The 56,249-nt window shown below is 71.1% G+C and carries 49 protein-coding genes and 1 pseudogene (1 of these 50 only partly in view); 23 read left to right on the top strand and 27 right to left on the bottom strand.

The window, feature by feature from the left end; translation table 11 throughout:
• From ACWGDB_RS22205 to ACWGDB_RS22220, 4 genes are all read right to left on the bottom strand, one after another.
• Positions 1-212, bottom strand: partial view of a SpoIIE family protein phosphatase gene (locus ACWGDB_RS22205; RefSeq protein ID WP_453823979.1) — the 5' end (the start) only. 2,245 nt of this gene lie to the left of the window's left edge; the window shows 212 of its 2,457 coding nt (coding positions 1-212); it begins with the start codon at positions 210-212; the stop codon falls past the left edge of the window.
• A gap of 625 nt (positions 213-837) precedes the next feature.
• Entirely contained in the window at positions 838-2,055 is a 1,218-nt protein-coding gene (rocD, locus tag ACWGDB_RS22210; protein WP_453823980.1) for an ornithine--oxo-acid transaminase, read from the bottom strand.
• The gene (gene ddaH / locus ACWGDB_RS22215; RefSeq protein ID WP_453823981.1) at positions 2,052-2,864 is read right to left on the bottom strand and encodes a dimethylargininase; all 813 of its coding nucleotides are present in this window, start codon (positions 2,862-2,864) and stop codon (positions 2,052-2,054) included. The genes rocD and ddaH overlap by 4 nt, the downstream gene beginning before the upstream one ends.
• A 153-nt stretch (positions 2,865-3,017) precedes the next feature.
• Complete coding sequence (locus ACWGDB_RS22220) at positions 3,018-3,515, bottom strand: Lrp/AsnC family transcriptional regulator (RefSeq protein WP_383599282.1); 498 nt, start codon at positions 3,513-3,515, stop codon at positions 3,018-3,020.
• An 89-nt stretch (positions 3,516-3,604) separates the two neighbouring features.
• On the opposite strand from ACWGDB_RS22220, the gene ACWGDB_RS22225 reads away from it, so the two are divergent.
• The 4 genes from ACWGDB_RS22225 to ACWGDB_RS22240 are packed head-to-tail and all read left to right on the top strand — an operon-like array spanning position 3,605 to position 7,718.
• Complete coding sequence (locus ACWGDB_RS22225; protein ID WP_383599279.1) at positions 3,605-4,369, top strand: LytR/AlgR family response regulator transcription factor; 765 nt, start codon at positions 3,605-3,607, stop codon at positions 4,367-4,369.
• Between the two features lie 2 nt (positions 4,370-4,371).
• Positions 4,372-4,731 carry a hypothetical protein gene (locus tag ACWGDB_RS22230; RefSeq protein ID WP_453823982.1) on the top strand — a complete coding sequence of 120 codons (360 nt, stop codon included), beginning with the start codon at positions 4,372-4,374 and terminating at the stop codon, positions 4,729-4,731.
• Positions 4,732-4,753: 22 nt separating this feature from the next.
• Complete coding sequence (locus ACWGDB_RS22235; protein WP_453823983.1) at positions 4,754-6,466, top strand: sodium/solute symporter; 1,713 nt, start codon at positions 4,754-4,756, stop codon at positions 6,464-6,466.
• Between the two features lie 37 nt (positions 6,467-6,503).
• Positions 6,504-7,718, top strand: a complete 1,215-nt coding sequence (locus ACWGDB_RS22240) for a sensor histidine kinase (RefSeq protein WP_453823984.1) — start codon at positions 6,504-6,506, stop codon at positions 7,716-7,718.
• A gap of 3 nt (positions 7,719-7,721) precedes the next feature.
• Here ACWGDB_RS22240 and ACWGDB_RS22245 read toward each other — a convergent pair whose 3' ends face one another.
• The 7 genes from ACWGDB_RS22245 to ACWGDB_RS22275 all read right to left on the bottom strand — a co-directional run bounded on the left by ACWGDB_RS22245 (position 7,722) and on the right by ACWGDB_RS22275 (position 15,638).
• Positions 7,722-7,892, bottom strand: a complete 171-nt coding sequence (locus tag ACWGDB_RS22245; protein WP_328429244.1) for a hypothetical protein — start codon at positions 7,890-7,892, stop codon at positions 7,722-7,724.
• A 12-nt stretch (positions 7,893-7,904) separates the two neighbouring features.
• Complete coding sequence (locus ACWGDB_RS22250) at positions 7,905-9,800, bottom strand: protein kinase domain-containing protein (RefSeq protein ID WP_453823985.1); 1,896 nt, start codon at positions 9,798-9,800, stop codon at positions 7,905-7,907.
• A 39-nt stretch (positions 9,801-9,839) separates the two neighbouring features.
• A complete protein-coding gene (locus ACWGDB_RS22255) occupies positions 9,840-11,168 on the bottom strand; it encodes a DUF6777 domain-containing protein (RefSeq protein WP_453823986.1) in 1,329 nt (442 codons plus the stop codon).
• 181 nt (positions 11,169-11,349) lie between these two features.
• Positions 11,350-12,300, bottom strand: a complete 951-nt coding sequence (locus ACWGDB_RS22260) for a cytochrome c oxidase assembly protein (protein WP_453823987.1) — start codon at positions 12,298-12,300, stop codon at positions 11,350-11,352.
• A 108-nt stretch (positions 12,301-12,408) separates the two neighbouring features.
• A complete protein-coding gene (locus ACWGDB_RS22265; protein WP_453823988.1) occupies positions 12,409-13,434 on the bottom strand; it encodes a 6-phosphofructokinase in 1,026 nt (341 codons plus the stop codon).
• A gap of 202 nt (positions 13,435-13,636) precedes the next feature.
• The gene (locus ACWGDB_RS22270; protein WP_453823989.1) at positions 13,637-14,365 is read right to left on the bottom strand and encodes a type 1 glutamine amidotransferase; all 729 of its coding nucleotides are present in this window, start codon (positions 14,363-14,365) and stop codon (positions 13,637-13,639) included.
• A gap of 34 nt (positions 14,366-14,399) precedes the next feature.
• Positions 14,400-15,638, bottom strand: coding sequence for a MurT ligase domain-containing protein (locus ACWGDB_RS22275; RefSeq protein WP_328429250.1), 1,239 nt, complete (start codon positions 15,636-15,638; stop codon positions 14,400-14,402).
• A gap of 111 nt (positions 15,639-15,749) precedes the next feature.
• On the opposite strand from ACWGDB_RS22275, the gene def reads away from it, so the two are divergent.
• Complete coding sequence (gene def / locus ACWGDB_RS22280; protein ID WP_453823990.1) at positions 15,750-16,304, top strand: peptide deformylase; 555 nt, start codon at positions 15,750-15,752, stop codon at positions 16,302-16,304.
• A gap of 6 nt (positions 16,305-16,310) precedes the next feature.
• Here def and ACWGDB_RS22285 read toward each other — a convergent pair whose 3' ends face one another.
• Positions 16,311-16,955 (bottom strand): TetR family transcriptional regulator, encoded by a 645-nt coding sequence (locus ACWGDB_RS22285; RefSeq protein ID WP_383599252.1) that lies wholly within the window; start codon positions 16,953-16,955, stop codon positions 16,311-16,313.
• 180 nt (positions 16,956-17,135) lie between these two features.
• Here ACWGDB_RS22285 and ACWGDB_RS22290 point away from each other — a divergent pair, with 180 nt between their 5' ends.
• Positions 17,136-18,362: an acyl-CoA dehydrogenase family protein gene (locus ACWGDB_RS22290; protein WP_453823991.1), complete on the top strand. Its 1,227-nt coding sequence runs from the start codon at positions 17,136-17,138 to the stop codon at positions 18,360-18,362.
• Positions 18,363-18,407: 45 nt separating this feature from the next.
• Here the strand turns inward: ACWGDB_RS22290 and ACWGDB_RS22295 are convergent, their stop codons facing one another.
• The 5 genes from ACWGDB_RS22295 to ACWGDB_RS22315 all read right to left on the bottom strand — a co-directional run bounded on the left by ACWGDB_RS22295 (position 18,408) and on the right by ACWGDB_RS22315 (position 23,227).
• On the bottom strand, positions 18,408-18,644 hold the full coding sequence (locus tag ACWGDB_RS22295; RefSeq protein WP_328429254.1) for a DUF6213 family protein: 237 nt from the start codon (positions 18,642-18,644) through the stop codon (positions 18,408-18,410).
• Between the two features lie 25 nt (positions 18,645-18,669).
• Positions 18,670-20,064: an NADP-dependent succinic semialdehyde dehydrogenase gene (locus ACWGDB_RS22300; protein WP_453823992.1), complete on the bottom strand. Its 1,395-nt coding sequence runs from the start codon at positions 20,062-20,064 to the stop codon at positions 18,670-18,672.
• Between the two features lie 76 nt (positions 20,065-20,140).
• Positions 20,141-20,623: an NUDIX domain-containing protein gene (locus tag ACWGDB_RS22305; protein ID WP_453823993.1), complete on the bottom strand. Its 483-nt coding sequence runs from the start codon at positions 20,621-20,623 to the stop codon at positions 20,141-20,143.
• Between the two features lie 16 nt (positions 20,624-20,639).
• A complete protein-coding gene (locus ACWGDB_RS22310) occupies positions 20,640-22,178 on the bottom strand; it encodes an ATP-dependent DNA ligase (RefSeq protein WP_453823994.1) in 1,539 nt (512 codons plus the stop codon).
• A 125-nt stretch (positions 22,179-22,303) separates the two neighbouring features.
• A complete protein-coding gene (locus ACWGDB_RS22315) occupies positions 22,304-23,227 on the bottom strand; it encodes an NAD(P)/FAD-dependent oxidoreductase (RefSeq protein WP_453823995.1) in 924 nt (307 codons plus the stop codon).
• Between the two features lie 77 nt (positions 23,228-23,304).
• Here ACWGDB_RS22315 and ACWGDB_RS22320 point away from each other — a divergent pair, with 77 nt between their 5' ends.
• The 6 genes from ACWGDB_RS22320 to ACWGDB_RS22345 all read left to right on the top strand — a co-directional run bounded on the left by ACWGDB_RS22320 (position 23,305) and on the right by ACWGDB_RS22345 (position 28,607).
• Positions 23,305-23,880: a helix-turn-helix domain-containing protein gene (locus tag ACWGDB_RS22320; RefSeq protein ID WP_328883150.1), complete on the top strand. Its 576-nt coding sequence runs from the start codon at positions 23,305-23,307 to the stop codon at positions 23,878-23,880.
• 103 nt (positions 23,881-23,983) lie between these two features.
• Positions 23,984-24,961: an NADPH:quinone oxidoreductase family protein gene (locus ACWGDB_RS22325; RefSeq protein WP_453823996.1), complete on the top strand. Its 978-nt coding sequence runs from the start codon at positions 23,984-23,986 to the stop codon at positions 24,959-24,961.
• On the top strand, positions 24,958-26,142 hold the full coding sequence (locus ACWGDB_RS22330) for an acyl-CoA dehydrogenase family protein (RefSeq protein ID WP_453823997.1): 1,185 nt from the start codon (positions 24,958-24,960) through the stop codon (positions 26,140-26,142). The genes ACWGDB_RS22325 and ACWGDB_RS22330 overlap by 4 nt, the downstream gene beginning before the upstream one ends.
• Positions 26,139-27,224, top strand: coding sequence for an acyl-CoA dehydrogenase family protein (locus ACWGDB_RS22335; RefSeq protein WP_453823998.1), 1,086 nt, complete (start codon positions 26,139-26,141; stop codon positions 27,222-27,224). Before ACWGDB_RS22330 ends, ACWGDB_RS22335 begins: the two co-directional genes overlap by 4 nt.
• Positions 27,225-27,419: 195 nt before the next feature.
• Positions 27,420-28,286 carry a phosphatidylinositol-specific phospholipase C/glycerophosphodiester phosphodiesterase family protein gene (locus ACWGDB_RS22340; protein WP_453823999.1) on the top strand — a complete coding sequence of 289 codons (867 nt, stop codon included), beginning with the start codon at positions 27,420-27,422 and terminating at the stop codon, positions 28,284-28,286.
• Between the two features lie 126 nt (positions 28,287-28,412).
• The gene (locus tag ACWGDB_RS22345) at positions 28,413-28,607 is read left to right on the top strand and encodes a hypothetical protein (protein ID WP_328429264.1); all 195 of its coding nucleotides are present in this window, start codon (positions 28,413-28,415) and stop codon (positions 28,605-28,607) included.
• A gap of 3 nt (positions 28,608-28,610) precedes the next feature.
• On the opposite strand, the gene ACWGDB_RS22350 is transcribed toward ACWGDB_RS22345, so the two are convergent.
• Both ACWGDB_RS22350 and ACWGDB_RS22355 read right to left on the bottom strand, forming a co-directional pair.
• Positions 28,611-29,846 carry a phosphodiester glycosidase family protein gene (locus ACWGDB_RS22350; protein WP_453824000.1) on the bottom strand — a complete coding sequence of 412 codons (1,236 nt, stop codon included), beginning with the start codon at positions 29,844-29,846 and terminating at the stop codon, positions 28,611-28,613.
• A gap of 75 nt (positions 29,847-29,921) precedes the next feature.
• Entirely contained in the window at positions 29,922-30,299 is a 378-nt protein-coding gene (locus ACWGDB_RS22355) for a DUF779 domain-containing protein (protein WP_453824001.1), read from the bottom strand.
• Positions 30,300-30,426: 127 nt separating this feature from the next.
• On the opposite strand from ACWGDB_RS22355, the gene ACWGDB_RS22360 reads away from it, so the two are divergent.
• Complete coding sequence (locus tag ACWGDB_RS22360) at positions 30,427-32,577, top strand: LamG domain-containing protein (RefSeq protein ID WP_453824002.1); 2,151 nt, start codon at positions 30,427-30,429, stop codon at positions 32,575-32,577.
• 86 nt (positions 32,578-32,663) lie between these two features.
• Here the strand turns inward: ACWGDB_RS22360 and ACWGDB_RS22365 are convergent, their stop codons facing one another.
• The 5 genes from ACWGDB_RS22365 to ACWGDB_RS22385 all read right to left on the bottom strand — a co-directional run bounded on the left by ACWGDB_RS22365 (position 32,664) and on the right by ACWGDB_RS22385 (position 42,038).
• The gene (locus ACWGDB_RS22365) at positions 32,664-37,889 is read right to left on the bottom strand and encodes a family 43 glycosylhydrolase (protein ID WP_453824003.1); all 5,226 of its coding nucleotides are present in this window, start codon (positions 37,887-37,889) and stop codon (positions 32,664-32,666) included.
• Positions 37,890-38,103: 214 nt separating this feature from the next.
• Positions 38,104-38,736: a DedA family protein gene (locus ACWGDB_RS22370; protein ID WP_453824004.1), complete on the bottom strand. Its 633-nt coding sequence runs from the start codon at positions 38,734-38,736 to the stop codon at positions 38,104-38,106.
• Between the two features lie 116 nt (positions 38,737-38,852).
• A complete protein-coding gene (locus ACWGDB_RS22375; RefSeq protein ID WP_453824005.1) occupies positions 38,853-40,136 on the bottom strand; it encodes a sugar ABC transporter permease in 1,284 nt (427 codons plus the stop codon).
• The gene (locus ACWGDB_RS22380) at positions 40,130-40,903 is read right to left on the bottom strand and encodes an ATP-binding cassette domain-containing protein (protein WP_453824006.1); all 774 of its coding nucleotides are present in this window, start codon (positions 40,901-40,903) and stop codon (positions 40,130-40,132) included. Before ACWGDB_RS22380 ends, ACWGDB_RS22375 begins: the two co-directional genes overlap by 7 nt.
• A 46-nt stretch (positions 40,904-40,949) precedes the next feature.
• The gene (locus tag ACWGDB_RS22385) at positions 40,950-42,038 is read right to left on the bottom strand and encodes a sugar ABC transporter substrate-binding protein (RefSeq protein WP_453824007.1); all 1,089 of its coding nucleotides are present in this window, start codon (positions 42,036-42,038) and stop codon (positions 40,950-40,952) included.
• A gap of 472 nt (positions 42,039-42,510) precedes the next feature.
• Here ACWGDB_RS22385 and ACWGDB_RS22390 point away from each other — a divergent pair, with 472 nt between their 5' ends.
• From ACWGDB_RS22390 to ACWGDB_RS22400, 3 genes are all read left to right on the top strand, one after another.
• Positions 42,511-45,048, top strand: coding sequence for a SpoIIE family protein phosphatase (locus tag ACWGDB_RS22390; protein ID WP_453824008.1), 2,538 nt, complete (start codon positions 42,511-42,513; stop codon positions 45,046-45,048).
• A complete protein-coding gene (locus ACWGDB_RS22395) occupies positions 45,045-46,130 on the top strand; it encodes a sugar ABC transporter substrate-binding protein (RefSeq protein WP_453824009.1) in 1,086 nt (361 codons plus the stop codon). The genes ACWGDB_RS22390 and ACWGDB_RS22395 overlap by 4 nt, the downstream gene beginning before the upstream one ends.
• Before the next feature lie 64 nt (positions 46,131-46,194).
• Positions 46,195-46,371 (top strand): hypothetical protein, encoded by a 177-nt coding sequence (locus ACWGDB_RS22400; protein WP_453824010.1) that lies wholly within the window; start codon positions 46,195-46,197, stop codon positions 46,369-46,371.
• A 20-nt stretch (positions 46,372-46,391) separates the two neighbouring features.
• Here the strand turns inward: ACWGDB_RS22400 and ACWGDB_RS22405 are convergent, their stop codons facing one another.
• Positions 46,392-47,399, bottom strand: coding sequence for an SUKH-4 family immunity protein (locus ACWGDB_RS22405; protein ID WP_453824011.1), 1,008 nt, complete (start codon positions 47,397-47,399; stop codon positions 46,392-46,394).
• A gap of 4 nt (positions 47,400-47,403) precedes the next feature.
• Here ACWGDB_RS22405 and ACWGDB_RS22410 point away from each other — a divergent pair.
• A pseudogene (locus ACWGDB_RS22410) lies at positions 47,404-47,898 on the top strand (glycoside hydrolase family 97 C-terminal domain-containing protein); the annotation flags it as partial.
• A gap of 123 nt (positions 47,899-48,021) precedes the next feature.
• On the top strand, positions 48,022-49,254 hold the full coding sequence (locus tag ACWGDB_RS22415) for a glycoside hydrolase family 88 protein (RefSeq protein WP_453824012.1): 1,233 nt from the start codon (positions 48,022-48,024) through the stop codon (positions 49,252-49,254).
• 16 nt (positions 49,255-49,270) lie between these two features.
• On the opposite strand, the gene ACWGDB_RS22420 is transcribed toward ACWGDB_RS22415, so the two are convergent.
• Positions 49,271-50,563, bottom strand: a complete 1,293-nt coding sequence (locus ACWGDB_RS22420; protein ID WP_453824013.1) for an alginate lyase family protein — start codon at positions 50,561-50,563, stop codon at positions 49,271-49,273.
• Between the two features lie 220 nt (positions 50,564-50,783).
• Here ACWGDB_RS22420 and ACWGDB_RS22425 point away from each other — a divergent pair, with 220 nt between their 5' ends.
• The 5 genes from ACWGDB_RS22425 to ACWGDB_RS22445 all read left to right on the top strand — a co-directional run bounded on the left by ACWGDB_RS22425 (position 50,784) and on the right by ACWGDB_RS22445 (position 55,401).
• On the top strand, positions 50,784-51,869 hold the full coding sequence (locus tag ACWGDB_RS22425) for an S-(hydroxymethyl)mycothiol dehydrogenase (protein WP_453824014.1): 1,086 nt from the start codon (positions 50,784-50,786) through the stop codon (positions 51,867-51,869).
• Positions 51,866-52,501 (top strand): MBL fold metallo-hydrolase, encoded by a 636-nt coding sequence (locus ACWGDB_RS22430; RefSeq protein WP_453824015.1) that lies wholly within the window; start codon positions 51,866-51,868, stop codon positions 52,499-52,501. The genes ACWGDB_RS22425 and ACWGDB_RS22430 overlap by 4 nt, the downstream gene beginning before the upstream one ends.
• 196 nt (positions 52,502-52,697) lie before the next feature.
• Positions 52,698-53,060: a bifunctional 3-phenylpropionate/cinnamic acid dioxygenase ferredoxin subunit gene (locus tag ACWGDB_RS22435; protein ID WP_383599170.1), complete on the top strand. Its 363-nt coding sequence runs from the start codon at positions 52,698-52,700 to the stop codon at positions 53,058-53,060.
• Positions 53,057-54,220 carry an NAD(P)/FAD-dependent oxidoreductase gene (locus tag ACWGDB_RS22440; protein ID WP_453824016.1) on the top strand — a complete coding sequence of 388 codons (1,164 nt, stop codon included), beginning with the start codon at positions 53,057-53,059 and terminating at the stop codon, positions 54,218-54,220. Before ACWGDB_RS22435 ends, ACWGDB_RS22440 begins: the two co-directional genes overlap by 4 nt.
• A 50-nt stretch (positions 54,221-54,270) precedes the next feature.
• Positions 54,271-55,401, top strand: coding sequence for an aromatic ring-hydroxylating oxygenase subunit alpha (locus ACWGDB_RS22445; protein WP_453824017.1), 1,131 nt, complete (start codon positions 54,271-54,273; stop codon positions 55,399-55,401).
• Between the two features lie 9 nt (positions 55,402-55,410).
• Here ACWGDB_RS22445 and ACWGDB_RS22450 read toward each other — a convergent pair whose 3' ends face one another.
• Positions 55,411-56,193, bottom strand: a complete 783-nt coding sequence (locus ACWGDB_RS22450; protein WP_383599749.1) for an IclR family transcriptional regulator — start codon at positions 56,191-56,193, stop codon at positions 55,411-55,413.
• Positions 56,194-56,249: the final 56 nt, after the last annotated feature.

Consider the following 56,249-nt stretch of genomic DNA (forward strand, 5'->3'; position numbering starts at 1 on the left):
CGCTCCATCACCTCCGGGGCCCGCGCCGCGTCCTCGGCGCTCAGCAGCTCGGCGACGTTGTGCCCCACCGCCTCGTCGGCCCCGTACGCCAGCAGCCGCTCGGCCTCTCTGGTCCACCCCGTCACCCGACCCTGCGCATCGAGCAGCACAGGCGCGGCGTCCGCCACGTCGAACCACTGCCGGGCAGCGCCCCGCTCCTCGTGTGTGCCCACGGCCGACCTCTCTGTCGCTTAGAGCGGTCTACCACCTCTTGTCCCCATCTTCACCCTTCCGGTGGGCGTTGCCTCTTTGCGGGGGCCGGGAGGGGGCGAGGAGGAGCCGGTTGGCGGGGGCCGCGGCCCGTGTTGGGTGCGGTTGCGCGGCGGGGACCTTGGCGGGGGACTCCCGGTGGTCCGACCGGGACGCTGACGGTCCGGCCCCCGTGTGGGGAACCGGGCTGTCGGGCCGGGCTGAGCTGTTTCAGTAGCCTCTCCAGCGGTTTGCGGGGCCGGGTGGGGTGGGGTGGAGCTGGTTGGCGGGGGCTGCGGCCGGTGCCGGTGTTGGGTGCGGTTGCGTGGCGGGGCCCTTCGGCGGGGGACCCCGGTGGTCCGACCGGGACGCCGACGGTCCGGCCCGCGTGGGCAATCGGGCTGTCGGGCAGGGCTGAGCTACTTCAGTACTCTCTCCAGCGTTTGCGGGGTGGGTGAGGCGGAGCCGGCGGGCGGGCGTGGCCGCGACCGGTGCCGGTCTTGGGTGCGCTCGCGCGGCGGGGCCCTTCGGCTGGGGACCCCGGTGGCCCGACCGGGACACCGACGGCCCGGCCCCGTGTGGGGAACCGGGCAGTCGGGCCTGGCCTGGCTACTTCAGTACCTTCTCCAGCGTTCCCAGCGCCTCGACCAGTTCCTCCGCCGTGATCGTCAGGGGCGGGGCCAGACGGATCGTGGAGCCGTGGGTGTCCTTGACGAGGATGCCCTCGCGCATGAGGCGCTCGCCGATCTCCCGGCCCGTGCCGACTGCCGGGTCGATGTCGACGCCCGCCCACAGGCCCCGCGCGCGGAAGCCGACGACGCCCTTGCCGACCAGGTCCGACAGGCCGCTGCGCAGGATCGCGCCCAGCTCGGCGGCCCGGCGCTGGAACTCGCCCGTCTCCAGGAGACCGACCACGGCCGTGCCGACCGCGGCGGCCAGCGGGTTGCCGCCGAACGTGGAGCCGTGCTCGCCCGGCCGCAGGACGCCGAGTACGTCCCGGCGGGCCACCACCGCGGACACCGGCACGATGCCGCCGCCCAGGGCCTTGCCCAGCAGCACCATGTCCGGGACGACGCCCTCGTGCTCGACGGCGAGCGTACGGCCCGTGCGGCCGAGGCCCGACTGGATCTCGTCCGCGATGAACAGGCAGCCCTTGCGGCGGGTCAGCTCGCGCACGCCGGCCAGGTAGCCCGAATCCGGGATGAGGACGCCCGCCTCGCCCTGGATCGGCTCCAGCAGCACCGCCGCCGTCGTCTCGTCGACCGCCGCCTCCAGCGCCGCCAGGTCGTTGTACGGCACGATCCGGAAACCCGGCGTGAACGGGCCGAAGCCCTGCCGCGCGGTCTCGTCCGTGGAGAACGACACGATCGTCGTCGTACGGCCGTGGAAGTTGTCCGCCGCGACCACGATCGTCGCCCGGTCGGCCGGGACGCCCTTCACCTCGTACGCCCACTTGCGGGCCACCTTGATGCCGCTCTCCACGGCCTCGGCGCCGGTGTTCATCGGCAGCACCATGTCCAGGCCCGTCAGCTCGGCCAGGCGCTCGGCGAACTCGGCGAGTTTGTCGTTGTGGAAGGCGCGAGAGGTGAGCGTCAGGCGGTCGAGCTGGGCGTGCGCCGCCTCGACCAGCGCGGGGTGGCGGTGGCCGAAGTTCAGGGCCGAGTAGCCGGCCAGCATGTCCAGGTAGCGGCGGCCCTCCACGTCCTCCACCCAGGTGCCCTCGGCACGGGCGACGACCACGGGCAGCGGATGGTAGTTGTGCGCCAGGACCGGCTCCTCGGCGCGGATCAGATCGGCGGACGAACGGGTCTGCGCGGGCGCGGTCATGAGCGGATCTCCTGGGTGCAGCACTTGATGCCACCGCCGGCCTTGCGGAACTCCGACAGGTCGACGGGGACGGGGACATAGCCGCGTTCGTCCAGCCGGGCCGCCAGGGCCTCGGCCTGCGGTGCGATGAAGACGTGACGGCCGTCGGACACGGAGTTCAGGCCGAAGGCGGTGGCGTCGTCGCGGGTGGCGAGCACCGCGTCCGGATACAGCCGTGCGAGCACCTCACGACTGCCCGGCGAGAACGCCTCCGGGTAGTAGGCGATGTTGTCGTCGTCGAGCACGAACAGGGCCGTGTCGAGGTGGTAGAAGAACGGGTCCACCAGCGTCAGGCTGATCACCGGGTGGCCGAAGAACTCCTGCACCTCGCGGTGCGCCTCCCGGGTGGTACGGAATCCGGTGCCGGCGAGCACATAGCGGCCCGTCCACACCAGGTCGCCCTCGCCCTCGCACACGGCCTCGGGCCGGTACACGTCGAAGCCCGCCGTCTTGAACCACGTGTCGTAGTGCGTGGACTCGGGGCGGCGCTCGCTGGCGTGGAAGAGGGAGCCGAAGACGCGGCCGCCGACGACGACGGCCGAGTTCGCGGCGAAGACCATGTCGGGAAGACCGGGGACCGGCTCCACGGTGTCGACGTCGTGGCCGTGGGAGCGGTAGGCGCGGATCAGCGACTGCCACTGCCCATGGGCCAGATCGACGTCGACGCGGACGTCGGGCTGCATCCAGGGGTTGATCGCGTACTGCACGGCGAAATGTCTGGGTTCGCAGACGAGGAAGCGCCGCCGGCGCGGCACACGGGTATCGGTCACAGAGGGGTTCCTCCGCTTCCTGCAGTGTCGATGAGGATTGACACCAAGGTAAGAAGGCACCCTGACGAGCGACAAGCAACGAAAATTGCGTGTCCACGCAGGAATGCTGCGTATTTTGCCGAGCCGGCGCACGCCTGCTGCGTCGTCCCGGGATCAAGCGCCTTGCTCCGGAGTGGCGAGGCCCGCGGCGCCCGCTTCCGGACTCTCCGGGATGAGGTGTGACAGCACCATCACGCTGATCGTCTTGCGGATGAACGGCTCGACACGGATGCGCTCCAGCACCTCCTCGAAGTGCTCCACATCCCGCGCCCGCACGTGCAGCAGCGCGTCCGCGCCCCCGGTCACCGTCATCGCCGCCGTGATCTCCGGATGGTTGCGGACCACCTCCGCGAGCCGCCGCGGCGGGGCCGCGCCCTCGCAGTACACCTCGACGTACGCCTCCGTACGCCAGCCCAGCGCCGACGGCTGGACCGTGGCCGAGAACCCGGTGATCACGCCCGTGTCGCGCAGTCGGTCCACGCGCCGCTTGACCGCCGTCGCGGACAGTCCGACGCTCGTGCCGATCTCGGCGAAGCTCTTCCTGGCGTTCGCCATGAGGGCGGTGATGATCTTCCGGTCGAGTTCGTCGAAGGACGCCGCGCCGCTGTTCATGAGGGCACTGTAAGCGGCCCGCCACCCAGCGCGAACGTCCCGACGGAGCACATGTCCAAGCGTGCGAATTGCTCCTACACTCCGGGTTCATGCTGCGCGCCCTGGCTGTCGACGACGAACGCCCCTCGCTGGAGGAGCTGCTCTACCTCCTCAACGCCGACCCCCGCATCGGCAGCGCGGAGGGCGCCGGCGAGGCGACCGAGGCGCTGCGCCGCATCAACCGCGCCCTGGAGTCGGGGCCGGGCGGGCCGGAGGCGATCGACGTCGTCTTCCTCGACATCAACATGCCCGGCCTCGACGGTCTGGACCTCGCCCGGCTCCTCACCGGCTTCGCCAAGCCGCCGCTGGTCGTGTTCGTCACCGCCCACGAGGACTTCGCCGTCCAGGCCTTCGACCTCAAGGCCGTCGACTACGTCCTCAAGCCCGTCCGCAAGGAGCGGCTCGCCGAGGCGGTCCGCCGGGCGGTCGAACTGCGCGCCGCCGAACTGCGCGACGCCGCGCCCCGCATACCGGTGAGCGAGCCCGACCCCGATCACATACCCGTGGAGCTCGGCGGCGTGACCCGGTTCGTCGCCGTCGAGGACATCACCCACGTCGAGGCCCAGGGCGACTACGCCCGGCTGCACACCGACAAGGGCAGCCACCTCGTCCGCATCCCCCTGTCCACCCTGGAGGAGCGCTGGCGCTCCCGCGGCTTCGTCCGCATCCACCGCCGCCATCTCGTCGCCCTGCGCCACATCGGCGAACTCCGCCTGGACGCGGGCACCGTCAGCGTCATGGTGGGCTCCGAGGAACTCCAGGTCAGCCGACGGCACACGCGCGAGCTGCGGGACCTGCTGATGAGGAGGCCGTGACGATGGGCCAGAACCCCGCCGAACGCCGCGTCGTCGTCACCGGCCCGCCCCGGCAGACCCGCCGCGTCTCCGGCTACTACCGCCCCCGCACCGAGATCGACGAACAGACCACTCTCGGCCACACCTACGTCCGTTCCCTGATGCGCACCCAACTGCGCACCGCCCTGGCGGTGTTCGCCGTCCTCGGCCTGCTCATCGGCCCCCTGCCACTGCTCTTCGCGGCGATGCCGGACGCCCGCCCCCTGGTCTGGGCGGTCCTCGGCTTCGGCCTCTACGCACCACTGGTCCTGCTCGCCCGCTGGTTCGTGCGCCGAGCGGAGCGCAACGAACGGGACTTCGTACGGCTCGTCGAAGACCGCTGAGCCCGAAAGAACCGATGCGGTCGTGAACTCCAGCTACGCCGTCCCCGCCGTCGCCCTCGTCGTCCTCGCGACCGTCCTCGTCGGCGCCTTCGGCCTGCGCATCTCCCGCACCACGTCCGACTTCTACGTCGCCTCCCGCACCGTCGGCCCGCGCCTCAACGCCGCCGCGATCAGCGGCGAGTACCTCTCCGCCGCCTCCTTCCTCGGCATCGCGGGCCTGGTCCTCGTCCAGGGCCCCGACATGCTCTGGTACCCGGTCGGCTACACCGCCGGCTACCTGGTCCTGCTGCTCTTCGTCGCGGCACCGCTGCGCCGCTCCGGCGCCTACACCCTCCCCGACTTCGCCGAGGCCCGCCTCTCCTCGCAGGCCGTACGGCGGCTCGCGGGCGCCTTCGTCGTCGGCACCGGCTGGCTGTACCTGCTGCCCCAACTCCAGGGCGCCGGGCTGACACTGACCGTGCTCACGGGCGCGCCCGACTGGCTCGGCGGCGTGATCGTCGCGGTCGTCGTGGTCGCCATCGTCGCCGCCGGCGGCATGCGCAGCATCACCTTCGTGCAGGCCTTCCAGTACTGGCTCAAACTCACCGCCCTGCTCGTCCCCGCGCTCTTCCTGATCCTCGCCTGGCAGGGCGACGGCGCCCCCCGCCACGCCTTCGACGAACCGGCGACCTTCCGCGAACGGAGCGTCGTCCGCGTGGACGACACCGTCGACCTGAAGCTCGACAGCCCGTTGACGGTCACCGTGAACGGCACGGTCGACGGCCGCACGCACGAGGACCAAGAGGTCCGACTCCCCGCCGGCACCCACCACATCGAGGCCGGCACCCGTCTGACCTTCGACAAGGGCGCCCCCGTCCCCGACCCCGACCGCGGCGGCAGCGGCAGCCTGTCGCCGTCGCAGGCCGAGAGCCGCGGCGAACGCCCGCTGTACGCCACGTACGGACTGATCCTCGCCACCTTCCTCGGCACCATGGGCCTGCCGCACGTCGTCGTCCGCTTCTACACCAGCCCGCACGGCGTCGCCGCCCGCCGCACCACCGTCGCCGTGCTCGGCCTGATCGGCGCCTTCTACCTGCTGCCCCCGGTCTACGGCGCCCTCGGCCGCCTCTACGCCCCCGAACTCACCCTCTCCGGCGACGCGGACGCCGCCGTCCTGCTGCTGCCCGAGCGGATGATCGGCGGTCTCGGCGGCGACCTGCTCGGCGCGCTGGTCGCGGGCGGCGCGTTCGCCGCGTTCCTGTCGACGGCGTCGGGCCTGACCATGGCCGTCGCGGGCGTGCTCACCCAGGACGTCCTCCCGTCCCGCGGCGTACGGCACTTCCGGCTCGGCACGGTCCTCGCCATGGCCGTTCCGCTCGGCGCGAGCGCCCTGGTCGGCGGGCTCCCCGTCGCCGACGCGGTGGGCCTCGCCTTCGCCGTGTCGGCGTCCTCGTTCTGCCCGCTGCTCGTCCTCGGCATCTGGTGGCGACGGCTGACCCCGCCCGGCGCGGCCGCCGGGATGCTGGTGGGCGGCGGCTCCGCGCTGCTGGCCGTCGCGGCGACGATGGCGGGCTTCCCCGGCTCCGGAGCCCTGCACGCGCTGCTCGCCTGGCCCGCGCTCTGGTCGGTGCCGCTGGGTTTCCTCACCATGGTGCTGGTCTCCCTGGCCACGCCGAGCCGGGTGCCGACCGGGACGGCGGCGATCCTGGCGCGGTTCCATCTGCCGGAGGAACTGCGGGCGGAGGTGAAGGCATGACGCAGCTCATCGCCGGACGGCGCGGAACGGAGACGGCATGAGCGGCTTCATCGCGGGCCTGTGCGTGGCCGTCCTCCCGCTGCTCGCCGCGGGCTTCTGGCTCGGCCGGCGCACCGCCCGCCCCGAGAACTCCGGCGGTCTCGGCACCCCCGTCGAGCACGCCACCTTCGAGACCCTGCACACCGCCTCCCTCGCCGCACCTCCGCTGCGCGCCGGACTCACCGAGGAGACCGCGCGCAAGTCGGCCCGCAGACTTCGCTCACTGCTCGGCACGGACGCGCTGTGTCTGACGGACCAGAAGGACGTCCTGGTCTGGGACGGGATCGGCGGCCATCACCGTACGGAGATCATGGAACTCCTCGCCGGCCCCCTGGAGTCGGGCCGCGGCGAGGCCTTCCCGCTCACCTGCGACACCCCCGACTGCCCGGTGCGCTGGGCGGTGGTCGCCCCGCTCACCGTCGACGACCGGGTCCACGGCGCCCTCGTCGCCTGCGCGCCCCGGGAGTCGGCCGTGCTGGTGCGCGCGGCGGGCGAGGTGGCCCGCTGGGTCTCGGTCCAGCTGGAGCTGGCCGACCTCGACCAGTCCCGCACCCGCCTGATCGAGGCCGAGATCAAGGCCCTGCGCGCGCAGATCTCCCCGCACTTCATCTTCAACTCGCTCGCGGTGATCGCCAGCTTCGTCCGCACCGACCCCGAGCGCGCCCGCGAACTGCTCCTGGAGTTCGCCGACTTCACCCGCTACTCCTTCCGCAGGCACGGCGACTTCACCACCCTCGCCGAAGAACTGCATGCCATCGACCACTACTTGGCGCTCGTGCGGGCACGCTTCGGCGACCGCCTGACGGTCACCCTCCAGATCGCCCCCGAGGTGCTGCCGGTGGCGCTGCCCTTCCTCTGCCTCCAGCCGCTCGTCGAGAACGCCGTGAAGCACGGCCTGGAGGGCAAGGCGGCGTCCGCGGGCAAGAGCCACATCAGCATCACCGCACAGGACGCCGGCGCCGAGGCCCTCGTCGTCATCGAGGACGACGGCGCCGGAATGGACCCCGTCCTGCTGCGCCGCATCCTCGCCGGCGAGGTCAGCCCGTCGGGCGGTATCGGGCTGTCCAATGTCGACGACCGACTCCGGCAGGTGTACGGCGACGCCTACGGGCTCGTCATCGAGACCGCCCCGGGAGCGGGCATGAAGATCACCGCCCGGCTGCCGAAGTATCAGCCGGGCGTGCACTCCGCGGGGCGGCTGACCCGGGAGTGAGGCTCAGCTGCCGCGGCTGGCCACCATCCCCAGCGTGATCAGCCCCAGCACCACCCACCCGAACCACAGCCAGCCATTGCTCCCGAGCGCCACCGTGTAGGCGGTCACCACGACGAGTCCGCCGACGGTGACCACCCCCATCGCCTTGGTAGAACCGTCCGTAGAACCGGGCATCGCAACACCCTCCTAGGCTTCGTCCCCCTCCATGGTGCCCCCGTTCTGCTTCCTGACGGTGCACACGACGAAATGAGTGCCCGTCTTCCAGGCCCCCTCGCTCGTCCAAGAGCCCGCCGTGTAGACGGAAGGATCGAAGCCGTAGTCGCGCGGCGGCACCTGGCGGGCGCATGCCGCGTCCGACTCGGTGCGTGCCTCGGTCAGCGTGACGTCGGCGCCCAGTCGGGTGAACCCGAGCACCTGCTCGTCGTGTGGGTCCGCGCAGGACACCAGCCGGGCGTCCCGGTGGGAGCGCACGTCCAGACAGTCCCGCCGCTGCATGGTCGCCGTGTCGGCGAAGGCCGAGCCCGGCTTCCGATGCCCGCCCAGCGGCCCGTACACCGGCCCGTGCCCGCCCAGCACCAGACAGGCGGTGCGCCGCCCGGCCGCGTCGAACCCCGCCTCGGTCGGTACGACGGCGAAGCTGCGGACGTCCGCCAGCCGCCCGCGGACGTCCTCCGTCCGCTCCTCGCACGCCCCCGGCCCCTTCTCCCGTGCCTCGGCGGCGGACGCGGCCCCGACGAACGCCATCACCTGCCCGTCGGGCACCTTCTCCCGGCAACTGGGATCAAGGCTCAGCCGGGGTGTGCCCCGGAAGGCGGCCGTGCCGGGCCAGTCGGCGAGCACGCAGTCGCCGTCCTTCAGCGCACTGCCGAGTCCGACGGTGTCGCCGTACGGCCGGGCGGTTCCCTTGGTGTCCGGCGACTGGGCCATGGCGTACCAGACGCCCACACCCGCGAGCGCCAGCCCGAGGATGCCGCCGAGGACCGCGTGGAGGATGCGGGGACGGGTTCGGCGCTGCCCGTCCGGACCGGGACGGGGGACGAGGCCCTGTGGACCGCCGTGTGCACCGGCCGCGGGGCCGAAGCCCGGTGGGCCGTCGGGTGGATCGGACAGGGGCAGGGAGCCGAAGCGCGCCGCGTCGGGCACGCGCCCCGACGGTGCGCCGCCCCAGTGCGGCTGGGAACCCAGGTCGGTCTGAGTCCGCGCGTACGCGTCGACCTCCGGAGTGGCGATCCGTGACAGCGCCGCCTCCGCCTCCACCGCGGACAGCCGCAGTGCCGGGTCCTTCTCCAGCAACGCCCGCAGCACAGGCGCCAGCGCACCGGCCCGCGTGGCCGGCGGGGGCTCCTCCATGACCACCGCGGTAACCTGGGCCAGATGCGACTCGCGGTCGAACGGTCCCCGGGCCTCGACGGCGTGGTACAGCGTGCAGCCCAGCGAGAACAGATCGGTGGCCGGCGTCGGCGCCCCGCCCGTGACCCGCTCCGGCGCCAGATAGCCCGCCGTGCCCACGAGCACGGACGCCAGTGTGTACCGCGTCTCACCGGCGTCCGGCTGCACCGAGATGCCGTAGTCCGTGAGCAGCACCCGCCCGTACGGCGCCCCGGTGCGGTCCGGAGCCAGCAGGATGTTCGCCGGTTTCACGTCCCGGTGCATGACGCCCCGCTGGTGTCCGGCGGTCAGGGCGTCGAGTACGGCCCGCCCGATGCGGGCGCACTCGGCGGGCGCCAGCGGGCCGCGCTGATCGATCAGGTCACGCAGATCGACGGCGCCCGTCACGTACTCCATGACGATCCAGGGCAGCCCCTCGTGCTCCAGCACGTCATGCACGGTCACCACATGGGGATGCCCGCGCAGCCCCGCCGCGTGCCGGGCCTCCGTACGGGCCCGGGCCACCCGGGCCTCACGCTCGTCGGCCTCGACCGGGTCCCGGAACACGATCTCCTTCAGCGCGACCTCGCAGGCGAGTCTCCGGTCGTGGGCGAGCCAGACATGGCCCATACCGCCGCTGCCGAGCCGGTTCAGCAGCAGATAGCGGCCGGCGACGACCCGGCCCACTCCCGACGTCGATGATCCTGAAGGCATCCGGTGACTCCCGGGTTCTGCGGGTGCGCTGCGTGGTTGTCAGGCGGTCGTGCCCGTGGTGGGTCCGCCGGTGGACGGGGCGCTCGTCGCGGGCCGGCCGGTCTCGGACGGCGGTGCGCTGCTGGTGACCGGGGCGCTGGTCGGGGGCGAGCCGGTGGTCTCCGGCGGTGAGCCGGTCGTGGGCGGGGGCGGCGAGCTGGACGTGGGGTCCTCGGGCGAGGGGGGCTTCGCCGAACTGGGCGGCGGATCGGAGGACGGCGGAACGGACGAGGGCGGCGCCGCGGAGGACGGCGGACCTGCGGCTGGGGGCCCGCCGGTGGGACCCGGGCTGCTCGGTCCGGAGCTGCCGGATCCGGAGGCCGACGGCGGTGAGGTCGCGCCGGACGGCGGGGACGTGGACGACGAGGACGGCGAGGACGTCGACGGCGTGGAGCCCGACGGATCCCGCGTCGACCCGGGATCCGACCCCGACCCCGATCGCGGGGGAGTGGACGTCCCACTCGACGAGCCACGTGACGTCGCCCCTCCGGCCACGCTCAACGTCACGTACTCCCCGAACCGCAGCTCCGTCCCGGCCGGCGGATCCGACGCCGTGACCCGGGCGTTGTCGGGCGGCAGCCCTCCGCCGGAGAAGGCGGCCGCCAGCCCCGTGCCGGCCAGCCGTCGGCTCGCCTGCCCGAACGTCGTCCCGGCCAGGTCGGGCACCGCACGCCGCTCCCGCGTGTCGAACGTCGTGTCCTCCTCGCCCGCGGTGCCGACGGGCCGGTTGACGCCCCGGTCGGGTTCATGGACGTCGACGAGAGCGAGCTGCTCCACTTCCCGCGCCGCGGGCCGCACGGCCACGACGGACGACTCCTCGTAGCCCTTCCACTCCTCGTTGCGGTCGTCGAACTCGACCTTTATCCGCGTCGTGTCGCCCTCGAAGGGCCGCAGCGGATTGCCGCACGAGCACTTCACCGCGGGAAGACCCCGCTCATCGACGAGAATCGCGATTCCCGTCTGGAGCAGCGCGTTGAAGGGGACGGCTTTTCCCTTTTTGTAGTCGTGGTTCTTCACGAGAGTGTCGTGACGCAGGAGTACGGGTGTGAGGCGGCCGAGATAATCCGGGATCTCGGCCGTCGAGAGGGAGAGCGCGGTTGCCCAGGCCTGCGCCTTGCGCTCATTGGCCGGGTCGGTGAGGAACTCCTTCAGCCGTGCGACGTCGCAGATCGTCGGCTGCTTGGAACCCCCGTACAGACCGGGAGTGTCGCCCTGCTGCAGACCGCCGTGCGCCGTCTGCACCCGTACCTGCGCGTCCCGCCCCAGCCCCTGGTTCTCGTTGAAGAAGGGCGCGAGCGACGGAACTCCCGCGGCCACCGCTTTCACCACGGACAACGGTGTGTTCCGGCCGCACCCACTGAGCGCCAGAACGAAGACCAACAGGACGGCGATCCTCCGAATCGCCGCTATTTCGGACCTGTGCACGAAAACGCGAAACGCCATTACCGCTCCCCCCGGCGGTTCCCCCGACGCGCTTCATGCTACTGAAAGGCGAAGCCTTTCGGTTTCCTCAGTTCCCGCGTGCGTTCAATGAGGCCAAATAGGCGTTGTACGCCTCGAGTTCCTTGTCGCCGTCCCGGTCGGCGGCCCGGTCCTTGCGCTTGGCCTGCCGCTGCTCGGAGCCGTACCACTGGAACAGCAGCGCGATCAGCACCAGCACGGACGGAATCTCACTGAACGCCCAGGCGATGCCGCCGGCCGCGTTCTGGTCGGAGAGCGCGTCGATGCCGAGTGAGGCGGGCGGGTTCTTGAACGTCTCGACCATCGGCTCCGACGCCATCATCAAGGCGATGCCGAAGAACGCGTGGAACGGCATTCCCGCGAACAGCTCCAGCATCCGCATCAGATACCCCGGCCGGTGCGGACCGGGATCCACGCCGATGATCGGCCAGAAGAACACCACACCCACGGCGAGGAAGTGCACCATCATCGCGATGTGGCCCGTCTTGGAGCCCATCAGGAAGTCGAACATCGGGGTGAAGTACAGCGCGTAGAGGCTGGCGATGAACAGCGGAATGGTGAACGCCGGATGCGTGATGATCCGCATGTACCGGCTGTGCAGCAGGGCCAGCAGCAATTCCCGCGGCCCCTTGCGCCCCCGCCCCGCCGGCGGCATCGCACGCAACGCCAGCGTCATCGGCGCACCGAGCAGGAGGAGAATCGGCGACAGCATGCTGATCACCATGTGCTGCACCATGTGCACGCTGAACATGACCATCCCGTAGTCATTCAGCCCGGTGCACATGACGAGCATCACGGACAGCACCCCGGCGACGTACGACACGGTCCGCCCCACGGGCCACTTGTCCCCGCGCCGCGCGAGCCGCACGACACCCCACGCGTACAGGGCGAGCCCCACCAGACAGGCGACGAGGAAGAACGGGTCCGCGGACCACGTGAGCCCCCGCCCCAGCGTGAACGGCGGCAGATCCATCATCATGCCGTGCCCGCTGTGATCCATCCGCCGGCTCCTGTTTCGTGGGGGTTGTGCAAGTCTGTCCGCACACAGACTAGAACTGCCCCCGGTCGGCATTGCGACCGGGGGCATCCGTTCCAGGGCGAACCGGAGCTACAGCACGCACTCAGCCTCTTCGTACCGGTCCTCCGGCACGGTCTTCAGCGTCTCCACGGCCTCCGCCAGCGACACCATCACGATGTCGGTGCCGCGCAGTGCCGTCATCTTGCCGAACTCGCCGCGGTGCACGGCCTCCACCGCGTGCCACCCGAACCGCGTCGCGAGCACCCGGTCGTACGCGGTGGGTGTACCACCACGCTGCACATGTCCGAGGATCACCGGCCGAGCCTCCTTGCCCAGGCGCCCCTCCAGCTCGATGGACAGCTGACGGGCGATCCCGGCGAACCGCTCATGCCCGTAGATGTCCTTGCCGCCCTCGTCGAACTCCATGGAGCCGGGCCTCGGCTTGGCCCCCTCGGCCGCCACGACGATCGCGAAGCGCTTGCCCGCCTCGAACCGCGCGCCGACGACCCGGGTCAACTCCTCGATGTCGAAGGACCGTTCCGGCACCACGATGGCGTGCGCACCGGCCGCCATGCCGGAGTGCAGCGCGATCCAGCCGGTGTGCCGGCCCATGACCTCGACCACGAGCACCCGCTGGTGGGACTCGGCGGTGGTCTTGAGCCGGTCCAGGGCCTCGGTCGCAACGCCGACGGCCGTGTCGAAGCCGAAGGTGACGTCCGTGACCGCGATGTCGTTGTCGATGGTCTTCGGCACACCCACGACGGGCAGACCGCTGTCCGACATCAGCCGGGCCGCCTTCAGCGTGCCCTCGCCGCCGATCGGGATGATCGCGTCGAGGCCGAGCTCCTCGAGGTGGCCCTTCGCCCGCTCCACGCCGTCCCGCAGATGGGAGGGCTGGACCCGGGAGGAGCCGAGAATCGTGCCGCCGCGAGCCAGGATGCCGCTCACCGCGTCGAGGTCGAGCTTGAGGTAGTCGCACTCCAGGAGGCCCTTCCAGCCGTCCCGGAAGCCGATGACCTCGTCGCCGTGGTCGACGACGGCGCGGTGCACGACGGACCGGATGACGGCGTTCAGGCCGGGGCAGTCGCCGCCGGACGTGAGGACACCAATGCGCATAGCCCGAAAAACCTTCTCAACGTGGGCCGGGACCGGACCACGCTGTCCGGCTCGAATCCCCGCCACCCTAGCGGCATCAGGGGGCGGGGCCGAACCATGCGTCCGCCTGCTGGACGGCCCCGCTCACCTGTGCGGACGCACCGTCAGACGGGCTCGTGACAGCAGGCCGGCACCCAGGTGTACGCCCCGGGTACCCGAACCGTCAGGCGGGCTGCTGCGCGGCCGCGATGCGCTCGCCGCGCAGCGCCTCGTACCAGCGGTCGTCGGTCGGCGGCAGCGCGTTCACGTCGAGCGCGAGCTTCAGCAGCAGGTCGGCGATCAGCGGGTTCCGGGCGAGCACCGGGCCGTGCATGTACGTACCGAAGACGGTGTCGTTGTAAGCACCCTCCGTACCGTCGCCCGTGCCGTTGCCGTTGCCGAAGCGGACCTTGGCGAGGGGGCGGGCGGTGGGGCCGAGGTGGGTGACGCCCTGGTGGTTCTCGAAGCCGGTCAGCGGGGGCAGACCGAGGCGCGGGTCGATGTCGCCGAGCACGTCACCGACGCACCGGGCCCCTTCACCGCGCACGGACACCACGTCGATCAGGCCGAGACCCGGCTCGCGCTGGCCGAGGTCGTTGATGAACTCGTGGCCGAGGATCTGGTAGCCCGCGCACACCGAGAACACGATGGCGCCGTTCTCGACGGCCCGCTGCAGACCGCCGTCCCGGCGCAGCCGCTCGGCCGCCAGCCGCTGCGGCCGGTCCTCGCCGCCGCCGATCAGGTAGATGTCGCCGGAGGTCGGGATCGGCTGGTCGCTGCGCACGTCGAGACGGGCCACGTCCAGGCCGCGCTGCCGCGCCCGGCGCTCCACGACGAGGACGTTGCCCTGGTCGCCGTACGTGCTGAGCAGGTCCGGGTAGATCCAGACGACCCGCAGACTGTTGTCGCTCATGAAGTCACTGTCCTTGTGAGTACGTCCGAGTACGTCAGTTGCCGACGCGGCGGCGCAGGTCCTGGAACGCGGTGTAGTTCGCGATGACCTCGATCCGGCCCGGCGGGCACAGCTGCACGGCCTGGTCGAGGGTGTCGCAGACCTGGAACTGCTGGTTCGCGACCTCCAGTCGCACCGCCAGGTCGAGCCTGCGGTCGCCGACGACACAGATCGGGTGCCCGGTCAGCCGCGTGTAGTCGACGTCCCACAGCCAGGAGGTGTCGGTGCCGTCGGCGCCGCGCGCGTTCACGGAGAGGATCACCGGGGTCGGCGGCGGGTCGATGAGGGAGAACGTCTCCAGCCAGCCGGCCGGGTTCTTGGCGAGCAGCAGCCGCAGGTCCCGCCCCTCGAACTGCACGACGTCATAGCGCCCCGCGACGGCCTGCACCTGGTACATGCGTTCCAGGGCGACCTGCGGCGGCACTCCGAACACGGCGGCCACGGCGGCGGAGGAGGCGGCGTTGGCCTTGTTGGCACGCCCGGGCAGCTGGAGGTGAATGGGCCAGGCCGACCCGTGCGGGTCCAGGACGTGATCACCGGACAGTGCCCAGCTCGGCGTGGGCCGCCGGAAGCCGCACTCACCGCAGAACCAGTCGTCGCCCGGCCGCTGCATCACACCACCGCACGACGGGCAGGACCAGGCGTCGTCCTTCCACATCTGCCCGGCGGCGACCCAGATCACATTCGGGGACGAGGAGGCCGCCCACACGACCAGCGGGTCGTCGGCGTTGGCGATGATCACGGCCTTCGAGCCGGCGAGCCCCTCGCGCCAGTTCTCGGCGAGCATGCGGGTCTCGGCGGCGCGGTCCAGCTGGTCGCGGGAGAGGTTGAGGAGCGCGATGCACTTGGGGTCGGTGTCCCGGGCGACCCCGGCGAGGTACTTCTCGTCGACCTCGATGACGCCGTAGCGAGCCTCCGAGCTGCCCGCGAGCGCCGAGGTGATGCCGGCGGGCATGTTGGCGCCCAGGGCGTTGGAGACGACCGGCCCGGCGGCCCGCAGGGCCTCCGCGATGAGCCGGGTGGTCGTGGTCTTGCCGTTGGTCGCCGACACCAGGACCACGTCCAGGTTCTGCGCGAGCCGGGCGAGGAGGTCGGGGTCGAGCTTGAGTGCCACCCGGCCGCCGATCACCGAACCGCTACCGCGCCCCGCGGCACGCGATGCCGCCGCGACCGCCTTGCCCGCGGTCACGGCCAGCTTGGCCCGCGGCGAAAGCGGGTCCGAGTTGCCTGACATCAGTCCTCGATCCTCCTTGCGTACGCGCCGCGCCTCTGCCTGACGGCAACGTGGTGGTGGTCAGCCTATCGAGATCCATTCGCACTCCCGAATCGCCGTACCCTTGCGGCCATGCGAAACGGCTCCATTCCGGGCGCGCGCGGGCGCGTCCGTCCCCTCACCGTGCTCGGCGACCCGGTGCTGCAGGCACCCTGCAAGGATGTCACCGACTTCGGTCCCGAATTGGCGACGCTGGTGGAGGACTTGTTCGCGACGATGTACGCGGCGCGTGGCGTGGGCCTCGCCGCGAACCAGATCGGCGAGCCGCTGCGGGTGTTCGTGTACGACTGCCCGGACGACGAGGACGTCCGGCACCTCGGGCATGTGGTGAACCCACGGCTCGTGGAAGCGGACGGCGTGGTGCTGCGCGGCCCGGAGGGCTGCCTGTCCCTGCCGGGCCTGGAGGCGGGCACGGAGCGGTACGACCACGCGGTGGTCGAGGGTTTCACGATGACGGGCGAGCCGGTGACGATCCACGGCACGGGGTTCTTCGCACGCTGCCTGCAGCACGAGCACGACCACTTGGACGGCACGCTGTACGCGGACCGCGTAACGGGCCGGCGCCGCAGACGCCTGATGCGACAGGTGTCCCGAGCCTCTTGGTACAGGCCGACGCCGCCCGCCTAGGCACCGTCAGAACCCCGGGCCGCCCATCCTGTCCCCGGCGGCAGCCAACCGTCCCCACAGCAGGTCGGCCAGGCTGCGCACCAACTCCGCCCGCGAGCAGGGTCGTTCCCCGAGCCACCAGTCACCCGCGGCATGCATCATCCCGACGATCCCGTGCCCCCACACCCGGGCCAGCTGCTGACTGCCGGGCCCGAGGTCCAACCGTTCCTCGATGACGGTGGCCAGTTCCTCGCCCATCCTGCGCAGCAGCGGCGCGGAGTGCTTGCCGACGTCGAAGCCGGGGTCGCCGGGCTGGCCCCCCTCCGCCGGATGCATCAGGAACCGGTACACCTGAGGCCGCGCCTCGATCGCCGCGAGGTACGTGTCCAAGGTGGCCTCGACGCGCTCACGCCGGTCCGCGGGGGCGTCCAGCGCCGCCCGCAGCGAGTCGAGCAGCGCGTCCGTGTGCCTCATGGCCAACGCCGCGTAGAGTCCGCCCTTGTCACCGAAGTGCCGGTACAGAATCGGCTTCGTGATCCCCGCCTCGGCCGCGATCGCGTTCATCGAGGCCTGCGGGCCGTCGCGAAGCACCACTCTGTCGGCGGCCTCCAGCAGCTCGCGCCGACGGCGGTCGGCGGACCGCTGTTGCTCGGTCCGCTGCGTGGTGTCCATGAGCTCTCCCCACCCGTGGTGAATCGATGACGCATGCGCAAACTAACACTCAACCAGCCGCGACCATCGAACGGACTGCCGACCGGGCATCGCGGGTTGACTTTATCTACCCGCGAGTAACAAACTAAGGTTACCGCTAGTAACAAGCATCAAGCATGCACGTACGCCGCTGGAGGGGACATGGCCGAGTTCACCATGGAGCTCAACGACGAACAGAAGGAGGTCCGGGACTGGCTGCACGGCTTCGCGGCCGATGTGATCCGCCCCGCGGCCGCCGAATGGGACGAGCGTGAGGAGACTCCCTGGCCGGTCATCCAGGAGGCCGCGAAGGTCGGCATCTACTCGCTCGACTTCTACGCCCAGCAGTACTTCGACCAGACCGGTCTCGGCATCCCCATGGCGATGGAGGAGCTGTTCTGGGGTGACGCGGGCATCGCCCTGTCGATCGTCGGCACCGGCCTCGCCGCCGTCGGCGTCCTCGCGAACGGCACCGAGGAGCAGATCGGCACCTGGGTGCCCCAGATGTACGGCGATGCCAACGATGTCAAGCTTGCCGCGTTCTGCTCCTCCGAGCCCGACGCCGGCTCCGACGTGGCCTCGATGCGCACCCGTGCCGTCTACGACGAGGCCAAGGACGAGTGGGTGATCAACGGCACGAAGACCTGGGCGACCAACGGCGGCATCGCCAACGTCCACGTGGTCGTCGCGGTCGTCGATGCGGACCTGGGTTCCAAGGGGCACGCGTCCTTCATCGTCCCGCCGAACACGCCGGGCCTGGCCCAGGGCCAGAAGTTCAAGAAGCACGGCATCCGCGCCTCGCACACCGCCGAGGTCATCCTGGACAACGTGCGGGTGCCGGGCTCCTGCCTGCTGGGCGGCAAGGAGAAGCTGGACGAGCGCCTGGCGCGGGCTCGCGAGCGGGCCAAGGCGGGCGGCGAGCGCGTGAAGAACGCCGCGATGGCCACGTTCGAGGCCTCGCGGCCGGCCGTCGGCGCGATGGCCGTGGGCACGGCCCGTGCCGCGTACGAGGTCGCCCTCGACTACGCGATGACGCGTGAGCAGTTCGGGCGGCCGATCATCGACAACCAGGGTGTGGCGTTCCAGCTGGCCGAGATGGCGACGCAGATCGACGCCGCGCGGCTGCTGGTGTGGCGTGCCTCCTGGATGGCGGTGAACGGGAAGCCGTTCACGGCGGCCGAGGGGTCGATGTCGAAGCTGTTCGCGAGCGAGACGTCGAAGAAGGTCACGGCGCAGGCCATACAGATCCTCGGAGGCAACGGCTACACCCGGGAGTACCCGGTGGAGCGGATGCACCGGGACAGCGCGATCTACACGATCTTCGAGGGCACGAGCGAGATCCAGCGGCTGGTGATCGCCCGTACGTTGTCGGGCATGTCGATTCGGTAGCGCAGAGGTTTGCCGCAGGGTGCCCTCGCGCCCTGCGGCGCTCTTCTACGGTGCGGTGCCGCTGCTGTGCGCGATGCACGCCACGTCGATGCGATCCGCGAGCTTCGCCAGCTCGATGGTCAGCGCGGCCACCGTGTCCTCGTCGAGCCCGTCCTCGCCGGCCTCGACAAGGTGCAGCCACCGACCACCCACCGTGCGCAGCAGCTTGCTCACATCGGACGCAGCCACCTGCAAGGTCCCGCGGTCATCGACGATCAGCGGCAGAGTAACTTCGCGGTTCACACCCGGGATCGTAGTCGCGCGGTGCTCACGCACCCTGCCAAACCGTGGTGATGTTGCAGAACTCGCGGATTCCGTGCCCGGACAGCTCACGCCCGTATCCGGACCGCTTCACTCCGCCGAACGGGAACGCCGGATGGGACGCCGTCATCCCGTTGACGTACACGCTTCCGGCCTCCAGATCCCGTACGAACCGGTCGACCTCGGCCTCGTCGCGGGTCCACACGTTCGAACTCAGTCCGAACGGTGAGTCGTTGGCGATCAGTACCGCCTCGTCCAGGTCGTCGGCCCGGTACAGCGTGGCGACCGGCCCGAACGCCTCCTCGCGGTGGATCCGCATCTCGCGGGTGATGCCGGCGAGCACGGTGGGCGCGTAGTACCAGCCGGGCAGTTCGGGCCGGCGGAGCTGGTGACCGCCGCACAGCACGGCCGCTCCGCTGCGCCGGGCGTCGTCGACGAGCTCCTCCAGGTCGTCCCGGCCCCGTTCGCTGGACAGCGGGCCGACCTCCGTCTCCTCCTGCATCGGGTCGCCGACCACCAGCGCCTTCATGCCCTCCACGAACCGCTCCGCGAACGCCTCGTAGACGTCCGTGTGCACGATGAACCGCTTGGCGGCGATGCACGACTGACCGGTGTTCTGCACGCGCGCGGTCACCGCGACCTGCGCGGCGCGGTCGACGTCGGCCGACGGCATGACCACGTACGGGTCGCTGCCGCCCAGTTCCAGCACCGTCTTCTTGATCATCTCCCCGCAGGTGGCGGCCACCGCGCGGCCGGCCGGCTCGCTGCCGGTGAGGGTGGCCGCCTTGACGCGGTCGTCGCGCAGGATCTCGTCGACCTGCCCGGAGCCGACGAGCAGGGTCTGGAAGCAGCCTTCCGTGTAGCCCGCGCGGTGGAACAGGTCCTCCAGGTAGAGGGCGGTCTGGGGGACGTTCGAGGCGTGCTTGAGGAGGCCGACATTGCCCGCCATCAGCGCCGGGGCCGCGAAGCGGATCACCTGCCAGAGCGGAAAGTTCCACGGCATCACCGCGAGCACCGGACCCAGCGGCCGGTAGCGGACCCTGACCCGCGAGGCGCCGGAGTCCTTCACGTCGGACTCGGGCGGCTCCTCGTCGGCGAGCAGTTCCTCGGCACGGTCGGCGTACCAGCGCATCGCCTTGGCGCACTTGGCGACCTCCGCGCGCGACTGCTTGACGGGCTTGCCCATCTCGGTGGTCATCGTCCTGGCGATGTCGTCCTGATCCCCCTCCAGGAGACCCGCGGCCTGGACCAGCAGGCGAGCCCGGTCGGTGAAGCTGGTCGTCCGGTACGTGCGGAACGTGGCCTCGGCGAGCTGGAGCCTGCGCTCGATCTCCTCGGCACCCATGGCCTCGTACGTCTTGAGCGTCTCGCCGTTCGCCGGGTTCACCGTCGCGATGGCCATGACCGACCTCCTGGGAGCGGGCTGATGCTTCGACCTTCCCGCGCGGCGGTGGCCACCGCAACGCGTGTACGGCCGCTCAGGCCGAGTGCTCCGCCAGCCGGTCGAGAAACGTGGCCTGGGCCTTCACGATGACCTCGCGCGCCCGGTCGACGCCCAGCCATGCCACCCGGTCGAGCTCCGGGAACTCCTGGGTCCGTCCCGAGTGCGGCGGCCACTCCATCACGAACGTGCCGGGGACGACCGTCGCCGGGTCGAGGTCGGCCGCGACCGCCCACACCGTGACGATCTTTCCGCCCGACTGCTTCACCTCGCCCAGGGGTACGGCCTCCCCGTCGGGCGGCGCCAGCCCCAGCTCCTCCTGGAACTCGCGGCGGGCCGCGTCCCAGGCGGGCTCGTCGGCTTCGTACTCGCCCTTCGGGACCGTCCACGCCCCGGCGTCGCGCTTGGCGAAGAAGGGGCCGCCCATATGGCCGAGCAACACTTCCAGACCGTCATCGGTGTGGCGGAACAGCAGCAGGCCCGCGCTGCGCTTCTCGCGCTTCTCGCCGGACGGCGTCACGGTGTCACCTCCGTGGTCACGGCTTCACGTCCGGGTGGGCGGCGAGCAGGGTCTCGACCGTGTCGGCCTCCGCGGGGCGTTTGTCCTCGCGGTAGCGGACCACGCGCGCGAAGCGGAGTGTCACGCCGGACGGGTAGCGGGTGGAGCGCTGCAGGCCGTCGTAGGCGATCTCGACGACCAACTCGGGGCGGACCGTCACCCCCCAGCCCTGGTGTTCCACGGCGAGTTCCTGGAGCCGTCCGGTCTGCCAGGTCAGCATCGTGTCGGTCATGCCCTTGAAGGTCTTGCCGAGCATGGCGAAGGAGCCGTCCGCCGTGCGGGCGCCCAGGTGGAGGTTGGAGAGCTTGCCGGTCCTGCGGCCGTGGCCCCATTCGGCGGCCAGCACGACCAGGTCGAGGGTGTGCACGGGCTTGACCTTCAGCCAGGAGGCGCCGCGCCGGCCCGCGCTGTAGGGGGCGTCGAGCGCCTTGACGACGACGCCCTCGTGGCCGCGCCCGAGGGTCTCGGTGAGGAAGTCCTCGGCCCGGGTGAGGTCCTCGGGCCCGGACACCGGGCTGCGGCGGACGCGCATCGGCTCGGGGACCAGCCGGGCCAGTTCCGCGTGCCGGTCGGCGAACGGCAGGTCGAGCAGGTCGCGGTCGTCGACGGACAGGGCGTCGAAGAAGACGGGGGAGACGGGGACCTCCCTGGCCGCCGTCGCCACGTCCACGCGGGAGCCGACGCGGCCGGCGGTCTCCTGGAAGGAACGGGGGCGGCCCCGGTCGTCGAAGGCGATGACCTCCCCGTCCAGGATGAAACGATCGCCTCTCAACTCCCTTGCGGTCGCGGTCAGTTCGGGGAGCCGGTCGGTGATGTCGTCCAGGGTGCGGGTGTAGATCCGTACGGCATCGCCGTCGCGGTGGACCTGGACGCGGATGCCGTCCAGCTTCTCCTCGACCACGCAGGCGCCGAGCTTGCCGACCGCCTCGGCCACCGAGGAGGCGCTGTGCGCCAGCATCGGCAGGACCGGGCGGCCGACGGTGAGCCGGAAGCGTTCGAGGGCGGCGGGGCCGTCCGCGAGCAGGGCCTCGGCCACCGTCTGGAGCGACCCGGCGAGCATCACCGCCCGCCGCACGTCCGCCGACGGCGCCCCGGTCGCCTGTGCCAGCCCTTCCACCGCCACGGCGTCCAGCGCGCCCTGCCGCACCTCGCCCGTGATCAGCCCGAACAGGAAGCGCTGCTCGTGCTCGGTGGCCGTGCCCATCAACTCGCCGACCAGACGGCCCCGTTCGGCCTGCGAACCGGTGCCGGTGACCTTGCCGAGCCCGGTCAGCCGGGCGTCCACCTCGCGCACCGTGAGCGTGGGCTCGGCGGCCGGGGCGACCGGCCGGCTCAGCACCTTCCAGCCGATGCCGAGCCGCCCCTGCGGCAGCCGTCCCGCCAGATACGGGATGACGATCGGTACGTCGTCCGCCTCGGCGTCCCGGAACAGCTCCGCGAGCAGAGCGATCTTCCGGGACCGCGCCGAGGTCGCGGCGACCTCCTGGGACACCTGGGCCAGCCGGGTCAGCAGCATGCAGCCATCGTGCGACGGGCTCCGCCGGTTCACACCCCGACGCATGGGTTGCGTTTCGTCTGCGGGTGCGTTGTGGCTGGTCGCGCCCACGCGGTGAAGCCGCATGTCGATACGGCCCCGGGCCCCTAGAGGGTCTCGTCGAGGTCCGCCATGAGCAGCTCCCCGTTGATGAAGGCCCCTGCCCGGTAGCCGCCCGCCGCCGCGTTCACGACCTGTTCGGCGAAGCCCATCGCGTTGCCGACCGCCCAGACACCGGGGACGGTCGTCAGGCCCGTCCCGTCGACCACGGGGTACGCGCCGAAGGGGGTCTCGGTCAGCTCGGCGCCCAGTTGCACCAGCAGATCCGTTTGCGGGACGGCGCGCGGCGCGGTGAACACGACCTCGCGCGTGTGCACCGTGCCGTCGGCCAGGCGCACGCCCGTGAGCCGGTCGTCCTCGATCACCAGCCCGGCCACCTCGCCGGGCACCACCTGCACGCCCGCCGCCGCGAGCCTGCGCCGGTCGTCGTCCGCGAGGTCCGACTCGGCGACCTCGTGCAGGAAGAAGGTCACGTCCTTCGACCACTGCGACACCATCAGCGCCTGGTGCACGCTCTGTGCGGTGGTCGCCAGCACACCGAAGGCCTGGTCACGGACCTCCCAGCCGTGGCAGTACGGGCAGTGCAGCACATCCTTGCCGAACCGCTCGGCGACGCCGGGGACATCCGGCAGCTCGTCCTTGAGGCCGGTGGCGACGACGAGCCGCCGGGAGCGGACGCTGCGGCCGCTCGCCAGGTCGACCGTGAAGTCCTCGCCGCGCCTGACGTCCACGGCCCGGTCCCGGACGAGCTCCACGCCGTACCGGGCGATCTCCTCGCGGCCGACCGCCAGGAACTCGGCGGGGGACATGCCGTCCCGGGTCAGATAGCCCTGCATGTGCGCGGCGGGCGCGTTGCGGGGCTCGCCCGCGTCGACGACCAGGGTGCGGCGGCGGGCCCGGCCCAGGACGAGGGCGGCCGAGAGGCCCGCCGCACCGCCTCCGACGACGATCACTTCGTACGTTTCGGTCATGGTGACCACCTCCACCCGGACCGTGCCTCGGAGGGCGCGGGATTGACAAACAAGTTTGCCGAAACTGCAATACCGGCATGAGTACCGATGAAGTTCTCGCGGGCGTGGGTCCCAGGCTGCGGCAGATGCGCAAGGAGCGCGAGGTGAGCCTCGCCTCGCTGTCCGAGGTGACCGGCATCTCGGTGAGCACGCTCTCCCGGCTGGAGTCCGGCCTGCGCAAACCCAGCCTGGAACTGCTGCTGCCGATCGCGCGGGCGCACCAGGTGCCGCTGGACGAGCTGGTCGGCAACCCCGTCGTCGGCGATCCGCGGGTGCGCGCCACCAAACCGATCGAGCAGTACGGCCGCAAGCACTGGCCGCTCACCCGCCAGCCCGGCGGCCTCCAGGCCTTCAAGGTGCTCGAACCGCAGCGCAGGCTCGAACCGGAGCCGCGCACGCACGAGGGCTACGAGTGGCTGTACGTCCTGTCGGGCAGACTGCGGCTGGTGCTCGGCGAGCACGACGTGGTGCTCACGGCGGGCGAGGCCGCCGAGTTCGACACGCGGGTGCCGCACTGGTTCGGGTCGACGGGGGAGGGGCCGGTGGAGTTCCTCAGTCTGTTCGGGCCGCAGGGAGAGCGGATGCATGTGCGGGCGCGGCCCAAGAAGTCGTGACGCACATGACTGTGCCCACATGACTGTTCCCTGATCGGCAAGCGACCGCTTAGTATGCGAAGCGACCCCGGTCAGACGAAGCAGTCCCCCGTGGAGGCACCGCATGCAGGCATGGCAAGTGCACGAGAACGGCGAGCCGAGCGAGGTGATGCGGCTCGAGGACGTCGGGACGCCCGCGCCCGGTGACGGCCAGATCCTGCTGAAGGTGCGTGCCGCGAACATCAACTTCCCGGACGCCCTGCTGTGCCGGGGCCACTACCAGGTCCGGCCGCCGCTGCCCTTCACGCCGGGCGTGGAGATCTGCGGCGAGACCGAGGACGGGCGCCGTGTCCTGGCCAACCCCGCGCTGCCGTACGGCGGTTTCGCCGAGTACGCCGTCGCGGACGCCGTCGCCGTCCTGCCCGCGCCCGAGGCGCTCGACGACGCCGAGGCCGCCGCCCTGCACATCGGCTACCAGACCGGCTGGTTCGGCCTGCACCGCCGGGCCGGCCTGGAAGCCGGTGAGACGCTGCTCGTCCACGCTGCCGCTGGAGGGGTCGGCAGCGCGGCCGTGCAGCTCGGCAAGGCGGCCGGGGCGAGGGTCATCGGTGTCGTGGGCGGTGCGGACAAGGCGGCCGTCGCCCGTGAGCTGGGCTGTGACGTCGTCATCGACCGGCGTGCCGAGGACGTCATCGGCGCCGTGAAGGAGGCCACCGGCGGCCGAGGCGCCGACGTCATCTACGACCCCGTCGGAGGCGAGGCGTACGCCCAGTCCGCCAAGGTCGTCGCCTTCGAGGGCCGGATCGTGGTCGTCGGCTTCGCGAGCGGCACGATCCCCAGCCCGGCGCTCAACCACGCCCTGGTGAAGAACTACTCGATCCTCGGTCTGCACTGGGGCCTGTACAACACCAAGAACCCGAAGCTGATCCAGCACTGCCACGAACAGCTCACCGAGCTGGCCGCACGGGGCGCGATCAAGCCGCTGGTGAGTGAGCGGGTGCCGCTCAGCGGGGCCGCGGTCGCCGTCCAGAAGGTCGCCGACGGAGTCACCACGGGCCGTATCGCCGTCGTGCCGTCGCTGGAGAACGGAGCCGCCGCATGACGATCGACGCAGCCGAACTCCGGCGCTGCACAGGCGAGTTGCTGGACGCCCATCCGCCCACCGGCACCGACCGTCTGGACTTCCTGCGCGCCCGCTTCGACGCGGGTCTGGCGTGGGTGCACTACCCGGAGGGCCTCGGCGGACTCGGCGCGCCCCGCTCCCTCCAAGCCGTCGTCGACGCCGAGCTGGAGGCCGCGGGCGCCCCCGACAACGACCCGCGGCGCATCGGGATCGGGCTGGGCATGGCCGCGCCGACGATCCTGAAGTACGGCACCGAGGAGCAGAAGCAGCAGTATCTGCGGCCCCTGTGGACGGGTGAGGAGGTCTGGTGCCAGCTCTTCAGCGAGCCCGGCGCCGGATCCGACCTCGCCGCGCTCCGGACCCGTGCCGTCCGCGAGGGCGAGGACTGGGTCGTCAACGGGCAGAAGGTCTGGACGTCCAGCGCCCACATCGCCCGCTGGGCCATCCTCATCGCCCGCACCGACCCGGACGTGCCCAAGCACGCGGGCATCACCTACTTCCTCTGCGACATGACCGACCCCGGTGTCGAGGTCCGGCCGCTGCGGCAGATCACCGGTGAGGCCGAGTTCAACGAAGTCTTCCTCACCGACGTCCGCATCCCGGACTCACGTCGCCTCGGCGAGGTCGGCGACGGCTGGCGGGTCGCGCAGACCACACTGAACAACGAGCGGGTCGCGATCGGCGGCATGCGGCTGCCCCGCGAGGGCGGCATGATCGGCCCGATCGCCGGGACCTGGCGCGAGCGGCCCGAGCTGCGCACCCACGACCTGCACCAGCGGCTGCTGAAGCTGTGGGTGGAGTCCGAGGTCTCCCGCCTCGCCGCGGAGCGGCTGCGCCAGCAGCTCGTCGCGGGCCAGCCCGGCCCCGAGGGCGCCGGCATGAAGCTCGCCTTCGCCCGCCTCAACCAGGAGATCAGCGGCCTGGAGGTCGAACTGCGCGGCGAGGAGGGCCTGTTGTACGACGACTGGACCTTGCGCCGCCCGGAGCTCGTGGACTTCACCGGCCGCGACGCCGGGTACCGCTACCTCCGCTCCAAGGGCAACAGCATCGAGGGCGGGACCAGCGAGGTCCTGCTGAACATCGTCGCCGAACGCGTCCTGGGCCTGCCGTCCGAGCCGCGCACCGACAAGGACGTCGCTTGGAAGGACCTGACCCGATGAAGACGCAGAGCGACCTGTTGTACTCGGAGGAGGAAGAGGCGCTGCGCGCCGCCGTACGGGACCTGCTCGCCGATCACTGCGACGCGCCCGGCGTCATCGCGCGCACCGAGTCGGACGCCCCGCACGACCTCGCGGCCTGGAAGGCCCTCGCGGACGGGATGGGCCTGGCCGGGCTCCTGGTCCCGGAGGAGCAGGGCGGCCAGGGTGCCACCCACCGCGAAGTCGCCGTCGTACTGGAGGAGTTGGGGCGCGCGGTCGCGCCCGTGCCGTTCCTGACCAGCGCCGTCGTGGCCACCGAGGCCCTGCTCGGCTGCGAGACCGACGCGGGTCTGCTGGCCGAGCTGGCGTCCGGGCGGCGGATCGGCGCGCTCGCCGTGGCACTGAACGTGGCTCCGGGCGGCGCCCACAAGGTCGTACGGCATGAGGGCGGCGCCCTGCACGGGGAGCTGACCGGCATCGCGGACGCGGCCGTCGCGGACGTGCTGCTCGTGCCCGCGGACGACGGTGGGCTGTACGCGGTCGACTCCGAGGCCGTGACCGTCACCCCGCAGGTGTCCCTGGACCTGACCCGCCCGGTGGCCACGGTGCGCCTGGACGGGGCGCCCGGCCGGCTGCTGGGGGCCGCCGAACCCGCCGTGGGCCGCGCCCTGCGCGCCGGAGCCGGGCTGCTCGCCTCCGAGCAGTTCGGGCTCGCCGAATGGACGTTGACCGAGACGGTCCGCTATCTGAAGGACCGCAAGCAGTTCAACCGGCCCGTCGGCGGCTTCCAGGCGCTCAAGCACCGGCTCGCCCAGCTGTGGCTGGAGGTCGTCAACGTCCGTGCCGCCGCCCGGGGCGCCGCCGACGCGCTCGCGACGGGGAACGACGTCGACGTGGCGGTGGCCGTCGCCCAGGCCTACGCGGCGCCCGTCGCCGTGCACGCCGCCGAGGAGGCGCTGCAACTGCACGCCGGAATCGGCATGACCTGGGAGCACCCGGTCCACCTGTACCTGAAGCGCGCCAAGGCCGACTCCATCGCCTACGGCACGGCAGGCGCCCACCGTGCGGCCCTGGCCGAACTCGTCGACCTGCAGGCTCCCTGACGTCCATCTGAGCGAACCCCGCGAAAAGCCCGCCCGACCTGGGGCGGGCTTTTTCGTGTGCGCTGCACCGGTGAAGTGAACGCAGGGCGGCAGTCCGGCCAACTCGCCGCCCAGCTCTGCTGTTTGGGCCTTCGGAATCGCATACTCGCAGCGGTTCCCAACGCCTGGAACGCCCCTGTCAGGGAGGCAGAGCACATGGCCCTCACCACTCGTCGCAGAGCCCTCACCACCCTCGGCGCCGCCCTCGCGGGCGCGATCGCCCTGCCCGCCACCGATGCGTCGGCCGGCGAACAGAAGCACGGCCCACGCCCCTTGTGGCGCGCCCACGCCCACAACGACTACGAGCACCCGCGTCCCCTCCTGGACGCCCTCGACCACCGCTTCGGCAGCCTCGAAGCCGACATCTACCTGGTCGGCGACCAGCTCCTCGTCGCCCACGACCCCGAGGACCTCGACCCCGGGCGCACACTGGAGTCCCTCTACCTCGACCCGCTGGCCGCCCGCGTGCGGGCCAACCACGGCTCGGTCCACCGCGGATACCGCAAGCCGATCCAACTGCTCATCGACATCAAGACCGAGGGCGCGTCGACGTACCTCGAACTCGACAAGCACCTCAAGCGCTACAAGCACCTGTTCACGACGTACGCCCACGGCCGGGTCCTCCCCGGGGCGGTCACCGCGGTGATCTCCGGGGACCGTGCCGCCCGTACGCCGATGGAGGCCCAGACCGTCCGCCGCGCCTTCTACGACGGTCGCCTCGCCGACCTCGGCAGCCCGGCGCCGGCCTCCTTCATCTCGCTCATCAGCGACAACTGGACGCTCAACTTCACCTGGCTGGGCGTCGGCGTCTTCCCGGACGCCGAGCGGCAGAAGCTGCGCGGCATCGTCCGGGCGGCGCACTCCCGCGGGCAGAAGGTGCGGTTCTGGGCCACCCCGGACGTGGCCGGCCCGGCCCGGGACGCGCTGTGGGGCGAACTGCTGGCCGCCGGCGTCGACTTCCTCAACACCGACGACCTCGCCGGCCTGGAGGCCTTCCTCGACGCCCGGCAGCGGACCTCCTAGAACGCCGCGCGGGAACACCACACGTTCGGAGGACAGGTCAGCCGCCCGGACGAACCCTCCGCTACGCCACACTTGCGGCCGAACGCCGCGAACCTTGACAAGGCGGCGTGGCGGAGGAGGTTGACGATGGCCATTTCCATCTCGGTGGTGTTGTTGCTGTTCATCCTGGCGGTGATCTTCGTCCGCAACGGCGGACTGAAGATCACCCATGCGCTGGTGTGCCTGCTGCTCGGCTTCTACCTGGCCAGCACGAGCATGGCGCCCACCATCAACAGCGGTCTGACGGCCACGGCGGACATCGTCAGTGGCCTCAGACCGTAACGGTCAGCGAGCCGAGAAGACTCCGATGCCGTTGGGGACAGGGCGTTCCACACCGTCGGACGGGTGGTTCCGTACCGAGACCGTCCCCGCTCCCGGCGTGCGGGCGACCAGCGTCGACGAGCCGCCGCCGTCCAGACTGAAGGCGTCGGCCGAGCCCAGATCCCGCATGACGGAGGCCACCTCCGCGATGGTCAGACCGGTGCGGTACTCGGGAGCGCCGTCCAGCGCGAGCAGCAGCAGGCGCCGGCCGTTGTCCGCGATGCCCACAGCCGTGCGCACGGCCGAGGCCCGGTTGTCGAGGCCGGGCAGGGGCTGTCCGTCGTCCAGGACCGGATAGCCGCCGAGCGCGAAGCGGAACGGAACCCGCGACTTGGCTGCCACCAGCCGGTGCCGTACCGTCACGCGCTCGCCCGCGAAGAACTTCCGCAGCTGCTGCGCGCCCGCCTCGCGGCCCACGAGCACGGTCGTGTCCGGCGCGATCGGCCCGCTGCCGGGCGTGTCGGCGGTGGACACGACACGGCCCCGGCGGACCGTCACCTCGTAGGTGTCCGCGCTGCACGGAGCCGCCCGGTCCGTGTCCGTCCCGCAGGTGGCACGCACCCGGGAGACGCTGCCCCACTTGGCGGTGAACGCCCCGATGGACCCCACCGGCAGGGCGTACTGGTTGAACCCGCGCAGCGGCAGCCGGCCCTCGGGCGTGCGGATGGAGCCGTCGAGGCTCAGGCCGTCGAGGCGGGCCCGGCGGTCGACGCCCAGGCCGAACACGTCCTCGGTGCTCGTGCCGGGCGGCAGCGCGGGCCCGAAGCGCTGGCCGTTCGGCACCGCGCCCTTCAGCGCCGTGCCGCGCGCGATGGCCGGTCCCACACTCGCGCCGGTCGCCTGGACGCCGGGGTGCTGGGCCTCGCTGATGTTGAAGAAGTCGCCGTTCACGCCCGCGACGGCGCCCTGCGCGGTGGCCTGCTCGGAGATGGTCGCCCGGGCCGCCACCGCCCCCGGATGCAGCAGATCGAGGCGCACGCGCGGGTTGCGCAGGTCGACGGTGAGGACATGGGCGTGCGCCGTGCCCTTCGCCGCCGCGATGTCGAACTCGTCGTACGAGACACCCGGCGCGACCGGAGTGCCCTGCGCGGCGCCGGCCGGTGCCGCCCCCACCAGGGCCGTACCGGCCAGCGCGCTGAGTGCCGTGAGCAGCGTGAGGGCCGCTCCGGCGGTTCCGAACCGTTTCTGACGACGCGTCACAGTGCCCCCTGATGTCTCGTCAAATGTGGCAGGACTCAGGGGAAGTGCACCAGACGGCGATGGGCTGCGGGGTTTCTAGGCGCCGACGACGCGAGAACGGGTGAGGAAACGTACCCCCTCGGGTGCCTCCAGGGAGAAACCGCTGCCCCTGCCCTCCACGACATCGACGATCAGCCGGGTGTGGCTCCACGCCTCGTACTGACTGCGCGCCATCCAGAAGGTCACCGGCTCCTCGACCCCCTCGACATGCAGCTCCGCGAGCAGCACGTCCGAGCCGCCGGTACGGAACTCGCCCTCCGGGTAGCACATCGGCGCGCTGCCGTCGCAGCAGCCGCCGGACTGGTGGAACATCAGCGGGCCGTGCGTCGCCCGGAGCCGGCGCAGCAGGTCGGCGGCCGCGGGAGTGAGTTCGACGCGGGGGGTCTCGTCGTACGGCGGGGTCTCCTCATCCATGGGAGCAAGGGGAGCACGGGGAACGTTGCGAGAGGGTTGCACCAATAATGGTTCTGTCCATGTCAGTGGGCGCTGTTAGCCTCCTGCGGCCCGTGTGATCAACGGGCTCACCAGGGGAGGAAAAGACTTGAACAGTGCCAGAAGCAGCGGGAGTCGGCACAGACCCGGCCGCATCGCGGTGGGGGGCCTCGTCACCGCGGTCGTCCTGACCGCGCCCGGAGTCGCCCACGCCGCCGAGAACCTGCCGCCGCGTCAGCCGCTGGTCCAGGATCTGCAGACCGGTACGAAGGCGTGCGCCGCGGGGGAGCAGAAGGCGTACGTCGGGGCGCCGCCGACGCTGGAGGCGGTGCTGTACGACCCGGAGGAGGACAACCACCCGGCCGAGGCCAACATGGTCAAGGGCGAGTTCGAGGCGTGGTGGACCGACGCCGAGGGCGTGGAACAGCGCCGCACCCACACCACGTCGGAGACGCTGTCCGACTCACCCCAGCGTTGGCGGCTGCCGGACGACATTCCGGCGAACACGGTCGTCTCCTGGCACGTGCGCGCCGACGACGGCACCGCTATCTCCGCGTGGAGTTCCGAAGGCGCCGGCTCGGTCTGCCAGTTCGTGTACGACGACACCAGCCCGGAGAAGGCCGTCGTCACGTCCACCGACTATCCGGAGGAGCAGATCCAGGACGGCGTCGGCGTCTACGGCAGCTTCACCATCGACTCGCCGTCGGACGATGTCACGCAGTACGTCTACAGCTTCATCGGCGGCCCGCAACTGACCGCCTGCCCCGACGCGCTCGGCGGCCCCGTCACCATCCGGCACCTCCCGATGAGGTCCGGCACGGACTACCTCAGCGTCCGCGCGATCGACCGTGCCGGGCGCAGCAGTACGACGACCACGTACTGGATCCGGATCAAGGCGGGCCGCGCCCCGGTCGCCCACTGGAACCTGACGGACCCGGCGGGCTCCACCACGGCCGCTGCCGAGGCCGGCCCGGCCGCCGACGCCGGCTCCGGGGTGACCTTCGGCACGACCGCGCCGCGCGGAACCTCGCTTGCTTCCGTGGCGAGCCTCGACGGCGGCAGGCACGCCTTCCTCACCCCGGACGCCCCGGCGGTCGACACCGCTAAGACCTTCGCCGTCAGCGCCTGGGCGCGCCCCGCGCGGACGGACCGGAACATGACCGTGGCCGGCCAGGACGCGGGGGCGCACGCGGCCTTCACCCTGGGGCTGCGCACCCGGCACGAGGGCCCGCAGTGGTCCTTCACCATCGGCGGCACCCGGATCACCGGCGGCGCCCCGGAGACCGGCGAGTGGGCCCACCTGCTGGGCCTGTACGACAAGGAGACCGGCAAGGCGCGGCTCTACGTCAACGGCAACGAGGTCGGCACGCCCGCCGAGGCGACACCGGACCGGACGGCGGGTGCCTTCCAGATCGGCCGCTCCCGCAAGGGCGGCGGCTACGGGAACCGCTGGCACGGCGCCGTCGGCGACGTCCGCGCCTACGACCGGGTGGTCGTTCCCACCGAGGTCACCGAACTGGCCTACCGCAAGCCGACGTTGCTCGGCCACTGGTCGCTGGAGACCGCCACGGACGGCGCGAGTCCCGAGCAGAACGGCAAGGCGCCGCTGACGCTCGGCCCGGGAGCCTCGATCCACCGCGGCCCGGACGGCTCCTGCATCCCCGACCTCGACCCGGACTGCCCCTTCGTGCCCTACCCGCTCGTCGGTGACGGCCACCTCCAGCTGGACGGGGCGACCGGTCACGCGACCACCGGGAGTGCCGTCGTGGACACCTCGGACAGCTTCACCGTCGGAGTGGTCGTCCGCCTCGCCGACGCCGAACCTGCCGCGCCGATGACCGTGCTGTCGCAGGCCGGTGAGCACACGGACGCCTTCAAGGTGCGCTACGACCCGGCGGTCCATGCCTGGCAGCTGCTGATGCCGGTGAAGGACGAGGCCGGCGCGCCCGAGGTCGTGGTCTCGCAGATCGAGTCCGCGGACGGCGGCGAGGGCCAGGGGCACCGGCTGGCCGTCGTCTACGACGACGCCACCGACCGGATCAAGCTCTACCTCGACGGCTACACCAACGCCGACGCCACTGCCACCCTCCCCAATGGCCTGCCCAGCTCCGGCGCACTGCAGATCGGCCGGGCCAAGGCCGGTGACGGCTGGGGCGAGTACCTGCACGGCGACGTCGACGAGGTGCAGGCCTACGCCGGGGCCTTGAGGGACAGCGACATCGGCGGTCTGGGCTGGGGCACCGATCCCTGCCTCTGCTGAGAGCTCACTGCAGGGGTGCGCCCTGAGCCAGGCCGAAATCTCGGCATCGGCTCAGGGCGCACAGGCAGTCATGGTGCCGGCATGGGCTAGCGGCGACCGGTGCCCACGGTGATGAAGCCCGGGGGCTTCGTGGCGGTGGTGTTGTCGTAGCGGACGTCGCCGGTGGACTTCTTCCAGATCCGGATGCGGAAGGTGTCCGGGCCGTCGGTGGCGGTGATGCGGAAGGCGTAGCCGCTGTCGCCGTTGACGGTGCCGGAGCCCTGGTAGACCGCCTGGCCGCCGGTGATCACGAGCCAGTCGGAGGCGGTGGAGCGGAACTTCAGCTTCGCCGGGCCGAAGTCGAAGCCGGCCTTGCCGGTGGGGGCCGTGGTGCCCTTCGGGTGGGCGTAGGCGGCGGCGAAGGAGAAGGCCGCCTTGCCGGTCAGGGTCGGCTCGGCCGGGTAGGCGCCGGTCGGGGAGGCGATCACGCCGGTGCCGAGGGCGGGGCCCGCGGTGCGGTCGTAGGCGATCAGCTCGGGCAGGGTGGTGCTGTCCGTCCCGCCGTCGTCGTCGATGACCGTGATCACCGGGCGGTGGATGCCGGCCTCGGCGTAGGTGTGCCGGGCCCGGCAGGTGGTGCCGGCGACCGTGCCGGTCGTCGGGCGGGTGCCGTCCTTCCAGTCGACGGTGCAGGTGTGGGTGTCCCGGGCGCCCGGGTCGTCGAAGGCGGCGGTCACGACGGTCCGCTTGCCGGTCTGCACGGCGGAGGAGGGACCGGTCGTCGAGGTGATCGCCGGGGCCGCGTTGGCCACGGTCACGGTGGCGGTGTCGCTGCCGCGGCCGCCTGTCAGGGTCACCTTGTAGGTGCCGTCGTCCGAGCAGGTGAGCGTGGTCCGGGCGGCGGTGGCGTCGGCGACCGTGCATGGGGCTCCCGCAGCCACCGCCCACTTCGGGGCGGCCGCGCCGGAGACCGAGCCGTGCAGCGCGATGGCGTCGCCCTCCTTGCCGCTGCTGTCCGGACCGGCGTGGACGACGGTCACCGGGTCGATGCCGGTCAGGGTGGGCACGACCTTCTCGATCAGGCCGTCGGCGTCGAACTCCAGCTTGTCGAGGGTCGTTTCGCGGTGCGTACCGTCACCGCCGGGGATCGCGAAGCGGTGATAGGCGATGTACCAGTCGTCGGTGTTCGGGACGTGTACGACCGAGTGGTGGCCGGGGCCCTTGATGCCGAGGGAGAGGTCCTTCTCCAGGATCACGCCGTGCTTGGTCCACGGGCCGGTGGGCGAGGGGCCGGTGGCGTAGGCGACGCGGTAGTTCTCGTCGCGGGTGTCGTTCTCCGACCACATGAAGTGGTAGGTGCCGTCGCGCTTGATGACGAAGGCGCCCTCGTTGTAGCCGCTCGGCGTGATGTCCGTGACCTTCGAGGTGTCGATGGAAGTCATGTCGTCGTTGAGCGGCGCGACGTACGCGCGGCCGTTGCCCCAGTAGAGATACGACCGGCCGTCGTCGTCCGTGAACACGGCCGGGTCGATCATCTGGCCCCTGTGGTCGCCCGCCTTGAGCAGCGGCCGGCCCAGCGTGTCCTTGAACGGTCCCGTCGGCGAGTCGGACACCGCGACACCGATGTTGGCGTCGGCGCAGTAGTAGAAGTAGTACTTCCCGTTCTTCTCGGCGATCGTCGGCGCCCAGGCCCTGCTGTCCGCCCAGGAGACGTCCGGGCCGAGGTCGAGGATGACGCCGTGGTCCTTCCAGTGGACCAGGTCGGTGGAGGAGTACGCCTTGAACTGCGTACCGCTCCAGCCCTCGAAGCCGTCGGTCGTCGGGTACAGGTAGAAGGTGTCGCCGAAGCGGACGATGTTCGGGTCGGCGTTGAGACCGGGCAGCACCGGGCTTCTCATGACGAGCGCCGACACCGACCAGGTGCGCTTCTTGCCGTCGGAGCCTGTCACCTCGTACGTCACCGGCTTGCTGAAGTCCTGGACGCTGCCGGAGGCGGGGCTGATCGCCGCTCCGTTGGCCAGGGTGAACTCCGGGGCGAGGGCGGTGAGATCGGTGCCCTCCTTCATCGGCAGCGTGATCCTGCTGCCGGAGTTGTCGACGAGCGCGTCGACCTTCAGCGCCGGGGCCGTCACCTTCGCGATGCCAGCGGTGTTGCCGCTGAGCTCCATGACCTGCGTGGCGGTGAGGGCCCGGTCGTAGACGCGGAAGTCGTCGACCTCGCCGCCGAAGTACGGGTCGGCCGCGTACAGGGACCTGCCGATGTAGCCGCCGTGGTCCTTGTTCGCGTCGTACAGCTCGGACGGCTTGACGGTGGTCGTCGTGCGGGCCGCCTCGATGCCGTCCACGTACAGGACCAGCGTGCCGGTCGGGCCGTCGAGGGTGACGGTGACGTGCCGCCACTCGCCCGGCGTGAGCTGCGAGACCGCCGTCAGCTTCGACTCCGCCGACCAACTCGCCTTGGTGATCGCCGAGTAGAGGCTGGAGCCGCCGTTGGAGGGCGTGGCGAAGAGGTACCTGTCGCTGTCGGGCCCGAGGCCGAACAGCCACTGGAAGTTGTCGCCGCCCTTCCACTTGGCGTACGTCGAGACGGTGACGCTGTCGGCGCCCTTCAGCACACCGTTGGGGATGCGGACGTACGGCGACGTGGTCGAACTGCTCGACCCGCCGGACATCTTGAACGAGCCGCCGTGCACGCCTGTGCCGAAGTCGGGCGTACGGACGTAGGTGCCGTGGTGGCCGCGGCCACTGGAGTCACGGGCGATGTTGCCGCCGGTCTCGTCGAAGTCGTAGCGCAGGAGCAGGTCGGCCGGGGCGTCCGGGCCCTCCTCGGACACCGTGACCTCGGCGCGGACCGGGAGTGCGGCGCCGTCCGGCAGGCTGCCCGTCACCTTGAAGGTGCCGGCCTGCGCGTACTTCGACTCCGGGACGTCCTCCCAGCTGACGGAGACGGGACGCTCGACACCGTCGGCGTGGCCGGCGATGACGGTGGCGGGCAGGACAGGCGCTCGCCCGGTTCTGGTGCTCACCTTCACGGCTTCGACGCTCTCGACGAGCTGGTCCGGCTGGTAGGCGCGCAGCAGACGGTCGTACTCGCCCTGGGTGACCGGGAGCACCGTGCCGTGGCGGGGCTTGGCCGGGAGGTCGTAGCCGGTGGCCGGGGTCCAGGTGCCGGAGGCGAGGTCGGTCGTCTCGAAGGGGATGTAGCCGCGACCGCCGAACTCGTCGAGGAAGGCGTACCACTTGTCCTCGGTGTTCGACTTGAACACCAGTGGCCCCTCGGCCGCGTTCATCGCACCCTTGCCGATGCCCTCGGCGACGGCGTCCCAGGACGGGTTCAGGAGCGAGTCGCTCTTCTCCTCGAAGATGAACTTGCTGTTGGGGGTCGAGGAGGAGTTGTTCCGCTCGTCCTTGGAGAGACGGAAGTACGTCCCGTCGTGCCGGATCACCGTGGAGTCGATGACGGAGTAGCCGCGGTCGATCCAGACCCTGGGCTCGCTGAAGGAGTAGAAGTCGCGGGTGGTCGCGTACATCATGCGGTTGTAGGTGTCGCCGGAGTGCGATTCGTTGTCGTACAGCTTCGACGCCCAGAAGACGACGTACTCACCGCGTTGCGCGTCGTAGAACGCCTCCGGCGCCCAGGTGTTGCCCGCGCTGTCCGGTGAGACCTTGACGAGGCGCTGGTTCGTCCAGTGGACGAGGTCGGTGGACTCCCACACCATGATGGACCTGCTGCCGGTGCGCTGGGCGGCGTCCCAGTCGCCGTTGCCGTAGATCCTGAGGTCGGTGGCGATCTGGTAGAACTTGTCGCCCTCGGGGGAGCGGATGATGAACGGGTCGCGCAGGCCCTTCTCGCCGAGCGTGGACGTCAGGACGGGCTTGCCGTCGTTCAACTCCCGCCAGTGCAAGGGGTCGTTGCCCTTGCTGAGGGCGGTGTAGAGCTGCTCGCCGTCGGCTGTGCCCTCGCCGGTGAAGTAGCTGAACATGTAGCCCTTGAGGGCTTCCTGCTTCGGCAGCTCGGGCACGGTCGCGGTGAACGTGCGGGTCGCCTTCGCCCCGCCCTTGGTGACGGTGGCGGTGAGCGCGACGGTGGTGTCGCCGGAGCCGTGTGCGGGGCGGTGGACCAGGCCGTCGGCGGAGACGACGTCCGGCTTCGCGGAGGACCAGGTGACGTCGGTGCCGTAGGAACCGGTCGCCGGGAGGGTGAGGTTGCCGCGTACGTCGTCGAGGTTGCGGACGGTGAGGGCCTCGGCGGCCTGCTCGGCGGAGGTCCGGTCGTCGAAGGCGGGGAGCACCGTGACGTCGAAGGTCCTGGTGTCGGTCACGGTGCCCTTCTTCAGGGTCGCGGTCAGCGTGGCGCGGGCGGCCGGCTCACCGGCGGCGGGGCGGGTCACCGCGCCGGAGCCGGACACGACGCCGGGATTGTCGCTGGCCCAGCTGATCGCGGAGCCGCCGGCCGTGCCGGTCCTCGGCAGATCGAGGTCGGCCGTGACGGCGTCGGTGTCACCGAGGCTCAGCGCGGCCTTGTCGTCGGCGACGCCCTGCGTGGCGACGGGGAGGGCGAGTTGCTCGACCTCGGAGCCGGCGAGGGCGCGGTCGTAGACGCGGAAGTCGCGGATCCGGCCCTTGAAGAGCTTGTCGTCGGAGTAGACCGACTTGCCGATGTAGTTGGCGGTGGTGGTGCCGGAGCCGATGGCGCCCGGGGTGAGGGTGACCGAGGTGTTGCGGCCGACCTCGACGCCGTCCTCGTACAGCACGCCGGTGCCACCGGTCTGGGTGTAGGTGACGTGCTTCCACACCGAGCGGGTCAGATTGTGCGAGTCGGCGGGCCGGGTGGTCTGCTCCGTCGACCAGTTGCCGGTCGCGACGGACGTCCGCAAGGAGTTGCCGGTGGTGAACAGGTAGCCGTTCCCGCTGCCGCCGCTCGAGTTGCCGAAGCCGTAGAGGAAGTACGGCGTGCTCTGCGCGGAGTCGATCTGCACGTCCAGCGAGACGGTGATCGCGGCCATGCCCTTCATGACGTCGTTCGGCACCTTGAGGTAGGTGTCCGAGCCGTTGAAGGCGAGACCCTGACCGGTGCCCGACCAGTCGGCGGCGCCGCTGACCGTGCCGGTGCGGCCGTTGCCGGAGGCGTCGGTCACCGTGCTGCCGGAGGTGGCGTCGAGCTTGTACCAGAGGGCGAGACCGTCGGTGATCTCCGTCGCCTCGGCCGTCTCGGCCGCCTGCGCGGGAAGGGTGGGTGCGGCGAGACCCAGCAACAGTGACGCCGCGGTCAGCCCGGCGAGTTGGCCCGCCAGACGTCTCGCGCGGACACGGACGCGTGCGATGTACGGCATGTGGATTCCCTGCTGAGGCATGGCGGGGCCGCGGCCATGGGCACCCTGCCGTTTCGGCTGTGTGACGTCGTGTTGCGAGAGTGTCAATCGGCGCGTGGTGCAGCGTCAAGAGTTTTCGAACAATGTCCGACTGGTCGAACGAAGGATTCGCGCGGGGGCAGAGGGCGGGTAACGGGGGCGTGTTGGGGCTGAGCTTCGGTCGAGCGGTGGCCGGTCAGCGATCGCGCCGCGTCCGGCGGGCCTCGGTCAGCAGGGGCACCAGGGGCAGCAGGGAGATCACGACGACGAAGGCGACCATCGGCAGCAGGTAGTCGTCGATGTCGGGGACGGAGGCCCCTAGGAGGTATCCGGCGAGGACGAGACTCTGCGACCAGAGCAGGCCGCCGACGATCTGCCAGACGGTGAAGGTCCGCACGGGTACACCGAGCGCACCGGCCGCCGGGTGCAGGACGGTCCGCACCATCGGGATGAAACGGCCGATCACCAGGGCCTTTCCGTAGCCATACCGGGCCAGGAGTTTCTCCGCCCGCTCCGCCGTCTCCCGCACGCGCCGTTTCGACGTGCGCGCCAGGAACGCCCGCCCGCCGTGCCGCCCGAGCAGATAGCCGACCTGGCCCCCGGCCACGGCGCCGACCGCCGCGCACAGCAGCACCTGCCACAGCACCAGGCCCGCCGGCTGGTCGGCGGTCGCCGCGCACAGCACGCCCGCCGGGATCAGCAGTGTGTCGCCGGGCAGGAAGAAGCCGACCACCAGCAGACCCGACTCCGCGAAGATCACCGCGAGGACCCCGAGGGCGCCGAAGGTCGCCAGCACGGAGTCGCCGTCCATCGGGTTGACGGCCCACATCGCCCTCACCTCCCGGCGTCCTCGTCGCTCGCCCCCGTCCAGCATCCCGTGGACGGGACATTGGCGCCTTTGCGCAGGGCGGTTCCCTCCGCGACAGCGCGGACCCCTGGGCGGGGTCAGGCGCGCCCATGCGCCTCTTGCGACCGTCGCGAGAGTGCGTCGATGACCACGGCGGCGAAGAGCACCCCACCCGTGATCATGAACTGGACGGCGGCGGGGGTGTCCGTGATCGCCATGCCCGAGGCGATCGACTGGATGACGAGCATGCCGAGCACCGCGGACCAGGTGGAGCCACGGCCGCCGAACAGGCTGGTGCCGCCGATGACGGCCGCCGCGATGGCGTTGAGCAGCAGCACTCCCGAGCCCGAACTCTGGCTCACCGAGGTGATGCGCGAGGCCAGGAACAGGCCGCCGATCGCGGCCATGGTGCCCGAGACCGCGAGCACCGCCGTCTGCACCCGCGTCACGCGGAGGCTGGCGCGACGGGCCGCCTCGACCCCGCCACCGAGGGCGTAGACCTGCCGTCCGTAGTGGGTGCGGCGCAGGACGATGTCGAGGCCGGCCACCACCACCAGGAAGATCAGCAGGGCGAGCGGCAGACCCTGGAAGCGGTTGAGCAGATACGCGGCGGCGAACGCGATCACCGCGAGGCCTCCGGCACGTACCGCGATGACCTGCAGCGAGCGGTGCGGCATCCGGGCGGCCACGCGGCGTCGTCTGTCCTGGTAGGACACGAGGAAGACGAGGCCCACGGCGACCGCCGCGATGCCGTAGGCGACGGCGTCATCGGTGAAGTAGTAGCTGGTCAGCTTGGCGACCAGCCCGTTCTCGTCGAGGTTGATCGTGCCGCTGGTGCCCAGGATGTAGAGCATGAGGCCGTTCCAGGTGAGCAGCCCCGCGAGCGTGACGACGAACGCCGGTACCCGGGTTCTGGCGAAGGAGTAGCCCTGCACGGTTCCCGCGGCCATCCCGGCGAGGACCGCGATGACGAGGGCGAGCCATTCGGGCATGCCGTTGTTCACGTTCAGCACGGCGAAGATGGCCGCCGCGAGCCCGCTGATCGAGCCGACGGACAGGTCGAGCTCCCCGAGCAGCAGCACGAAGACGATGCCGACCGCGATGAGGCCCGTGCCCACGATGTCCACGCTGAGATTGGACAGGTTCCGGGGGGAGAGGAAGTTCGCGTTGAGGGCCTGGAAGGTGATCCACACGACGGCGAGCACGACGACGACCGGTACCGAGCCCAGCTCTCCGGCCCTCAGCTTGCGCCGCGAGAAGGCCATCCAGTTCTCGATGGCACGGGCGGCGGTCTGCCCGCGGTGGGCCTGACGGGCCTCGGTGGCGGGTGCGGCGGGTTCGGCCTGAGGGCTGTCCGCCATGTCGCGCGTCCCTTTCACCATCCCGCCTCCTGGTGGGCCTGCCGGTGGGGCGCGTTCTCCGTCGCCCCGGTGATGGAGGAGATGATCTGCTCCTGGGACGCCGTGTTCACGTCGAAGAAGCCGTTGTTGCGGCCGAGCCGCAGGACCGCCGCCCGGTCCGCCAGCGCCTTGACGTCGCCCATGTTGTGGCTGATGAGAAGGACACCGAGGCCGCGGTCGCGCAGCTGGTCGACGAGGTCCATGACCTCGGTGGTCTGCTGGAGTCCCAGGGCCGCGGTCGGTTCGTCCAGCAGGAGAAGCCGTGGATCGCCCAGGAGCGAGCGGGCGATGGCGACCGTCTGCCGCTGACCGCTGGACAGGGACACGACGGGGGCACGCAGCTCGGGGACGCCCCTGGTCAGCCGCTCCAGCAGCTGGAAGGTGCGGCGCTCCATCTCCATCTCGTCAAGGAACCCGAACCTGCGGATCTCCCGCCCGAGGAACAGGTTGCCGACGACGTCGAGGTTCCCGCACAGCGCGAGGTCCTGGAAGACGGTGGCGATGCCGAGGTCCCGGGCGTCCTTGGGGCGCCTGATGTGGACCGTACGGCCCTCCCACTCGATGACGCCCCTGTCCGCGGGGGTGACTCCGGAGATCACCTTGATCAGAGTGGACTTGCCGGCCCCGTTGTCGCCGAGGAGGGCGACGACCTGGCCGGCGTGGATCTCCAGGTCGATGTCCTCGAGGACCTCGACGGCGCCGTAGCGCTTGCACACACCGTGCAACGCCAGCAGTGGGGGAGCAGACACGGAGACGATCTCCTTCCCGTGGGTGCGGCCGAGGGCGAACCGGTGGTCAGGTCAGCCCGACCGCCTCGCATGCGGCGCCGAGCTGCGGGGTGCAGATCTGCTGGACCGAGTACACCCCGTCCTTCACCAAGGTGTCCTTGATGTTGTCGGCGGTGACGGATATGGGGGTGAGCATGACCGCGGGGACCGTCCCCCCACCGCGCGTCGTCACCTCGTCCTTGGCCACCCGGTCGAGGTTCTCCCCGCGTGCCGCGGCCACGGCCATGGCGGCGCCGGCGGCGGCCTCGGGCTCGAAGGGCTTGTAGACGGTCATGTACTGATCGCCGCCGACGATGCGCCGCACGGCTCCGAGTTCGGCGTCCTGCCCGGTGACCGGGGGCAGCGGTTCCACCTTGTTCGCCTTGAGGGCGGAGATGCTGCCGGAGGCGAGGCCGTCGTTGGCGGCGTACACCCCCTGGATGTTGCCGACGCCGAGGGCGGAGATGGCGCCGGACATGTTCAGGTTGGCGGTCTCGGGCCGCCACTGGAGGGTGTCGTACGACTTGCCGATCCTCACCTTCCCCATGAGCACGTCCAACGCGCCCTTCCTGAACAACACCGCGTTGGGGTCGATGGGATCGCCGTTCATCATGACGATCTGGGCGCCGGGGACCTCGTCGCCCATGGCCGTCAGCAGGGCTCTGCCCTGGAGCCTGCCGACCTCCTCGCCGTCGAAGGAGACGTGACCCGAGATCGGGCCCTCGGGGAGACGGTCGTACGCGATGACGGGGATACCTGCCTCATCCGCCTTCCGGACCGAGGCGGCGAGCGACCTGGAGTCCAGCGGCACGAGAAGGATGGCATCGACTCCCTTGGTGATCATCGAGTTCATCTGCTCCTGCTGCCGGGCCACATCGCCCTTTGCGTTGGTCATGTCGACCTCGCACTCGGCGCAGCGCTTCTTGATCTCCTTGGTCAGCAGGGGTTTGTCCTGGGTCTCCCAACGGGCCGTGGTGGCGTCCGGCAGGAGCACACCGATCACCGGCTCGCTGCTCTCGGTGGCGTCGCTCCCGCCGTCCGCCCCGCAGGCCGCGAGGGCGACGGCCGTGGACACGGCGGTCATGGCGACCACCGCGTCCCGTATGCGGGCCTTCATGCGAGAGATCTCCCTTGTGCTTCACCTTGCGTGGCGAGGCGGCGCCCGTGACAGGCCGTCAACGGGTGTCCGGGGTTCGGCCTGCGTGGCGGGTGTGGAGGGAGCGGTGCGCGTGCACCGCCGGGTCGGGGGTGCGGGTCCACGGGGGCCAAGGCGTGGGGCCAGTGCGGCGCGCCTTCGCCCACCCCGGCGCGGCGGTGGCTCAACCCGGCCGGTCCTGCACCGGCGGCATCCTCGTCGAGCATGGCGACACCTGGCCTTCTCAATCGTCAGTCTGACACCGGCCGAGGTGATCTGCGAACGCAGCGAGAGCGTGAAGAGGACGGCAGCAATGAGGATGACAGGGGGTAAATAAGGCAGATATGTCCGGCTCATCCATGTATGCGATTCTGGTGGGGGAGCGACCGGGGCGGCGGGAGGTGCCCCGATCTCCTCCGGCACCTCCGGCACGGACGGGAGGTTGGTTGCGGACATGCCTCATGACGGCCGTGCCCGGACCGGAGTTTCGGCCCCGGGGGCATCCGAGGTCGGCACCGCAGACACCGGTTCACCGCCGACGGGGCAGCAGGCCGCCACGAGCGACCGGGCCCTGACGTTCGCCGGAGCGGCGCTGGCGGCCGTCTACGTGCCCAATGCCGGCCACGGCGAACTTCAGCTGCTGGAGTCAGCCGGTGGCGGCACTCCCGAGTACCGGCTGCCGGAGCGGCTCGCCCTGTCCGGCGGATCGGCCGCCGCATACGCCTTCCGCACCGACCGTCCGCTGTGGCTGAACGCCGCGGCTCTCGCCTCCTACCCGGTGGGCGCCCCCACTCCGCCGCGAGCGAGGACGGCGTCGCTCGGTGCGCTGCCGCTGGAGAGGGAAGGCATCCGGCTGGGCTGCCTGGTGGTCGTGGGGGCCTCCGCGGACGGCTTCGACGCCGGGCAACAGCGCTTCCTGGAGCGGTACGCCGACGCGCTCGCGGGTCTCCTGCAGGCCGAGTCCGGCAGGCCCGAGGCCTCGGGCCTGCCGAGCCGTGCCCTGCGGAGCCTGCGCGTCGGCTCCTTCGTGCTGGAGCCGGACACCGGGCTGATCGAGGCGGACGGGACCCTGCTCGAACTGGTCGGCACGACCGCGGACGACTTCGGCGGCAAGGCGGACACCCTCCTCGCACACGCCCTCCCCGAGGACATGCCCGCGCTGATGTCGGTCCTGGAGCCGTCCGCCCAGACGCCCGGCCGGCGGGAACTGGAGTTCCGGGTCCGCTGCCCCACCGGCGAGATGCGCTGGCTGAGCCTGATCTGCCGGGTCGTACCGCACACCGACGACCGCCCGGAGCAGGTGCTGGGCGTGGTGACGGCCACCTCGGTCAAGAGCCGCAGCGCCGACGACGTCTCCCGGATCCAGTGGCTGACCGCCGCACTCGACGACGCCGCGACGGTCCGCGACGTCGGCCGGGTCGCGGTCACCGCGCTGCGTGAGCCCCTCGGCGCCGACCGGGTGGCGCTCGCCGATGTGCGCGAGGACCGGCTCGTCGTGTCGCTGCTCGATCCGCCGCAGCCCGACGCCTGGCCAGACCTGTGGCGGGCCCAGTGGCGTTCCGAGTGGCCCGACGCGCCGGTCAGCGCCCTGCCCACCCTGCAGATGGCCCTGCAGGACGGCCGGATGGACCTGTGGCCCGCGGGCACGGCCCTCGAACCCGGACTCGCGGGCATCGGCGCCGGCGGCCTGGCCGTCCTGCCGCTCCCGGCGAAGGGCCGGGTCACCGGGGTGTGCCTGGTCGGCTGGGACCAGCCGCACGAGTTCATCCCCGAGGAGCGGTCCCTGCTGACCGCCACCGCGGCGTTGATCGGGCAGGCCCTCAAACGGGCCCACGCCTACGACGCCGAGCAGGAACTCGCGACCATGTTGCAGCGCAGCCTGCTGCCCCGGCGGCTGCCCGAACTGCCCGGCGGAACGGCCGTCGCCCGCTACCTGCCCGCCAGGCGCGGGCTCCAGGTGGGCGGTGACTGGTACGACGTCATCGCCCTGTCCCAGGACCGGGTGGCACTGGTCATCGGCGATGTGCAGGGGCACAGCGCCGCCGCCGCGACGATCATGGGCCAGATGCGTACGGCGGTCAGGGCGTACGCCGTGGAGGGCCACCCGCCCGACGTGGTCGTCTCCCATGCCAACCGCCTCCTGGTCGGCATGGAGACCGACCTGTTCGCCACCTGCTGCTATGTCGAACTGGACATGGATGAGGGCAACACCCTGTTCGTGCGGGCCGGGCACCTGTCACCGCTGCTGCGCCACCCCGACGGTCGCAGCGAGGAGGTGCAGGTCGAGGGCGGGCCGCCGCTGGGGATCCTCGCCGAGGCGGACTTCCCCATGACCGCGGTCGCACTGACCCCGGGCTCGGTGCTCGCGCTGGTCACCGACGGCCTGGTCGAGGCGGCCGATCTGCCCCTGGACGTCGGCATGGAGCGGACGCGCAGCGCCCTCGCCGCGGCCGACCCGGCGGACCCGGCACGGATGGCCGACGCGCTGCTCGGTGACATCGGTCGGCGTGAGGACGACGTGGCGCTGTTGCTGCTGCGCTACGACGGCATGCGGACCCGGCCGATCCGGTCCAGCTGGGTGGTGTGGCGGCTGCCCGACGCGGTCATGCACGCCCGCCGCTTCACCGCGCGCACCCTGCGCAAGTGGCACGTCCAGGAAGCCGCCGACGCGGTGCTGCTCGTCGTGTCCGAACTGGTCACCAACGCCCTGGTGCACACCCAGGGATCGGTCACCCTCGATCTGGTGCTGCGCGGCGACCGGGTACGGGTCAGCGTGAGCGATGCCTCGCCGCGGGCGCCCGCCAAGCCGGTGATCGTGGACTGGGAGGCGACCGGCGGCCGGGGCCTGCTCCTCGTCGAAGCGGTGTCGGACTCCTTCGGCTCGGTGCCGGTGGCCGGCGGGAAGCAGGTGTGGAGCGAGATCACCGTGCCACGGCGCGGGCCCGCTCCCACCGACTCGAGCCTCTCGACGGAACGAGGCGAGCTCCCATGAGGACCCGTACGCAGCACCTCGTCGCGGCGCTCGTCGCGGGACTGCTGGCGGTGCCGCTGGCCGCCTGCGGCGGAGATGACGAGGCGGCCGGCGGGGACAGCTTCACGGTCGGCCTGCTCCTCCCGAACCGGGTCACACCCCGCTGGGAGCAGTCCGACAAGCCGCTGATCCAGCAGCACCTCAGACAGCTGTGCGCCGACTGCACCATGGTGTACGCCAACGCCGAGAACGACGCGGCGCGGCAGCGGGAACAGATGAACTCCATGATCACCAAGGGGGTCGAGGTAATGATCCTCGATCCCGCCGACAGCAAGGCGCTGCGCTCCTCGATCCAGGAGGCGCGCCGGGCGGGTGTCCCGGTCGTCGCGTACGACCGGCTCGCCGAGGGCCCGATCTCCGGCTTCGTCAGCTTCGACGGCGATCAGGTCGGCAAGCTGCAGGGCGAGGCGATCCTCAAGGCCATGCGGGAGAGGGGCAACGGAAGAACCGTCGTGATGATGAACGGCGATCCGAGCAGCGCCAACGCGGCCTGGTTCCGCAAGGGCGCGATGTCCGTCATCGCGGGCAAGGCCGAGATCGCCAGGTCGTACGACACGGTGGGCTGGAGCCCGGAGAACGCCCACGCCAACATGACCGCCGCCATCTCCGCCCTGGGGGCGAACCGCATCGACGGTGTCCTCGCGGCCAACGACGCCATCGCCGCGGGTGTCGTCTCCGCCTTCAAGAAGGCCGGTGTCCGTAAGCCTCCCCCGATCACCGGGCAGGACGCCGACCTCGAGGCCGTGCGGCGCATCGTCGCGGGCGAGCAGTACATGACGGTGTACAAGCCGTTCGAGAAGGAGGCCGCCGCGGCCGCCGCGATGGCCGTCGCCCTCGGTAACGGGGAGGGGGCCGACGAGGTCTCGACGACGACCACCGACAGCCCCACGCACCAGGACATCCCGTCGATCCTGCTCACTCCGAAAGCGGTGACGGCCGACAACGTCAAACAGACCCTCGTCGACGGGGGCCTCTACACCACCCAACAGATCTGCACGCCCAGGCTCCGCTCCGCCTGTGCCGCGCTCGGACTCACCGGATGAGCAGGGCCGGTCGGTGCGACGGGCCGGGCGGAGCATGGAGATGAGCGACCAACGGAGGTCAGCCATGAAGACCGGAGCCTCGGAATACGACCGCTGGCTGTACTCGCACACCCCTTCCCAGGCCGAGGGCGAACGCGACGAACCGGCGGAGCGCACGGCCGTGCAGCAACACCCGGACGTCCCCAGGACCGAGCCGTCCCAGGCCGAGGGAGAACGGCTGGAGGACTTCAGGACGCAGTGATCGCGGAGAGTCGGTGCACTCTAGAAGCCGTCCACGCCCAGCTCGGTGATGCCCGCGTAGAGCCGGCTCCACGTGGTGCCGCTGGGCGTGTCACGGTCGAACAGGCCGGGGGCAAGCTCATCCATCTCTTCCCGGAAGAGGTGCGCCACCCACTCCTGGCTCCCTTCCACGGGGTAGGGGTGCCAGCAGGCGTTGCTGTAGCGGTAGATGGCCTCGAGGATGCGGGTGAAGGCGTCGAGGTCCGGGGCGAGCGGCACGAGGGTCCGCTTCTTCGGGCCCTGCAGTCCGCTCCAGATGTGCACCGTCCCGTCGTGACGGTGCAGATAGAACTCGCCGTACTCGCATGCGCCGAAGACGATCAGGTCCGCCGGGGCCACACCGTCGGGCAGGCCCTCCTCGGACAGGGCGCCGTCGGACGCGGGCCGCATGGCGTCGGCCGGATGGGCCTCGTACGTGGCGCTGTGGCACACCCACAACGCGGGCAGGCCGATGTCCCGCAAGTGCCGCCTGCTTCCCGGATGTTCGAGGCCCTGGGGGAGGTCGCTCTCGGGTATGCGCAGCACATGGCGCTCCCCGAAGGCGTCGTCGACCCGATCCGGGGTGAGCGGGCCCGTCGGACGGCGTGACTCCGGTTCCGGGCCGGGCAGGGCCTCCTCGGACGAGGTGTCGTCGATCCCGTCACCGTGCGGCCAGTCCCGCAGTACCTCCGCGTCCGTTTCCAGCACGGCTATGCCATGGTTTCCCTCGATGAGATAGCGGGTCCTGCCGTCCTCGGCGGCGAACGCGGCCGCGCTCTCCCAGCTCGCCGGTGCGTTCAAGTTCCAGTCGTACAGCGCGGGTGCGTCGAGCGCCTCCCGCGACAAGGGCGGCCCGGGCAGGGCTTCTCCGTCCTGCACCCGCACTCTTCGGCCCGTCTCCGCGTCGAGCCAGAGCAGGCCGCGGTGGTCGGCCACCTCGAAGAGCTCCCGGCCCTCGTGCAGGCGCCGGTGGACCTGGTAGTAGTCACCGTTCAGGCTGGGGTGGGCCATGAACCGCAACGTCATCGGCTCCATGGACTTCACACCGGGCGCCTTCCAGCGCGTCGGCCTGCGCCCCAACTCCGACGCGGCCGAGGTCGGGCTCACCGTCGCCTACGAGTCGGGCCAGCAGATGTTCGCGGGCACCCCCGAGTCGTACGACGAACGGCCCCTGGCCCGGGCCTACTTCGACCAGGTCCCGGCGGCCTGGGACGACACCCGGCTGCTCACGGGCCGACCCGGTCAGGAGGCCGTGCTGGCCCGCCGCAGCGGCGACCGCTGGTTCCTCGGCGGCATCTACGCAGGCACCGCCCGCACGGCCCAGGTGCCGCTGGCCATCGGCCCCGGACGGTGGCTGGTCGAGACGGTCGAGGACGGTGCCGACGGGCTCGTCCGGAACCGGCAGGTACTGCGCGGCGGCGACACGCTGGGCGTGGCTGTCGTGGCCAATGGCGGCTTCGCCGGAATCGCCTGCCCATGGCGCCCGGGGATCAGCAGCTGCCACCGGTGAGCGCCGCCGATCCGACAAGTTGTTCACGTTCATGAACATGGCTCACGTGGGTGTACAGCAGTGCGTCCGCCGTGCAACGCTCGGTCAACTCCGTTCTCCCATTGACCAGTTGGAGGAACCGGCATGAGTGTTTCCCGGCGTACGATGCTGGCCACGGCGGTCGGCGCCGCAGTGGCAGGCGCTGTCCCGACACCCGCCACGGCCGCGCACGTGAACGCCGGCCGGACACCGGCACCGACCCTGCGCAAGCTCCGCGCGGCGGCCGACTACGCCGTCGAGAAGCTGCACACCGTGGCGCCCACCGTGACCGCCTTCCCCGTCGGCACGAAGTTCGAGAAGTGGACCTACTCGCAGAACGGCGACTGGGTCGGCGGGTTCTGGCCGGGCACGCTGTGGATGGCGTGGCTTCACAGCAAGGACGACACCTTCCGCACGCAGGCGTTGGCGTCGGCGCAGAAGCTGGCCCCGCGCCAGTACGACACCGGCACGCACGACCTCGGCTTCCTCTTCTACCCGTCCTGGGTCACCGCCTGGCGGCTGACGGGCGACGAGGCGTGGCGGACCGGTGCCCTACGGGCGGCCGACTCCCTGATCCAGCGGTACAACCCGCGCGGACGCTTCATCAGAGCGTGGGGCGCACTGAACGACGAGAGGAACGCAGGCCGCGTCATCATCGACACGATGATGAACCTCGACCTGCTGGCGTTCGCGAGCAGTCGGACCGGCGACGCCAAGTACCTGGACATCGCCGTGGAGCACGCGAAGACGACTCAGCGGGTCTTTCTGCGCCCGGACGGATCGACGCCCCACGTCTACGACTTCGACCCGAACACCGGCGCCGCGATCGGCCCGAACACCGTGCAGGGGTACAGCCCCACGTCCTGCTGGTCGCGCGGCCAGGCGTGGGGCCTGTACGGGTTCACCACGATGTACCGCCGCACCGGGAACCCCGAGTTCCTGGCCACCGCCCGCAGGCTCGCGGACTTCGCGATCGGGGCGCTGACCCCGGACCACGTCCCGGTGTGGGACTACCGCGCGCCGCAACAGCCGTACGACATCAAGGACGCGTCGGCCGGGGCGATCATGGCGTGCGGACTGCTCGACCTGTCCGCGGCCACCGGCAGGCACGCCTACCGCGAGGTGGCGCTGCGACTGCTCACCGCGTTGTCGGAGACGTGCCTGACGAGGAACTCTGCACGCGCGGAGGCGGTGGTGGCCCGCTGCACGCGCAACCGGCCGGCCGAGGACGGGATCGAGATCTCCCTTCCCTACGCCGACTACTACCTGCTGGAAGGCATCCTGCGGGTGCTTCAGCCGCAGGACGTCGACCGCGCGATCGACCTCTCCAGGGTCTGAACCGGCGGGCCGACGCTCACCCCGCGATGGAGTCCAGCTGTTCCGCCGCCGGGCGGAGGCCCCACAGGTCGCCGCCCGGTGGCGCCTCCAACAGCGGTACGGCTCGCTGCGCCCGCCTGTCCCCGGCGTCGGCGGCCGCGTGCACGACGTCGGTCGCCGCGTACCGGTGGAACTCCATCTCGGGGTGCGGCCAGGCGGCGGCTCCGGTCGCGGCGGGCAGCAGATAGTCCACCGCCTTGAACAGGCTCTGCCCGTCCGGCCCGCGGTAGGCCCACAGGTTCACACCGACGTGCCGGCCTATGGCGGCGAGCCGGGTGTAGGCGACCAGGTCGAACGTCGAGTAGTGCCAACTCCTGGTCCGGGTCAGCTCCTGCGGCTGGCTCCCGTCGGCCGCGATCTGCGACGCGATGCGCTTGCTCCGGGCGTCCAGGACCGTCCGGCGGGCCAGTTCCTCGTCGCCGGTCGCGTAGGCGAGGCCGGCGAGCTGCATGTCGTAGAAGGTGCCGTGGTTGTTGGTGGCGGCGGCTTCCTGCTTGCCGAAGTCGCTGTTGATGAGCCAGTCGCGGAAGGCGGTGTTCCACCGGGCCATGCCGGAGCGGTCCTTCGCGGTCCAGCCCGGGGCGCCGGTCTGCAGCAGGGCGATCGCGTCGAGGACGCTGGTGTACGACTGCGAGAAGTCGATGATGCCGATGGCGCGGCCGTCGTACTTGCACGGAATGAACTGGGCGTGGTCGAGGTTCGGGTTCATCCTCGTGGCCGGATCGAGGAACCAGGTCCGCAGCACCTGCCCGGCCTTCTCGGCGTACCGCTTGTCGCCGGTGTAGTACCAGGCGAGCGAGAGGTCGTAGGTGGAGTCGAAGGTCTTCTCGACGTCCTGGCGGTCCGTGCCGGAGTCGACCTCCGGGTTGCGCTCGCCGTCGCGCTGCACATACGGGCAGCCCCAGGGGTTGTCCGGGGTCGGGGCCTTGGTGGGCCACCAGTACGGAGCCTGACTGAGGTAGTCGTGGACGTCGCCACCGGGTGCGGGCCGGGGTTTGTCGACGACCGTCCACGGGCCCTGGTCCAGCCATCTGTCCGCGCGTGTCCGCAACGCCCGCAGCGCCTGCCGGAGTTGGGGGTCGCCGCGATCGAGGCGGATCTTCGTCCGGTGCAGGCGCGGGCCGTCCAGGACGGCGGTGTGCGGGACGCGTGGCGCCTCCTGTGCCTGTGCCACTGCCGGAGCCGAGGCGGCGGCGGGGTCGGGGGCGGCGCTGGTGGTGAACGCGGCCAGGACCGCCAGCAGGACACCCACGCGGGATCTTGCAGTCATGAGCCACTCCCTGTCTGTCGAGGTTCATGAGTGTGAATGGCGTTCAGATGTGTGGTGGCGTGAGCATGTCATGACGTTTGCGTCCATGGAAGGGGTCGTGCCGCGCTTTGTCGGGCCCTTGACCGCCGTTCGGCTCTCCCTGATGCTGTGTTGCGATGTATGAGATGCGTGCCGTAATGAGCAACATCTGATTCCGGTCTCGACCAGCCGAGGAGTGGCCATGACGCACCAGGTCCGTGCTGTCGTCGCGCGGGGCAAGGGCGCCCCCGTCAGCCTGGAGACGATCCTCGTGCCGGATCCGGGCCCGGGTGAGGCGCTGGTGAAGATCGAGGCCTGCGGGGTGTGCCACACCGACCTGCACTATCGCGAGGGCGGCATCAACGACGACTTCCCCTTCCTGCTCGGCCATGAGGCCGCCGGTGTCGTGGAGTCGGTGGGGGAGGGCGTCACCGATGTCGCCCCGGGCGACTTCGTGATCCTCAACTGGCGTGCCGTGTGCGGGCAGTGCCGGGCCTGTCTGCGCGGCCGGCCGTGGTACTGCTTCGCCACGCACAACGCGAAGCAGAAGATGACCTTGCCGGACGGCACCGAGTTGTCCCCGGCGCTGGGCATCGGTGCGTTCGCGGAGAAGACGCTGGTGGCGGCCGGACAGTGCACGAAGGTCGACCCGGCCGCGTCGGCGGCGGTGGCCGGGCTGCTGGGCTGCGGGGTGATGGCGGGCATCGGCGCTGCCATCAACACCGGCAATGTCGGCCGGGGTGACTCGGTCGCCGTCATCGGCTGCGGTGGCGTCGGGGCCGCGGCGATCGCGGGGTCCGACCTCGCGGGCGCGGCGAAGATCATCGCGGTGGACATCGACGACCGCAAGCTGGAGACCGCCAGGAAGCTGGGCGCGACGCACACCGTCAACTCCAGGGACGCCGACGCGGTCGAGGCGATCCGCGAGCTGACCGGCGGATTCGGCGCCGACGTCGTCATCGAGGCGGTCGGCCGCCCGGAGACGTACCGGCAGGCCTTCTACGCCCGCGACCTCGCCGGCACGGTCGTCCTGGTCGGGGTCCCGACTCCGGAGATGAAGCTGGACCTGCCGCTGCTGGACGTCTTCGGCCGCGGCGGCGCCCTGAAGTCGTCCTGGTACGGCGACTGCCTGCCGAGCCGGGACTTCCCGATGCTGATCGACCTCCATCTGCAGGGGCGGCTGCCCCTGGACGCCTTCGTCACGGAGACCATCGCGCTGGACGACGTCGAGAAGGCCTTCGAGCGGATGCACCACGGCGACGTGCTGCGCTCGGTGGTGGTCCTGTGACGGGCGGCGCCGGCATCGAACGCCTGGTCACCACGGGGACCTTCTCCCTGGACGGCGGCACCTGGGACGTCGACAACAACGTGTGGATCGTCGGCGACGACACCGAGGCGATCGTCATAGACGCCGCCCACGACGCCGGGGCGATCGCCGAAGCCCTCGCGGGGCGCACCTTGCGGGCCATCGTGTGCACGCACGCCCACAACGACCACATCGACGCCGCTCCCGAACTCGCGGAGCGCACCCGCGCCCCGGTCCTGCTCCACGGCGACGACGTGCCGCTGTGGAAGCAGACCCACCCCGACCGGATGCCCGACGGCGACCTGGCCGACGGGCAGGTGCTCACGGTGGCCGGCATCGAACTCACCGTGCTGCACACGCCGGGCCACGCCCCGGGCGCGGTCTGCCTGTATGCGCCGGCCCTGACGGCGCTCTTCAGCGGCGACACCCTGTTCGCCGGCGGGCCGGGGGCGACGGGGAGGTCGTACAGCCACTTCCCGACCATCGTCGAGTCGATCCGGGAGCGGCTGCTGACCCTGCCCGGCGACACCGTCGTGCACACCGGGCACGGGGAGACCACGACCGTCGCCGCGGAAGCCCCGCACCTCCAGGAGTGGATCGACCGCGGTTTCTGACCGCCCCCCGGAACGTCCTCGTACGGCGCCCGTTCCACCTGTTTCCGCAGGTGGTTCGGGCGTTTCGAGCTGCCTGGAAATCGCGTGAAAGGCCGGTCCGAACGAGGCCCATGGATGCCTTGACAACGCTTCTGGGCGGCCTTCAGACTGGCGTTGCGCTCATCGCAATCCGTTTCGCTATACGCACCGAGGTGTCATGATGATTCCCGCGTGCCGTCTCGCGGATCTCCCGCGAGGCGAGGCCCTCCGGCTCGATATCGATCCGCCGGTCTCGGTGTTCCACACCGACGATGGCGAGCTCTTCGCCATCGACGACACCTGCACCCACCAGGACGCCTCGCTCGCCGACGGCTGGCTGGAGGGCTGCGAGGTGGAATGCCCGCTGCATGCCTCGAAGTTCGACCTGCGTACCGGCGCGGTCGACGCCCCGCCGGCGAAGCTCCCGGTCCGGACCCACGAGGTCGTCGTCGAGGACGGCGTGGTCCACGTCCGGCTGTCCATGGACGCCCCCAACCTGCCGCCCTGCGTCGCAGCCCGGCTCGCCGGGGGAGTCGCGTGAGGACGGTGGCCGTGGTCGGCGCCTCGCTGGCCGGACTGTCGGCGGCGCGCTCCCTGCGCAAGCAGGGCTTCGACGGACGGCTGGTCGTCATCGGGGACGAGCTGCACCGCCCCTACGACAGGCCCCCGCTGTCCAAGGAGTTCCTGGCCGGCACCCTCGGCGAGACGGAACTCGCGTTGGAGACGGACGACGAGGACCTGCGGGCCGAGTGGCTGCTCGGCACCCGTGCCGTCGGACTCGACCGCACGGAGCGCACCGTCCGGCTCGCCGACGGACATCAGGTGCGCGCCGACGGGGTGGTCCTCGCGACCGGCGCCGCGGCGCGCACCCTGCCCGGCTCCGAGGGCCTGTCCGGAGTGCACACCCTGCGCACCCTGGACGACGCCCGCGCCCTGCGCGACGAACTGGCCCGCGGCGGACGGCTGGTGGTGATCGGCGGCGGCTTCATCGGGGCGGAGGTCGCCTCCACCGCGTACGCCCTCGGACTCGAGGTGACCGTGGTGGAGGTGGCGTCGACGCCGCTCGCCGGACCGCTCGGCGAGACCATGGGTGCCGTCGTCTCCGCGCTCCACGCCGACCACGGCGTACGGCTGTTGTGCGGTGTGGGAGTCAAGGGGCTGAGCGGGGAGACCCGCGTCGACGCCGTCCTGCTGGAGGACGGCCGCAGCCTCCCCGCCGACATCGTCGTGGTCGGAGTCGGCGCCCGCCCGTGCGTGCAGTGGCTGGACGGCTCCGGGGTCGAACTCGACAACGGCGTCAAGTGCGGGGCCGACGGCCGCACCAGCCTGGCCGGTGTCGTCGCGGTCGGCGACTGCGCCAACTGGTACGACCCCCGTGCCGGCTTCCACCGCCGGGTCGAGCACTGGACCGGCGCGCGTGAGCGGCCCGACGCCGCGGTCGCCACGCTGCTGGCGAGGGGTGCGGTGGCACCGGGTGTGCCCCGGCCACCGTACTTCTGGTCCGACCAGTACGGCGTGAAGATCCAGTTCGTCGGGCACGCCGCCGGCGCCGACAGCGTGACCGTCGAGGCCGGCGCCGCGGACGACCGTGACGTGCTGGCCGTCTACCGGCGGGCCGGCGACCCGGTCGCCGTGCTCGGCATGAACCAGCCGCGCCTGTTCACCCGCTGGCGCAAGCAGCTCGCCGCGGCGACGTCCTGACCCCGCCCCTGAGGCATCACCCCGCCACGACGTTCTCCGAGGAGTGCACCGTGACCTCGACCAGCCTGCCGGACAGTCTGATCGCCACTCTCCCCGGCTCCTCCTACACCGATCCGGTGATCTTCGCCCAGGAGCAGGAGCACATATTCGAAACCATGTGGTTCTGCGCCGCGCGCGCGTCCGACCTCGCCAAGCCCGGCGACTTCCGCACCTTCGACGTGGGCCGCGAGAGCATCCTCGTCACCCGGGCGAGGGACAGCAGCATCCGGGCGTACTTCAACGTGTGCCGGCACCGCGGAGCCAAGCTCTGCACCCAGGAGTCCGGCGAGGTCAAGCGGGCCTTCCAGTGCCCGTACCACGCCTGGACGTACGACCTGAACGGCAAGCTCGTCGCGGCACCCAACCTCACCAAGATGCCCGACGTCGGCCGCACCGAGTACGGCCTGGTGAGCGTGGCCGTGCGCGAATGGCTCGGCTATGTGTGGGTGTGCCTCGCGGAGAACCCGCCCTCCTTCGAGGAGGAGGTCATCGGTGAGATCGTCGCCCGCCTCGGTGACGTCGAGTCGATCGGGCGCTACGGCGTCGAGGACCTCTCCGTGGGCAAGCGGATCGTCTACGACGTGAAGGCGAACTGGAAGCTCATCATCGAGAACTTCATGGAGTGCTACCACTGCGCCACCATCCACCCCGAACTCACCGAGGTGCTCCCGGAGTTCGCGGACGGTTACGCCGCCCAGTACTACGTCGGGCACGGTGCCGAGTTCGGTGCGGACGTGCAGGGCTTCACCGTCGACGGGTCCGAGGGCCTGGACCGCATCCCCGGTGTCGCCGAGGACCAGGACCGCCGCTACTACGCGATCACCGTCAGGCCGCAGGTGTTCATCAACCTCGTCCCCGACCATGTGATCTTCCACCGTATGTATCCGGTGTCCGTCGACCGCACGATCGTCGAGTGCGACTGGCTCTACCTCCCGCACGTCGTCGAGAGCGGCAAGGACGTCAGCCGGTCCGTGGAACTCTTCGACCGGGTCAACCGCCAGGACTTCGACGCGTGCGAACGCACCCAGCCCGGCATGAGCTCCCGGCTGTACGCCAAGGGGGGAGTGCTGGTGCCGAGCGAGCACCACATCGGCGCCTTCCACGACTGGGTGAACGAGCGTCTCGGCGTCCCCCGGTCGTAGCCGGGCGGGTCAGCCCAGGTAGCCCATTCGGTGGCTGATCTCCTCGGCGCCCTTGAGCAGCACCGGGGAGAGCTCGTGCAGGCGCTCCTCGGTGAAGCGGTAGGCGGGCCCGGAGGCGCTCAGGGCCGCGACGACCTCGCCGTCCCGGTTGCGGACCGGCGCGGCGATGGCGTGCAGGCCGATCTCCAGCTCTTCGAGCGTGAAGGAGTAGCCGCGCTCGCGGGCCTCGGCGAGGTTCTTCTCGAGCTTGGTCTTCGCGGTGATGGTGTTCGCGGTGACCTTCTTCATGCCCGTGGTGGACAGCAGCGCGGCGCGCTCCTTGGCGGGCATGTGGGCCAGCAGGATCTTGCCGCTGGACGTGGCGTGCAGCGGGGTCAGCTGGCCGACCCAGTTGTGCGCTGTGATCGCGCCCGGGCCGCGAACCTGGTAGAGGTTGATCGCGTAGTGCTCCTGCATGACGGCGATGTTCACGGTCTCGCCGAGCTCCTCGGCGAGGCGTTCACAGACCGGACGGCCCTGCTGGGTGATGTCGATACGGCCGGTGACCGCGCCGGCCAGCCGGACGATGCCGAAACCGAGCCGGTACTTTCCACGCTCGCCCGCCTGCTCCACCAGACCGCGCGCCTCCAGGGCGCCGAGCAGGCGGAAGGCGGTGGACTTGTGCACATCGATCTCGGCCGCGACCTCGCTGACGCCTGCTTCACCACGCTGGGCGAGGATCTCCAGCACGCTGATGGCACGATCCACCGACTGGACCCCGCCGGCCTGCGAGTTCGACGTTTCCGTGTCCATGCTGTAGTTGCTCACAGTAAAACTATACGCGCAGTAAACAACGCCACGGCAAGAAA

The organism is Streptomyces sp. NPDC055013 (assembly GCF_053608645.1).

Excerpts from the sequence above, each read along its gene's own strand:
- rocD (WP_453823980.1), bottom strand. The coding sequence starts at position 2,055 with ATGACCGCGCCCGCGCAGACCCGTTCGTCCGCCGATCTGATCCGCGCC.
- ACWGDB_RS22220 (WP_383599282.1), bottom strand. The coding sequence starts at position 3,515 with ATGAACAGCGGCGCGGCGTCCTTCGACGAACTCGACCGGAAGATCATC.
- ACWGDB_RS22225 (WP_383599279.1), top strand. The coding sequence starts at position 3,605 with ATGCTGCGCGCCCTGGCTGTCGACGACGAACGCCCCTCGCTGGAGGAG.
- ACWGDB_RS22230 (WP_453823982.1), top strand. The coding sequence starts at position 4,372 with ATGGGCCAGAACCCCGCCGAACGCCGCGTCGTCGTCACCGGCCCGCCC.
- ACWGDB_RS22240 (WP_453823984.1), top strand. The coding sequence starts at position 6,504 with ATGAGCGGCTTCATCGCGGGCCTGTGCGTGGCCGTCCTCCCGCTGCTC.
- ACWGDB_RS22245 (WP_328429244.1), bottom strand. The coding sequence starts at position 7,892 with ATGCCCGGTTCTACGGACGGTTCTACCAAGGCGATGGGGGTGGTCACC.
- ACWGDB_RS22250 (WP_453823985.1), bottom strand. The coding sequence starts at position 9,800 with ATGCCTTCAGGATCATCGACGTCGGGAGTGGGCCGGGTCGTCGCCGGC.
- ACWGDB_RS22260 (WP_453823987.1), bottom strand. The coding sequence starts at position 12,300 with ATGGATCACAGCGGGCACGGCATGATGATGGATCTGCCGCCGTTCACG.
- ACWGDB_RS22265 (WP_453823988.1), bottom strand. The coding sequence starts at position 13,434 with ATGCGCATTGGTGTCCTCACGTCCGGCGGCGACTGCCCCGGCCTGAAC.
- ACWGDB_RS22270 (WP_453823989.1), bottom strand. The coding sequence starts at position 14,365 with ATGAGCGACAACAGTCTGCGGGTCGTCTGGATCTACCCGGACCTGCTC.
- ACWGDB_RS22275 (WP_328429250.1), bottom strand. The coding sequence starts at position 15,638 with ATGTCAGGCAACTCGGACCCGCTTTCGCCGCGGGCCAAGCTGGCCGTG.
- def (WP_453823990.1), top strand. The coding sequence starts at position 15,750 with ATGCGAAACGGCTCCATTCCGGGCGCGCGCGGGCGCGTCCGTCCCCTC.
- ACWGDB_RS22285 (WP_383599252.1), bottom strand. The coding sequence starts at position 16,955 with ATGGACACCACGCAGCGGACCGAGCAACAGCGGTCCGCCGACCGCCGT.
- ACWGDB_RS22290 (WP_453823991.1), top strand. The coding sequence starts at position 17,136 with ATGGCCGAGTTCACCATGGAGCTCAACGACGAACAGAAGGAGGTCCGG.
- ACWGDB_RS22300 (WP_453823992.1), bottom strand. The coding sequence starts at position 20,064 with ATGGCCATCGCGACGGTGAACCCGGCGAACGGCGAGACGCTCAAGACG.
- ACWGDB_RS22310 (WP_453823994.1), bottom strand. The coding sequence starts at position 22,178 with ATGCTGCTGACCCGGCTGGCCCAGGTGTCCCAGGAGGTCGCCGCGACC.
- ACWGDB_RS22315 (WP_453823995.1), bottom strand. The coding sequence starts at position 23,227 with ATGACCGAAACGTACGAAGTGATCGTCGTCGGAGGCGGTGCGGCGGGC.
- ACWGDB_RS22320 (WP_328883150.1), top strand. The coding sequence starts at position 23,305 with ATGAGTACCGATGAAGTTCTCGCGGGCGTGGGTCCCAGGCTGCGGCAG.
- ACWGDB_RS22325 (WP_453823996.1), top strand. The coding sequence starts at position 23,984 with ATGCAGGCATGGCAAGTGCACGAGAACGGCGAGCCGAGCGAGGTGATG.
- ACWGDB_RS22330 (WP_453823997.1), top strand. The coding sequence starts at position 24,958 with ATGACGATCGACGCAGCCGAACTCCGGCGCTGCACAGGCGAGTTGCTG.
- ACWGDB_RS22335 (WP_453823998.1), top strand. The coding sequence starts at position 26,139 with ATGAAGACGCAGAGCGACCTGTTGTACTCGGAGGAGGAAGAGGCGCTG.
- ACWGDB_RS22340 (WP_453823999.1), top strand. The coding sequence starts at position 27,420 with ATGGCCCTCACCACTCGTCGCAGAGCCCTCACCACCCTCGGCGCCGCC.
- ACWGDB_RS22345 (WP_328429264.1), top strand. The coding sequence starts at position 28,413 with ATGGCCATTTCCATCTCGGTGGTGTTGTTGCTGTTCATCCTGGCGGTG.
- ACWGDB_RS22355 (WP_453824001.1), bottom strand. The coding sequence starts at position 30,299 with ATGGATGAGGAGACCCCGCCGTACGACGAGACCCCCCGCGTCGAACTC.
- ACWGDB_RS22365 (WP_453824003.1), bottom strand. The coding sequence starts at position 37,889 with ATGCCGTACATCGCACGCGTCCGTGTCCGCGCGAGACGTCTGGCGGGC.
- ACWGDB_RS22370 (WP_453824004.1), bottom strand. The coding sequence starts at position 38,736 with ATGTGGGCCGTCAACCCGATGGACGGCGACTCCGTGCTGGCGACCTTC.
- ACWGDB_RS22375 (WP_453824005.1), bottom strand. The coding sequence starts at position 40,136 with ATGGTGAAAGGGACGCGCGACATGGCGGACAGCCCTCAGGCCGAACCC.
- ACWGDB_RS22385 (WP_453824007.1), bottom strand. The coding sequence starts at position 42,038 with ATGAAGGCCCGCATACGGGACGCGGTGGTCGCCATGACCGCCGTGTCC.
- ACWGDB_RS22390 (WP_453824008.1), top strand. The coding sequence starts at position 42,511 with ATGCCTCATGACGGCCGTGCCCGGACCGGAGTTTCGGCCCCGGGGGCA.
- ACWGDB_RS22395 (WP_453824009.1), top strand. The coding sequence starts at position 45,045 with ATGAGGACCCGTACGCAGCACCTCGTCGCGGCGCTCGTCGCGGGACTG.
- ACWGDB_RS22400 (WP_453824010.1), top strand. The coding sequence starts at position 46,195 with ATGAAGACCGGAGCCTCGGAATACGACCGCTGGCTGTACTCGCACACC.
- ACWGDB_RS22405 (WP_453824011.1), bottom strand. The coding sequence starts at position 47,399 with ATGGCCCACCCCAGCCTGAACGGTGACTACTACCAGGTCCACCGGCGC.
- ACWGDB_RS22415 (WP_453824012.1), top strand. The coding sequence starts at position 48,022 with ATGAGTGTTTCCCGGCGTACGATGCTGGCCACGGCGGTCGGCGCCGCA.
- ACWGDB_RS22420 (WP_453824013.1), bottom strand. The coding sequence starts at position 50,563 with ATGACTGCAAGATCCCGCGTGGGTGTCCTGCTGGCGGTCCTGGCCGCG.
- ACWGDB_RS22425 (WP_453824014.1), top strand. The coding sequence starts at position 50,784 with ATGACGCACCAGGTCCGTGCTGTCGTCGCGCGGGGCAAGGGCGCCCCC.
- ACWGDB_RS22435 (WP_383599170.1), top strand. The coding sequence starts at position 52,698 with ATGATGATTCCCGCGTGCCGTCTCGCGGATCTCCCGCGAGGCGAGGCC.
- ACWGDB_RS22450 (WP_383599749.1), bottom strand. The coding sequence starts at position 56,193 with ATGGACACGGAAACGTCGAACTCGCAGGCCGGCGGGGTCCAGTCGGTG.